Source organism: Bacillus cereus group sp. BfR-BA-01347, from assembly GCF_022663835.1.
Classification (GTDB): Bacteria; Bacillota; Bacilli; order Bacillales; family Bacillaceae_G; genus Bacillus_A; species Bacillus_A thuringiensis_K.
Window position 1 is genome coordinate 57,472 of sequence record NZ_JAKUGG010000006.1, and the last position, 57,671, is coordinate 115,142.

Sequence of the window (57,671 nt, forward strand, 5' to 3'; positions counted from 1 at the left end):
TAGTCGAGGCGTTATTCTATAATAGAAACATATGTTCTGATTTTGGATTAGGAAAGGGGCAAGGAGTTTGGCGAAGCATCAGTTCCAATATAATGAAGATGCGATTCAAGTGTTAGAAGGACTTGAAGCCGTTCGAAAACGCCCGGGTATGTATATCGGGAGCACGGACAGCCGTGGATTGCATCATTTAGTATATGAAATAGTAGATAACTCCGTTGACGAAGCGTTAGCGGGATTTGGCGACGAAATTTCAGTCGTAATACATAAAGATAATAGTATTAGCGTTATAGATAAAGGGCGAGGAATGCCTACGGGAATGCATAAACTTGGGAAACCTACACCTGAAGTTATTTTAACTGTACTTCATGCCGGTGGTAAGTTTGGTCAAGGTGGTTACAAAACGAGTGGTGGTTTACATGGTGTTGGGGCATCAGTTGTAAACGCCTTGTCTGAATGGTTAGTCGTAACGATTAAGCGTGACGGAAATATTTATGAACAACGCTTTGAAAATGGTGGTATTCCTGTAACGACGCTTGAGAAAATCGGAAAGACGAAAGAATCTGGTACAACAATGCATTTCAAACCAGATACAACGATCTTCAGCACTACAAATTATAACTATGAAACATTATGTGAGAGATTACGCGAATCTGCATTCTTATTAAAAGGGATGAAAATCTCAATAAAAGATGAACGAAATGATTTAGAAGATGTCTTTCATTATGAAACAGGAATTGAAGCTTTCGTTTCCTATTTAAACGAAGAAAAAGATTCCATTCATCCAGTTGTATATTTCACTGGTGAACAAAATGGGATTGAAGCAGAACTAGCATTTCAATTTAACGATGGCTACTCAGAAAATATTCTTTCGTTTGTAAATAATGTACGTACAAAAGATGGTGGAACACATGAAGCTGGATTTAAAACAGCGATGACGCGTGTGTTTAACGAGTATGCTCGTAAAGTAGCACTATTAAAAGAAAAAGATAAAAACTTAGAAGGTACAGATATTCGTGAAGGTGTAGCGGCTATCGTTTCGGTACGTGTACCAGAAGAAGTGCTTCAGTTTGAAGGGCAAACGAAGGGGAAACTAGGTACAAGTGAAGCGCGTTCTTCAATTGATGCCATTGTATCTGAGCATTTAGCATACTTTTTAGAAGAAAACCCTGATGTAGCTACACTTCTTGTGAGAAAAGCAATTAAAGCAGCACAAGCCCGTGAAGCAGCCCGTAAAGCAAGAGAAGAAGCGCGTAGTGGTAAGAAAAAGAAAAAATCAGAAGGTACGTTAAGCGGGAAATTAACACCTGCACAATCACGTAACCCGCAAAAAAATGAACTATACCTAGTAGAGGGTGACTCTGCCGGTGGTTCTGCGAAACAAGGACGAGACAGACGTTTCCAGGCCGTATTACCGTTACGTGGTAAAGTAATTAATACAGAAAAAGCAAAGCTTGCTGATATCTTTAAAAATGAAGAGATTAATACAATCATTTATGCGATTGGCGGCGGTGTAGGAAATGAATTTGATGTTGAAGATATTAACTACGATAAAGTTGTAATTATGACCGATGCCGATACCGATGGGGCTCATATTCAAGTATTGTTATTAACGTTCTTCTACAGATATATGAAGCCACTTATCGAAGCTGGTAAAGTATTTATCGCACTTCCTCCTTTATACAAAGTAAGTAAAGGAAAAGGTAAGAGTGAGGTAATTGAATACGCTTGGTCAGATGAGGAATTAGACGGTGTAACGAAAAAAGTTGGAAAAGGCTATATGTTACAACGTTATAAAGGACTTGGTGAAATGAATGCGGATCAATTATGGGAAACAACAATGAATCCTGAAACGCGTACATTAATTCGCGTAAAAATTGATGATGCAGCAAGAGCAGAGCGTCGCGTTACAACGTTAATGGGCGATAAAGTAGAACCGCGCCGTAAATGGATTGAACGTAATGTACAGTTTGGTATGCAAGAAGAAGGAAATATTTTAGAAAATGAAATGATTATGGAGACGGAGGTGGAATAACATGCAAGCAGAGAAGTTTCATGACCTCCCGCTTGAAGACGTGTTAGGTGATCGCTTTGCACGTTATAGTAAATATATTATTCAAGATCGTGCACTTCCAGATGCACGTGATGGCTTAAAGCCAGTACAAAGACGTATTTTATATTCTATGTATGTAGAAGGTAATGTACATGATAAAGCGTTTCGTAAATCAGCTAAAACAGTAGGTAATGTTATCGGTAATTATCATCCACATGGAGATTCCTCTGTATATGAAGCAATGGTACGCTTAAGCCAGACTTGGAAAGTACGTAATGTTTTAGTTGAAATGCATGGTAATAACGGTAGTGTTGATGGGGACCCAGCGGCAGCGATGCGTTATACGGAAGCTCGTTTATCACCAATTGCATCTGAATTATTACGTGATCTTGATAAAGAAACAGTTGAATTCGTGTCAAACTTTGATGATACGAGTGAAGAACCAGTTGTATTACCAGCAGCGTTCCCCAATTTATTAGTGAACGGATCTACAGGGATTTCCGCTGGTTATGCAACAGAAATTCCTCCGCATCATCTTGGAGAAGTTATTGATGCTACAATGATGCGTATTGATAAGCCAAATAGTACTGTTGATGATTTATTAACAGTTATGAAAGGACCAGATTTCCCAACAGGCGGTATTATTCAGGGGATTGATGGTATTAAAAAGGCATATGAAACAGGTAAAGGTAAAATTATTATTCGCGGAAAAGCAGAAGTTGAAACAGTGCGCGGTGGGAAACAACAAATTGTAATCACTGAAATTCCTTACGAAGTGAATAAGGCAAACCTTGTAAAGAAAATGGATGAATTACGTCTAGATAAAAAGTTAGATGGTATTGCTGAGGTGCGTGATGAGACAGATCGTACTGGTTTACGAATTGTTGTTGAATTAAAGAAAGAAGCAAACGCCGAAGGTATTTTAAATTATTTATATAAAAATACAGATTTGCAAATTCCATATAACTTTAATATGGTAGCGATCAATAATCGTCGTCCAACACTTATGACATTACCGAAAATTTTGGATGCTTATATTGGACATCAAAAAGAGGTTATTACGAGACGTTCGCAATATGAATTAAGAAAAGCAGAAAATCGTCAACATATTGTAGAAGGTTTAAAGAAAGCATTATCGATTTTAGACCAAGTAATCGAGACAATTCGAGCTTCAAAAGATAAACGTAACGCGAAAGATAATTTAAGTGCAAAATTTGGCTTTACAGAAGCACAGGCAGAAGCAATTGTTTCCTTGCAATTATATCGCTTAACGAATACAGACATTACAGCGTTACAAGAAGAAGCAGATGAGCTTAATAAGAAAATTATTGAGCTACAGGCAATTTTACAAAGTGAAAAAAGATTACTTCAAGTAATTAAAACAGATTTAAAGAGAGTTAAGAAAACATATAGTGATGATCGACGCGCGATTATTGAAGATCAAATCGAGGAAATTAAAATCGATGTAGAAGTGATGATCCCACAAGAAGATGTCATCGTTACTGTAACGAAAGAAGGATATGTGAAACGTACTGGATGGCGCTCACATAATGCCTCGAACGGCAAAGACTTCGGTATGAAAGAGGGTGACATCTTACTTGAACGATTCGATACGAATACGACAGAGACAGTCCTCTTATTTACGAATAAAGGAAACTATATATATCTGCCAGTATACGAAATGCCAGATATTCGTTGGAAAGATTTAGGTCAGCACGTTGCTAATATCGTTTCACTCGACCGGGATGAAACAATCATTTGGGCAACGGTTGTACCGAACTTTGAGGAAGAAAAACGATTTATCGTATTTGTAACACGAAATGGTATGATAAAGAAAACAGAATTAAATCAATATAAAGTTCAGCGTTATTCAAGGGCATTCGTTGCTGTAAACTTGAAAAAAGATGATGAAGTTGTCGATATATTTGCGACAGATGGAACGAGTGATATCGTTCTTGCTACACACGGTGCATATGCACTTATTTTCCATGAAGATGAAGTAAGTCCAGTCGGTGTAAGAGCTGCTGGAGTGAAAGCAATTAATTTAAAAGAAGATGACTATGTCGCTTCTGGTAAACCGTTAAATGGTGATAAAGATCAACTTATTCTCGTAACACAGCGCGGTGCTGTAAAACGTCTAAAAGCATCAGAAATTGAAAAATCAACGAGGGCGAAACGAGGTCTAGTTATTTTCAAAGAATTAAAACGTAATCCGTACCGCATTGTCGGTATTGAAATTGTTCGGGACGATGAATTAGTTTACATGAAGACAGAGAAAAACATTGTAGAAGAGATTGATCCGAAAGCGTATCGAAATAAAGACCGGTATAGTAATGGTAGCCTAGTGCTAGATGTTAATGATACTGGTGAAGTAGTAGAAACGTGGACGAAGAAAAGACCAGAATAAAGAGGGCATCTTGCTATGAATAATAGCAAGATGCTTTTTTCTAGGCAATTTATTATGTAAATAATAATAATCTTGTTATAATAACTGGATGAAATCGTTCTCATAAAGTGAAACTTTAATCAATGGGATTTTCTTTATCCACATTGATTATTAGTTGAATCAATCGGGCTTTAACGAGCAGTTGATTCCTCACCTAATTCCTTAGCTTTCGCTGAATTTTGAGTTAGGAATCTTACTGCCCGTTAGAGCGGGACAAATGGAGGGGCAACATGAAAAAAATAGGTGTAGGGATTGTAGGATTTGGTTTTTCAAGTACGACATTTCATATCCCACTATTACAAACGATAGAAGAATATGATATTCGTGCTGTATTATCCTCAAAAGAAGAGGTAGTAAAAGAAACATTACCAAACGCTAATGTTGTTAGTACAATTGATGAATTGGTGAAGCGAGCTGATGTTGACTTAGTTGTTATTACATCACCTAATACAACTCATTTTCCATATGTAAAAGAAGCAATTTTAAACGGTAAGCATGTTGTTGTAGAAAAACCATTTGTTGTTTCAATTGAAGAAGGGGAAGAGCTTATTTTATTAGCAGAGCAGCATAATGTAATGTTAAGCGTATATCATAATCGTCGTTTTGATAATGATTTCTTAACAATTAAGAAATTGTTAGGAGAAAACAGAGTAGGGAATGTATATGCATATGAATCGAATTTTGATCGTTTCCGTCCACATGTACGTGATCGATGGAGAGAAAAAAATCTACCAGGCTCCGGTATATTATATGATTTAGGATCGCATTTAATTGACCAAGCGTTATCAATATTCGGGAAACCAGATGCTATAAGTGCAGATGTAATAAAACAACGACCAGGTGCAGAGGTGGATGATTATTTCCACATAGAACTTCATTACGGAGTTAAACGTGTCATTTTACGTAGTAGTAGTTATGTGAAAAAAGCTGGACCGCATTTTATAGTGCATGGAGAGAAAGGTTCTATCGTGAAGTACGGTATGGATTCGCAGGAAGAGCAATTAAAAAATGGAATGAAGCCAGGTGATAACGGTTATGGAGTAGACGATGAAGAGAATTTTGCTACTTTAGAAACAGAAGAAAGCTTAGAGCGTATTCCAACAGAAGTCGGTTGTTATAACAATTATTATAAAGGTGTACGAGATAGTATATTAAATGGTGAGAAACTACCTGTAACAGCAAAAGAAGGTTTAGATGTTATTAAACTGATTCAATTAGCGATTGAAAGCAGTGAAAAGGGTAGAGTCATTTCTATAAAATAAAAAGACACGAAATTCGTGTCTTTTTATTTTTGTGGAACAGAAAGACCATAGAAGAACATCGTAACGATATCTTGTATATGTTTTTCGCGATCTCCTTCAAGAAGTTGTGCTCCAAATTCATCACCTAACTTTGTAAACATTTGAATGTAAAGTAACATCATTTCTTTAGTAAGGTGTGGATTAATTTCGTTTTTGCGCTGAGCTCGTTCTAATATTTCTAAATACCAGGGCAGGATTTTTTCATTTTGATAACTATAAATAAACTTACGGAGTTCTTCGTCCCTTTGCATCATTTGTAGTAACATATCAGGTTGAAATAATCCGCCAGTATTCATTTTTCTTACAATCATTTTTTGCATCATATCATGAAAAGGTAATTTTTCTTCCGCAAGCTCTTTATAATATTGAAATTCAGATATGATAAATTCTTGTATAAGCTCCCTAAATAACGCATCTTTACTTCCGAAATGATTATAAATTGTAACTTGAGAAACGTTTGCTTCTTTTGCGATATGTTCTATTTTCACTTCATTAAATCCACGTTCTGAAAATAATACGAATGCTGCTTCTTTAATGGCACGCTTTTTCTTTTCTTTTACTCTTTCAAAGCCGTTCAATGCAATCACCTCACTTAAAATATACAAGAAAAAATAATGGAAAACAATAATTTTGAAATATGGACTAATAAATATTTCAAAAAATTGTTGCGAATATGGAAGATGAGGAGTACAATAATTTTGAAATATCACATATTAAATATTTCAAAAAATGAGGTGGAATTATGATTTCAGTTCAAGATGTCACAAAACAGTTTTCGAATGGAAAAGGTTTGTTTCATATTACATTTGATGTAAAAGAGGGAGAAGTATTTGGTTATTTAGGACCGAATGGTGCCGGAAAATCAACGACGATTCGTAATTTAATGGGATTTATAAAACCGACAGCTGGTAAAGCGACAATTTTTGGATTAGATTGTTGGAATGAAGCAGCGAAAATTCAAAGGGAAGTTGGTTATCTACCGGGTGAAATTTCTTTTATTGAAGGAATGAACGGATTAGAATTTTTAAAATTAATGCAAGGAATGCGTGGATTAAAGGATACAAAAAGACGAGATGAACTGATAGAGCGTCTGCAATTTGATGTGAAAACACCGATTCGCAAAATGTCTAAAGGAATGAAGCAAAAAGTAGGGATAGTCGCTGCATTTATGCACGATCCAGAGGTGTTAATTTTAGATGAACCAACATCTGGACTTGATCCACTTATGCAGCAAGTGTTTATAGATTTAATATTAGAGGAAAAGCAAAGAGGAAAAACAATCCTAATGTCATCACATATTTTCACTGAAATAGAGAGAACTTGTGACAGAGTAGCTATTATTAAAGATGGTCGACTCGTAACGGTTGAAAATATTCACGATTTACAAAGTATGAGAAGACAGGTGATAGATGTAATAGTATCATCACAAGAAGAGATTGAGTCCCTTACAAAGTGTAATTTGCAATTTGAAGCGGTAAAAGGCAGAGAGGCATCTATCATTGTACAAGGAAATTATCAAACTGTTTTACAAACACTTTCAAACTATAATGTAACGGCACTTCAAACGAGAGCGATGGATTTAGAACATTTATTTATGCATTATTACGATAAGAAAGAAGGGATAGCGCATGAATAAGCGATTATTTTTAGCTAGTTTGAAAGAAACACAAAAAAGTATTTTGAGTTATGCGTCTGGTGCAGCTTTATATCTGTGGTTATTAATTTGGATATTCCCGTCAATGGTATCAGCGAAAGGGCTAAATGAATTAATAGCTGCCATGCCTGATAGTGTGAAAAAAATCGTTGGTATGGAAAGTCCGATTCAAAACGTAATGGATTTTTTAGCGGGCGAATACTATAGTCTATTGTTTATTATCATTTTAACAATTTTTTGCGTAACAGTTGCGACACATTTAATTGCTCGTCATGTAGATAAAGGAGCAATGGCATACTTGCTAGCAACGCCTGTATCTAGAGTACGAATCGCAATTACGCAAGCGGCTATTCTTATATTAGGACTACTGATTATTGTAGCGGTTACGTATGTAGCGGGTACAGTAGGTGCAGAATGGTTTTTAGAGGATAATAACTTAAATAAAGAATTATTTTTGAAGATAAATGTAGTCGGAGGGCTCATATTTTTAGTCGTTAGTGCCTATTCATTTTTCTTTTCTTGTATATGTAATGACGAAAGAAAAGCACTAAGTTATTCAGCGAGTTTAACTATCTTATTTTTCGTATTAGATATGGTAGGGAAGTTAAGTGATAAGTTAGAATGGATGAAAAACCTATCATTATTCACGCTGTTTCGTCCGAAAGAAATTGCTGAAGGATCATATAATATATGGCCGGTAAGTATAAGTTTAACTGCTGTAGCGCTTTGTATTTTTATCGTAGCGATTGTAGTATTTAGGAAGAGGGATTTACCGTTATAAAGTAGAAAGTCCACTGAGAAAGTGGGCTTTTTTTATTTGTAAATTTAAACTAGTATGTTCATTGCATCCTTATAAAGGATATTTATCTTTTTAATTACAAAAATATTCAAAAAAGTGAACCTTTTTCTAGGTTCATACGTCTAATACATGTAAAGTTAAATTGGAAGTGATGAAGTGAGGATGAAACAGGAGGAGCGATTGTGAAAGTAATCCCTTTATATAAAATGATTATAAAAGAAGAAACGGATGTTTCTTTAGCGAAAAAAGGTGATCATGAAGCCTTTATAGCGCTTATACATACAGAAAAAGTGAAAATGTATCGAATAGCAAAGGCGATGTTACGTGATGAGACAAATATAGAGGATGCGATACAGACAACAATTTTAAAAGCCTATGAAAATATAAAAAAATTAAAAAAAGAAGAATTTTTTCAAACTTGGTTAATTCGAATACTAATAAATGAGTGTAACAATATTATTAGAGCTTATAAAAAGGTAATTGTGACAGAAGAGAATGATTACAATATGAGTGCGTGTGATCAGTATGAAGATATAGATTTGTGTAATGCGATTCAATCGTTACATGAAGAATTAAGAGCTGTTACGGTGCTTTATTACTATGAAGACATGAATCAAGAGAGTATAGTAAAGCTGTTAGAAATACCGAAAGGAACAGTGAAATCAAGATTATCACGTGCGAGGGAACAACTACAAAAACGATTAAAGATGGAATAGGGGGTGCAAAGGATGGATAATGAAAAATTATTTGATGAGAAATTAAAAAAGAGAATAAAAGATGAAAATGTTATAGTACCTCCAGAGTTAAATGAAAAGATTAATGGCACGGTACATAATCTTAAGGTAAAAAAGAAGAGTTACAAAATTTATATGATGATAATTAGTGCAGCGGTTTGTATACTTTCAGTGGTATCTATGTCTGAGTTTTCTATACAAAGTTTTGCGCAAAACGGTGGAGTATTTGAATATGTAAAGAAAAAAGCATTTTCTGATTATGAAAATGAAGAAGAAATAAAATCGAATGTACATTATCCAGATAAAGAAAAGATTCATCAAAAGATGCTAGATTCTATTGATTATTTTAAAAATATTTCAGGACAATTTGAGGAATATTCTAGCTCATCAAGAATTGCTACAACATATAAGTATGCGATTGATACGGAGAAACAAAGAGGTATCTCTTCGAAAGAAGATAAACTAGCGAAAAAACGAACAATTATATATAACGAGGGCAAGAAAAAAGAGTTTGATGATGAGAAGTATACCTATAAAGAGACAAAATGGAACCCGAAAGAAAGAAACAATGAACTATTAAAATTAAATCCTACGGAAAGGGTAGTGAGAAAATCAGATGAGAAAAAGAGATATGATGATGAATATGTAGGGCTAGCTAAATATAGTATTCAATCAGAATTTGCAGATTTGTTAATTCGATATAAAGATTGGAATTATAAAGAAACGAAATATCTTGGATTAGATTGTTACAAAATTGAAGGAGTTATCAACATAGAGATGCCTGTTAGCACCTCTGAAGATTTAAGAGGGAAATTCGAAATGGTTGTGGAGAAAAATACAGGGATTATGTTGAAATTTCTTAGTTTTCAAGAAGGCTTGATTCAATATTCAGTTACGACTGAATGGATACAAATAGATAAGGGATTGAAAGAAAGTATGTTTCAAAAGGATAGCGCTAAATATGAAAAAATGAAAAACATATTTGATGAATAGAGACAGGAGGAGAGTAAATGGGGAATCATTCATCTTTAAGAGAAGAGAAAATTAAGCAAAAATATAAAAAGAAAACGATAATAAGTTTACTACTGGCGGTATTACTATTTGGTGGAATTGGCTATGGAGCTTATGTATATATGAAAACTTCTAGTCTCGTACAAAAATCTAATTTGAATTTAGCACGAGGTGAAAAATCCAATTTACGTGAGAAATCTGTAAAGCCAATTGCAAATCATGTTTCACTTTTAATTATGGGAATTGATGAAAATCAAGAACGACAAAAGGAATATAATGGTGCATTTCATACAGATGCATTACTGTTAGCGACTTTTAATAAAGATGATAAAACAGTGAAATTAACGAGCATACCACGTGATACATACACATATGTTCCAGTTGAAAAGAAAAAAGATAAAATAACCCATGCATATGGAAGTGGTTTCGTTAAAAATGGTAAAGATGGAGGACCGCAAGCTTCTGTGGAAGCGGTAGAAAAATTGTTACAGGTGCCTGTTGATTATTTTGTGAAATTTAATTTTGGTTCCTTTACTAAAATTGTTGATGGGTTAGATGGTATTGAAGTGGATGTCCCAGTTGAATTTACGGAGCAAAATAGTAAAGATGAACCTGATACGATTCATTTGAAAAAAGGATTACAAAAATTAAATGGGGAAGAAGCACTCGCACTAGCAAGAACGCGCCATATTGATAGTGATGCAATGAGAGGACAGCGCCAACAACTTGTTATTGAAGCGATTTTAAGTAAATTAAAAAGTGTAGAATCGATTACGAAGCTAGAAAAAATAGTTGAGGCGGTTGATGGTGATTTTAAAACAAATTTAGTAATGGACGATATTTTATCTTTTTATAAATACGGTTTAAACGGTTCAGTTGAAAAAATACAATTAGCTGGTGATGATTTATACTTACCTAATGGCCCAAACGGGCAACGTGTATATTATTATAATCCTAATAAAAAAGATCTACAGAGTTTGAGTAATACTCTTAGAACACATCTAGGATTAAGTGAAAAGCAAATTGAGGAGAATTAAAGCAGATGTAATGTCTGCTTTTTTATTTTTGTCTAATGGTATGACATTTAGTTTTTAATGTTATATACTATTTAAGAATTAGAGTTAATAGTGTAACGTAATAGTAGGGTTCAAGTTAAGTAGCAAGGGGGCTATCACATAGAATAAATGTTATTGCTTAAAATAGTTTGGGAGAAATGAAAATACAGGGGAGTAGCAAAAATGAGAATTGCAAAGAATTTAACATTCCAAGTTATTGTGGCCATTATTTGTGGTATTGCAGTAGGGGCAATTTGGCCGAGTGTTGGACAACAAATGAAGCCAATTGGTGAAACATTCATCAATATGATTAAAATGGTTATTGCACCGATTATCTTTTTAACAATTGTACTCGGTATTGCAAGTATGGGAAGTATGAAAAAGGTAGGCCGTGTTGGTGGGAAGGCACTATTATATTTTGAAATTGTTACAACAGCTGCTTTAATTATTGGTATCATCGTAGCGAATGTTGTGCGTCCCGGAGATGGATTAGATCCCTCAAAACTAAAAGGCGGAGATGTTTCACAATATGTACAAAGCGGGCAAGAAATGAAATGGATGGATTTCTTTTTACATATTGTGCCGTCTAACATGTTTGAAGCATTTGCAAAAGGTGATATTTTACAAGTGTTATTCTTCTCCATTTTATTTGGCGCAGGATTAACGATGTTAGGGAAAAATGGACAACCGGTTATTGATTTTTTTGAAAGATTATCGAAAGTATTTTTTAACATTTTATCAATTGTAATGAAATTAGCACCGGTTGGAGCATTCGGTGGGATGGCATTTACAATTGGGAAGTATGGTTTAAGCACGCTCATACCACTTGGCAAATTAATGATTTGTGTATATGCGACAATGGCATTATTTGTTTTTATTGTTTTAAATTTTATTTGTAAACTGTATAAATTTAGTTTGTGGAAATATTTAGCTCATATTAAAGAAGAATTACTTATTGTTCTCGGGACATCATCGTCAGAATCAGTACTGCCGCGAATGATGACAAAGATGGAAGACTTCGGGTGTTCGAAACCGGTAGTAGGTTTAGTCATTCCAACAGGCTATTCTTTTAACTTAGATGGAACAACAATTTATTTATCGATGGCTACTATATTTTTAGCACAAGTTTTCCACGTCGATCTTTCACTAGGTCAACAATTAACTATAATAGCTATTTTATTAGTTACATCTAAAGGAGCAGCAGCAGTAACCGGCGGGGGATTCATTGTGCTAGCATCTACTCTATCTGCAATGAATGTTATCCCATTAGAAGGTTTAGCGTTATTACTTGGTGTAGATCGTTTCATGTCAGAAGCACGTGCTATCGTTAATTTAATTGGTAACGGTATTGCAACTGTAGTTGTTGCAAAAAGTGAAAATGAATTTGATGATGAGAAGTATACGAGAGTAGTAGAGGAAATGAAACGAAAAAAAATGGCCGGGTAAAAAGTCAGCTTTGCTGACTTTTTTATTTTTGTAGAAAAGATGTTTTTAGATATATGCATTATTTATTAGTAATAATTAACAAGTATTCAAGTGGTAAATGAGATGAAAGTGATTAAAACAACGAATGTGTATGAATGCGAAATAAGGTTTGAACAACATATGGCATTTTTATGAATATTACTGTAAAAAAATAATTTTTTAAAAATTTTCAATAATAATACTTTACAAAAATTAAAAAATTAGTAGAATAAGAATTAGTAAGAATCGTCTGATAAATATATAGAGAAAAACAGAATTATCAGAAAATTCTTTAATAGCTATCGTTAAGAATTAGGGAGGGTACAAAATGAAAAAGAAACAAATGAAAAAACTAACAGCAGTTGTAGCACCGGTTTTAGCAATGAGCATGGCGTTAACAGCATGTTCTACATCAGGCGGAGATAAAAAGACAAGCACAAACTCAAGTGGAGATAGCAAGTCAGAGGGAAAATTAGCGGCAAAACAAGTGTTGAATCGAACAGTAAACCAAGAGATTCCAACGATGGATTCTTCTAAATCAACAGATACAGTATCTTCACAAATGCTAGGGAATACGATGGAAGGATTATATCGTCTTGATAAAGATAATAAGCCTATTCCAGCTGCAGCAGAATCTAGCACGAAAAGTGAAGATGGTAAAAAATATACGTTCAAACTACGTAAAGATGCAAAATGGTCAAATGGAGATCCAGTAACGGCGAAAGATTTCGTATATGCTTGGCAACGTCTATTAGATCCAAAAACAGCTGCTGAGTATGCATTTATCGCATTCCCAATTAAAAATGCAGAAGTGGTTAATAAAGGTGAAAAACCTGTAGCTGAATTAGGAGTGAAAGCGGTAGATGATCTTACGCTTGAAGTTGAATTAGAGCAAGCGGTACCGTACTTCTTAAACTTAGTAGCATTCCCATCGTACTACCCATTAAATGAAAAATTCGTAAAAGAAAAAGGGGAGAAGTTCGGTATAGAGTCTGATACAACAGTTTATAATGGACCGTTCGTTCTTAAAGATTGGAAGCATGAACAAGGATGGCAATTAAAGAAAAATGATCAATATTGGGATAAAAAGACTGTAAAACTTGAAGAAGTTAACTTCAGTGTTGTTAAAGAACCAGCAACTCTTATCAATTTATATGATAGCGGTCAAGTTGACTTTGCTTTATTAACTGGAGAGTTCGTAGATAAATACAGAAATAAGAAAGATGAATTCGGAACATATTCACAAGTGAGTACGTATTTCATTCGTATGAACCAAAAACGTGATGGACAAGATACACCATTAAAGAGTAAAAAGTTACGTGAAGCAATTGCACTATCAGTTGATAAAAAGAATTTAGCAAACGTAATTTTAAATGATGGATCAAAAGAAGCTGACTTCTTAGTACCAAAAGGTTTAGCAACTGGACCAGACGGTAAAGACTTCCAAGAAACGTTTAAGAATGGTTTAAAACCAAATGCTAAAAAAGCTGCTGCAGCTTGGGAAGAAGCGAAAAAAGAGCTAGGTAAAGACCAAGTTACAATTGAATTCTTAAACTATGATACTGGTAATGCGAAAAAAGTTGGAGAATATATTAAGGACCAAATTGAGAAGAACTTAAAAGGTGTAACAGTTAACATTAAACTTCAGCCATTTAAGCAAAAACTAAAATTAGAATCTGAGCAACAATATGATATTTCATACGGTGGTTGGAATCCAGATTATGCAGATCCAATGACGTTCTTAGATATGTTTGAGACTGGACATTCTCATAACCAAATGAGCTTCTCTGACCCTAAATATGACGGCATGGTGAAAAAAGCTGGAACGGAATTAATGAGCGATGCGAAAAAACGTTGGGAAGAGTTAGGAAAAGCTGAAAAAACATTACTTGAAGAAGATGTAGCGATTGTACCTTTATATCAACGAGGAGATTCTTATGTTTTACAACCAAATGTAAAGGGAGTAGTAAAACATAATATCAGTCCAGAATTTAGCTTTAAGTGGGCATATGTGACTGAAAAATAATAGAGTTGAAAAAGCATTTAAAAGTGGCTTAGCTACTTTTAAATGCTTTTTTGTGAGCTTAAAATACTAATTTTTAGTGTGGTTAAATAGAGGCGAATAAGGTGTATAGTATGTACATATAGTAGATGGGGGATAAATCCTACTAAATTAAAAAATAAGAATATTTAAAATAAAACTATTTACAAGTACGAAAAAAGAGTAGAATAACATTAGTTGTAATTTTCTGAAAAAATAAATATTTAGTAAGGGGTCTCTCAAGGATTGGTAATGTACATATAATTAGGGAGGGTATAAAAATGAAGAGAAAAAAGATGAAAAAGTTAACGGCAGTTGTAGTACCAGTTTTAGCGATGAGTGTTGCATTGACAGCATGTTCTGGGGCAGGTGGGGAAAAGAAAACGACTACTACATCAAATAGTGGGGAAGAAAAAAAATCTGATATTAAATATGCAGCGAAACAAGTATTAAATCGTACGGAAAACCAAGAAATTCCGACGATGGATACTTCTAAATCTACTGATACATTAGGTTCGCAAATTTTAGGGAACACGATGGAAGGCCTATATCGTCTTGATAAAGATAATAAGCCAATTCCTGCTGCGGCAGAGTCTAGTACGAAAAGTGAAGATGGTAAAAAGTATACGTTTAAACTGCGAAAAGATGCAAAATGGTCAAATGGTGATCCTGTAACAGCGAAAGATTTCGTTTTCGCATGGAAGCGCTTACTTGATAAGAATACTGCGGCAGAATATGCATTTATTGCTTACTATATTAAAAATGCAGAAGCGATTAATAAAGGAGAAAAACCTGTAACTGAATTAGGAGCGAAGGCGGTAGATGATTACACGCTAGAAGTAGAATTAGAAAAACCGGTACCGTATTTCTTAAATTTATTAGCATTCCCATCATACTATCCATTAAATGAAAAATTCGTAAAAGAAAAAGGTGATAAGTACGGTTTAGAAGCAGATACAACTGTGTATAACGGTCCATTCGTTATGTCTTCATGGAAACATGAACAAGGTTGGCAGCTAAAGAAAAATGATAAGTACTGGGATAAAAAGACTGTGAAATTAGAAGAAATTAACTATAGTGTAGTAAAAGAGGTTGCAACGAAAGTAAACTTATATGATACAGGATCAATTGATTTTACATTACTATCAGGAGAGTTTGTAGATAAATATAAATCGAACAAAGAAGAATATGGTGAGTATGCGGAATCAAGTACATTCTTCTTACGTTTAAATCAAAAACGTAACGGACAAGATACGCCTTTAAAGAGCAAAAAACTTCGTGAAGCAATTGCATTATCAGTTGATAAAAAAGGATTGGCAAATGTAATTTTAAATAATGGATCAAAAGCAACAGATCAATTGGTTCCAAAAGGACTTGCGACAGGGCCAGATGGTAAAGATTATCAAGATACATTTAAAAATGGTCTGAAATATAATCCGAAAAAAGGAGCAGCAGCATGGGAAGAAGCGAAAAAAGAACTTGGAAAAGATCAAGTTACAATTGAATTGCTAAGCTATGATGATGGAACTGCGAAAAAGATTGCTGACTATGTAAAAGATCAAATTGAGAAAAATTTAAAAGGTGTAACGATTAATACGAAAATTCAGCCGTTCAAACAAAAATTAAAATTAGAAACTGCGCAAGATTATGAAATTTCTTATGCTGGTTGGAGTCCAGACTATGCGGATCCAATGACATTTATTGATATGTTTGAATCGAAGAGCCCGTACAACCAAATGAGTTATTCAAATCCAAAATACGATGAAATGGTAGGAAAAGCAGGTAATGAATTAATGAGTGATGCGAAAAAACGCTGGGAAACGTTAGGGAAAGCTGAAAAATTATTCCTTGAAGAAGATGCAGGGTTAGTTCCTTTATATCAAACAGGAAGATCGTATGTAATGAAACCGAATGTAAAAGGAATTGTGAAACATAACATCAGTCCAGAATATAGCTTTAAGTGGGCGTATGTAACTGAGGATGGCGGAAAAAAATAAAGTGAAAGCATTTCAAAAGTGGCTGAGCTGCTTTTGAAATGCTTTTTAGTATGTATAAGGGAATAAATCTCGTTAGCCTATTGAGAATCGGGTAGGTAATTAGGAAGGTTCTATCGGAGGGATTTAGAGAGGTCAGTAAGTAGTAAGACAGATGATAGTAAGAGACCTCATGCTAATAAGAAAAATATAGAACGTAGTAATAGATTGGAATAAGGGGAAGGATGTTTACATATAGTAGACAGGGGATAATCCATATAGTAGTTAAAACGATAAGTTACTATAATAAAAAAATAAATATTTAGAAAATTTACAAAAATACTTTACAAAATCTAAAAAAACAGTAGAATATTAATTAATAAGAATTTTCTGATAACGAAAGTTAGTAGAGAATTTCTAAATGTTAATATCGTACATATAATTGGGGAGGGTACAAAAAAATGAAGAGAAAAAAGATGAAAAAATTGACAGCGGTCGTAGCACCAGTTTTAGTAATGAGTATGGCATTAACGGCTTGCTCTGGATCAGGAGATAAAGAGAAGGCAAGCACAACACCAAAAAGCGGTGAAAAAGAAGGTGGAAAGCTAGCGGCGAAGCAAGTGCTTAATTTAACAGAGTCTCAAGAGATTCCATCTATGGACTCTGCTAAAGCGACAGACCAAGTATCGTTTCTCGCTTTAAACAACGTAATGGAAGGTTTATATCGACTTGATAAAGATAATAAAGCAACACCAGGAGTTGCTGAATCATATAAAAAGAGTGATGATGGTAAAAAATATACATTTACATTAAATAAAAATGCAAAATGGTCAAATGGAGAGCCTGTAACAGCGAAAGATTTCGTGTTTGCTTGGAAACGTGCGGTAGATAAAAATACAGCAGCAGAATATGCATACATTATGTTTGATTTGAAAAATGCACAAGCGATTAATGAAGGAAAAGCTGAACTAGATACATTAGGAGTAAAAGCTGTAGATGACTATACGTTAGAAGTAGAATTAGAAAATCCAGTTCCTTACTTTGTAGAATTAACTTCATTTGGAACATTTTATCCATTAAACGAGAAATTTGTAAAAGAAAAAGGTGAAAAGTACGGTTTAGAATCAGATACGACGTTATACAACGGACCGTTTACATTGACAGACTGGAAACATGAAGAAGGTTGGAAGTTAAAGAAAAATGCACAATATTGGGATAATAAAACAGTTAAGTTAGATGAAATCAACTTTGACGTAGTAAAAGATAGCGGTACACGTGTTAACTTATATGAAAGTGGACAAATCGATCGTTCAGGACTTACATCTGAATTTGTTGACAAATATAAATCAAACCCCGACTTCTTTACACAAAAAACACCATCAACGTTCTTCTTACGTTTAAACCAAAAACGTGGTGGGCAAGATACAGTATTAAAGAACAAAGATTTACGTTTAGCGATTGCAAAGGCATATGATAAAAAAGGCTTAACGAACGTTATTTTAAATGACGGTTCTACACCTGCAGATTATTTAGTACCAAAAGAATTTGCTAAGAGCCCAGATGGAAAAGACTTCCGTAAAGAAAATGGAGATATTTTAAAAACAGATGTGAAAAAAGCAAAAGAGCATTGGGAAAAAGCGAAAAAAGAACTTGGAAAAGATGCAATTACAGTAGAACTATTAAACTATGATGGTGATGGTGCGAAAAAAGTAGGAGAATTCTTAAAAGGAGAACTTGAGAAAAACTTACCAGGTTTAACAGTGAATTTGAAAAACCAGCCATTTAAACAAAAGTTAAAATTAGAATCAGATCTAGATTATGATTTATCTTACGCTGGTTGGGGGCCTGACTACTTAGATCCAATGACATTCATTGATATGTTCGTTACAAATGGTCCTCATAACCAAACTGGATATTCAAATCCAAAATATGATGAAATTGTACAAAAAGGTAAAGGTGAGCTATTAACGAAAACGAAAGAGCGTTGGGATAGCTTACTAAAAGCTGAGAAAATGTTACTTGATGATGCTGTAATTGCACCATTATATCAACGTGGTGATGCTATCGTTCAAAGACAGAAAGTAAAAGGTATTGTTCACCATCCAGTTGGTGGAGACTACAGCTATAAATGGGCATATATTACAGAGGATAAGTAAGATGAGGGGCGTACAATACGCCCTTTTTTCTATGCACTTTTCTTCCGTGCTCGAATATATAAAATGAAAAAGGGAGAATCCCATGAAACGAAACACATACATCGATTTCCTAGCTTATTACGGAATAGGAAGTGCTCATCCTGGTGGCTTTACGTTAACAAAACAATTGTTAGCACAACTGCCTTTTAAATATGGAGCGAATGTCCTTGAGATAGGTTGCGGTACGGGGAAAACAGCGGCGTATATGACAAGTGAATTTGGTTATAAAGTAACAACGGTTGAAAAGAATGAAATTATGATTCAAAAGGCAAAAGATAGATGGTTGTTTGAAGGGTTAGATATACAATTAATTGAAGGAAATGTAGAGCATTTACCGTGTTTGAATAACTCATTTGAGTTCGTACTTGGAGAATCAATCATCGCTTTTACAGACAAAGAAAGGGTTATCTCGGAGTGTTATCGTGTATTACAGCAGGACGGTAAGCTTGTTGTCATTGAAATGATTATTGATAGGCACATTGATAAGGGTGAGGAAGAAAAAATCGCCCAATTATATGGCATGAAAGAACTATTAACTGAGAAGGAGTGGGTACAATTATTTCAGAAAGCAAATTTTAAAAGAATTACAATTGCTGGTGGTGGCACGATTGCAGAAACAATCTCTGGCTATGTAGAAGAGCCAGAATGGAATGTATCCTCACATATTCCGAATGAGTTATATGAGGCGTGGGTACAGCATGAAAATGTACGGCTTATGTACCAACACATTTTAGGGCATCGTATTTTTATATGTGAAAAATAAAGAAAAAGAGTTGGCTAAAGGTAGCCAACTCTTTACTATGTTAAATGAAAAATAATGCAGCTAATGTAATTCCGAAGATGAAACCAAATCCGAGTTCAACACCCCAGCCACAACCGCCGCCTCCCCAGCCGCCGCAACCACAACTACTACAACCACGACCACCACATCCGCAGCTGCTGAATCCACCACCGCATCCGAATCCACAACTATCACACCTGCTAAGGCCTCCACAAAGGTCACAACCACCGTTTGCATAAGCGTCGTAGTATCCGAATCCTGAATCAAAAGATGAGCGCTGTTGCACCGGTTCAATCCATACAGAGCTTTGTGTCACATCGATTATTTTCCCTAAATGTATACGGCCATCACGGTCTTCAATCCGAACAACTTTTCCGAAGTAACGTCGGCATGTATCATAACATTTTTGTCTATGCATGTTCTTTCCTCCTTCCGCATTACAGTAATACGATATGTAAGGGGGACAAGTGCGGCTTGTACGAATGCCCTATCTATCATAATTGTTATAGGAAAGGGGAAATATAAGAAGAGGATATATAAGGAGGAAAAGGCATGAAATCTACAGATCAGTTTCAGACATACGAAGTACCGTGGGAAGAATTTATTGAAGCGTTGCGAGAGGAAATGAAGAAGCAAGTAGGGGCAGATATTATTGATACAGTAGTTTGCAATTTAGAAGATGGTTTTGAAGTGTATACATATGTGCAGGGGGATTTAGATTTTGAATATAAGGAAGCGCTTGAGAGAAAATACGGAAGTGATGCGAAGACACCTAATGTGTTAACGATAATGTTATTAGCTAGTATTTATAATACAAGTGAAGAGAATATACGCTTGCATGCGGATCATAAAGAGAATCCGATTGTTGAAGTGTATGTAAAGCAATGAAACACGCTGTGGAAGGCGTGTTTTTTATTTGTATGATAAAATGTTAGAAAATTGAGAAATAAGGTGAAGGATTGGGAATTAAACATCTTAATTTAACAGTTACAGATGTAACAGCATCTAGAGCGTTTTTAGAGAGGTATTTTAGTTTAACTTGTAGCGGAACAAGGGGAAATGGCTTTGCAGTTATGCGTGATAATGATGGGTTTATATTAACGTTAATGAAAGGGAAAGACGTACATTATCCAAAAACATTTCATGTAGGATTTCCACAAGAAAGTGAAGAACAAGTAGATAAGATAAATCAAAGATTGAAGGAAGATGGATTTTTGGTTGAGGCTCCTAAACGTGCACATGCGTATACGTTTTATGTGGAAGCACCTGGTGGATTTACAATTGAAGTGATGTGTTAGTTAAAAATCAAACTTTTTGTTAAGTGTTTTTAAAATAAAAAGTAGGAAAAGTCTGTTTTAAGTGTGGAGCTTAAACAGGCTTTTTTACTTATATAATTGGATAGAGAATGCTAGAAGGAATATTACCAAGTGTATGGTCTGTTTACATAATAAAGTTATGGTGGGTTAGTTGTCCTAAAATACAAGTCATATATCTTGTTTCCTCTCATAAATTTAAACATAGGAATTTGTCTACAAAGGTGGCGAAGCCTCATCATGAAAATCCGAATTTGTGCCACGTTCATGTTGTTTCTATTTATATGTTTACCTTTATCAGCTTTTGCAAAAGGAGAGGAGGCAAAGGAAAGGGTCGTTTCACTTGTATATGACGATTCGGGCAGCATGAGAAATAACGATCGCTGGAAATATGCCAATTATGCTTTGCAAAGTTTAGTTGCGCTATTGGATGAAAAAGATAAATTTTCTTACGTTCCAATGAGTAAGCCGAATGATACATTAAACATTTCGTTAACGAAGGATAAAAGGCAAACAGAAATTGAGGGAATTGGAGAATGGAAAACGTATTTAAATACTCCATTTAGCGCAGTCGAAACGGCGATGCAATCTATAAAAAAGGAAGCAGATATAGATGGAAAACGTGAATTTTGGCTTATTGTATTAACTGACGGGGCATTTAATGATTTAGAGAAAGATAAGGTTGGCGGAAAAGAACAAATTTTGCGGGAATTAGCCCAGTTTAAGAAAGAAATGGATGCAAAAAAGATATCGTTACATCCAGTCTTAATTACGATGGAAGAAGATTTAGGACAACAAGAAAAAGAACAACTAAATACGTTCAAGGAAATATGGAAGAAAGAGATAAATGGTGTTACGATGCCGTCAAGCGGAGAAGATGGCATTGTAAAAAGTGTAAATCAAGTGGCAGCATTAGTTGCAAATCGTGATCCATTCTCCTCTGTTGAATCGATTGTAAAAACGAAAGTAGTTGGGAAAAGAGTAGAGATTACAACACCGTTTCCGTTAAAGCGTATGACGCTTGTACGACAATCGCCTTCTCTGCTCGATTATCAGGTCACACAAATTTCTAAACCATTACAATTACAATCTTCTTTTTCTATACATGCACCAGGCGAAGCGAAATTGTTCGGAAATATAGTTCATATAAGTACGAAAAATGAGGAAGTTATTAAACCAGGAACTTATACGATAGAAGTGGACCAGGACATTGAGAAAGAAGGACTACAAGTACTAGTTGAACCAGCGCTTAATTATACGGTTTCTACTTATGACAAAGATGATAGTAGTCAAAAAAATGTAGAGAAAATGTACGAAGGTGTTACTGCTGTTATTGAAGCAAAGCCTACGGAGTTACCAGTTCAGTCTTCTTACTTTCAGGCAGAATTAGAAATAGACGGAAAACACTACCCGATGAAGTGGGACGATAAAAAACATGTATTTTACTACGAAATGAAGATTGCTAAAGGGCTAGTGCGTGGGAAAGTTCATATGAACATAAAGGGATTTTACAGACAGACGAAAGAATTTAAAATCGAAGTAACGGAAAAACCAAAATTATCACTACAAACGATTACGAAAGATTATGAAGAAAAAGTAACAAATTTAGAGAATAGTAAACCGTTTATTATACAACCACAGTTAGATGGTAAGCCGATGACAGAAGAGGCTGTAAAGAAACTATTAAAATCTACTGGTGTCACATCTAAACAATCAATCAACTATGAAATAAAACAACATGGTAATCAAATTTATATTTATCCTCGCCCTCATTACTCCGACACATTCAATTTCACAGATACCGGCACCATAGAAGCTACCATCGTAGTGCAAGATTCAAAATTACAAGAAATAAAGAAAAAAATATCACTTCATATTCAAAATGCACCGTTTTATGAAAAATATGCGCTTATCTTTAAGTTTGTTATTCCTATCACTTTATTACTGTTAATAGTAGGAATAATCATTTTAGGTTGGATTGTCCGTCCAAGATTTCACCGGAAAGCACTATTGTATTACGAATGGGATCAAGAAGTAGCGAAAGATTGGTTATATCAATCTGAGCCAGAATTACTTAAAAATAAATGGTGGAAACATTATTTTGGTATTCCGTATAGAGCGGAAAGGAAGACAGTACAATCCGTTACGTTTATAGCAAAGAAAGGATCGAAATCGATATTTGTAGCAAAAGAATCCCAAGTAGTAGGAATGATTATTGATGGGATGTTTATAACAGAGGATGAGGTTGGAATGGAACATAAGACGTTATATCCAAATGAACTTTTACTAATTGATAGGGGATATGGTAAGGAGATTTACAAGTACGAATGTGAATAGTAGGTAGGGATAAGAAGGGGATGGAGTATGGATTCTTTTCTCCTTTTTTCAAACAAGCAAGAATAGGAAGGTGGTTCACATGACATTACAAGTTCCAACAATATTAATTGGTTTAGGTGGAATCGGTAGTACTGTGACGCATCAAATATATGAAAAACTGCCTGAAGAGCGCCGAAAAAAGGTAGCAATGCACGTATTTGATACAGATGTGAATACATTAAGTAAATTTGATCATATTCGAAAGTTTAAGACACAAACAAGTTCGAGTAAAACACCAAGGGAGTATATTGCAGGAGATCCAACGATCCCAGAGTGGTTTCCGATGGATCCGACTATACTTGATAAGCCATTAACAGAAGGAGCAGGACAGTTACGCGTTATTTCACGTTTAGCGTTACGTGCTGCGATGAAAGAAGATAAATTGACGTCTTTTTGGCAAGAAATCGAGAAAATTTTTCCGGTTACAAGCGATCAAACGGAATATGGAGTGCGTGTCATTATCGTAACATCACTAGCGGGCGGAACAGGTTCAGGGATGTTTCTACAAATTGCATTATATTTACGTGAAATGCTTCGGAAGAAATTGCAGCATCATAACATTTTAATACGCGGTGCGTTTTTAATGCCGGATGTTTTAGTAAAGACGAGAACAGTTAGCGCGAAAGAATTTGAAACGGTGCAAGCAAATGGCTATGCATCGTTAAAAGAATTACATGCTATTACGCTCGGGTCTACTGGAGAATTATCAAAACGCGGCGGTGTAACAATTGAATTAGAGTATCGCCCTGATCAAGTAGATGAAGACGGAAGAACGAATCATACAATTAAACAACATCATTTACCGTACAATTATTGTTTCTTATACGATTACGAAAACCTACATGGACACCATTTACACAATTTATCAGACTATATGGAACAGATGGCAAATACAATTTATTTACAGTTATTTAGCCCGATGTCCACAAGTCATTTTGCACAGGAAGACAATCAAATTCAGCAATTAGCAGAATCAAGCGGAAAAGGACGATATTGCGGGGCAGGAACGGCAAAACTCATTTATCCATATGAACATGTGTTAAAATATTGTGCTTTAAAATGGGCGGTGCAAGGTTTAGATGAATCGTGGCTTCATTTAGATCAACTGTTTCAAGAGAAGAAGCAAAGATACGATCAAGATGTAAAACGTGGGATGCAACGTGAAAAGCCGGAAAGAGGTAAAAGTTATTTAGAGGACTTGGAGCATCTTGCTACCCGTCCAGAGCAAGCTCATATTTTCTATAGACAAATGTACAATGAAACACGTGAAGGAGCAGAGGGTGGTAAGCTCGGAGTTGCGAAATCAAAACTGTTTTTAGAAGCTGTAGAAAGTTATGTACAACGAACGGTGCAAAAAGATGAGGAATTAAATCGTCTGCAACATGAGTGTAAAATTTCAGCTACGAAACTGAAAATGATGGAACAAATGAAAGGTGAAGTGGCAAGAGTGGATCATGCGGTTCGTTTATATGCGTATGCGATTCCGAGCCGTGTACATGAACATGTAACGACACTTTTATATGACATGATTGAATCAGACCGCTTTTCACCAAGTGGTTCTGAAGGGCAGTCCTATCAATTAAATACATGGTTTTTAAAGAAAACAGATCCAGTTCACCCAGTAGCAGCTCGTTTTATGTTATATGAAATTCGAAAGCAGTTAGTCGAAAAAATGAATCGACTACATGAAAATAATGAACAAAAGCGTAATTTAATTCAAAACTACGATAAGAAATTTAATGTGAGTAATATTGATGGAACGGTAACAGCTGTACGCCGAGTAGAAATTGCGCAGCAACAAGGCTGGTTTGGAAAAATGATTAATAACCAGCAGCGTTTATTTAAAAAGGAATTTGAAGATATTGTAACGCAGTACGTACACAAATTAAACGAATACCGTAAAGAAATGCTATTAGAACTCGTTTATCAATCGCTATATCAAGCAGTTAACAAAATGATTCAATATTGGGAAAGATTTTTTGATAATTTACATGAAACACGTGAAAATTTACTGTTTGAAATTCAAAAACGAAGCAAGGAATTTGAAGGGAAAACAAACCCAACGAATGTATACGTATTAGCTGAAGAGAAGTTGCAAGAAAAGATATGGCAAGATATGCAACAACATTTAAATTTAGGTGTATTACCGAAAGATATATGTGCGGAAATTTATATGAGCTTATACGGGGAATATTGCCGGGATGCGAAAACAGAAGAGATTCAATCGAAAAAGGTAGAAGACTTTTATCGTGAGCACATACTAAACTATTGTTACGATGAGTTACAAATACGCTATCGCGATAAATTAGAGCTGAACATCGTTGAAGCATTACGAAAAGAAGCGGATTATAAGAATCGTGATCGTGATGAATATGTTCGTGAAAAAATTGAAGACTTGTTCCATTTAGCAAGTCCATTCGTTCCGAAAGTTTCGCATCATAGGGAATTACAATATTGGGGTATACACCCATCTTTAAAGAAAGAATTGCAAGAGGAATTAATGCAAGAAATGTTTAAAGAAAAAGATACAGTACATGAAGCTTTTTCACCATTTGAAGTCATTTGCTATCGTGCACATTACGGTTTATCACTGCAAGACTTTCCTAAGCTTTCGTCTGGGCATATTGCAAATGGATTTATGAATGATAAAGGTGATTATTTTCAGTCTTACTATCGCCGAGTGAACAAGTTGAATAGTAAAAAATCTAGTTTAACGCCGCATTTAGATAAGTATTGGCACTTACCAGCCTTCATGCCAGACTTAAATGCAACGCAAACGAAGTTAGATTACGATAAATGTAATCGTGCTCTACTATACGCGTATATGTATCGCTGGATTAGTTTAGTTGCTGTTGATGGCCAGTTTGTGTATCAATATAATGGCGTTGGACGTAGCTTCTTAATTCAGTCGATGGGGAAAAATATTTCAAGCGAAAGTTATAAATTACACAGAGCGTTGCTTCATAACCCATTTATTTATGAAAACATCTTGTCCAGGTTTGAAGAAGAACAAGAGAAGGCGATGATACAAGGTGGACATTTATATACACATCCGTTTGTATTAGGTGCTCAAGATATTAGATGGCTTCGTAAAGAGCATGTCCATAATATTTTAGATATGATTTTAATGTATGACCGTGAAGCGAAATATGACCCAACGTTAGAAGAAACTTCTGATGAATTATTGAGGCTATTCCTTGATGAAATTGAGTTATATTTCCAAAACTATTACGGTACAGGTGCCGATATGGTTGCAAAGAAAGAGAAAGAAATGTTTATTAAACAATTGTGGGATCGTTCGTACGCGAAAGGTTATGTAGACCCAAATAGTGCACCGTATAAAAAGTGGCAAAATTTATTAAGTGTTCATGATGAGGAGGAAACATCAAAAACGAATGTTTAATGAATGAAAAGGGAATCCTTAAAAGTGGCAATACAACTTTAGAAAAGAGGGATTCCGATGCCGTTTTTAGGAAGTGTATATCAAATATTTGGATTGTATCCAGAAATTTATTATGGAATGATTTCAGCCGAACTTGCAGAACAGCAAAGGTTGGAACAAGCGGAAAACGAAGAACAAGAAACAGAAGCGTAACTGCATAGGAAGCTTCAAAATAAAAATGATAACACACTACTTGCTCTTTAAACGTATAAGAGTAAGTAGTGTGTTTTTGCTATTTAATAATCCCATTTTCTAAAATTTTAATAGTTGGTGCCACTTTCACATTAGCTTTTGAAAAGGCACTCGGCCAATCATCTTCAACTGTTTTCCATTCTTTATATTGAAATGCTCTCGCATAATCACCAAACCCGAATGGATCGAGTTGCTGTTTTTGGATTTTGTTGATTAAATCGTTTAAATCTTTGTTTAGTTGTTTTGCAATGAGAGAAGTTAATTTCTTTCTATCTTTGTCTATATCCATGTTGAATGTAAGTTCAGATACGGCAATTTTTAAATCCATTTTAACATTAAATTTGAAGTGGTTATCGCTATAGTCTGTACGGATATCACGATTCATGCTAAGAACGTTTATTGTTACGAAATCGTCACCTTCTGTATCTTTTAGATGACTATTACTTTCAACTGAATGAGAAGGAATTTTCATTGTAAGTGAAACGGGTATATTAGCTTTCTTTTGCAACATAAGCAAAAGGGCACTTTCATAACGATTTAAAGACATCTTATAAATTCCGCGAGAAGTTAATAGTGCAGAGCCTGTAACGATAACATCTTTTTTTCCTTTTTTTATTTCTGAAATGGCAGGTGTTATACCTTTATTAAACGTTTGCCTATGAAATTCATGAAATGGTGTGAAAACTGTCCGATTGTATAATTTATTTGTATTAATTAAATCTGTTAAATACTCGGGAAGGGCAGGTTTATCTTTAAAGTTATTATATATAACTGAAGAAACTGGACCGTCTACTGCGACCATGCGCATGTTTCCGGTATTTTTAGGATCGCGATACCAAACATCAAGGTAAGGCATAGCCCCTTCTTGTTTTAAAAAATTTGTGCTAAATAAAATGAGCTGTAACTTTTCTGTAGATACTAAACCGCCACTTGAACTATTAAACGTCGCTTTTGCTTCTCGAGGTGTACGCACTTTTGCTTCATGTGTTTCGTACTTTTTTTCTACGTCTTCATTAAAAGTAGGGTTTACGTGGTACACAATTAATTTTCCTTTTGCTTTTGCGTCAAAACCGTAAATTAATGAAATAGATTGTTTTTCTAAGTCTAGCCGGTCTCCACAGCCTGTTAATAAGGTTATGAGAAAGCAAGGTATAGTGAAATGAATAAAGCGCCTCATTTAAATTTTGCTCCTTTTCCAATGCTGATAAAGTGTCATGTATAAGAGAAATACGACTGGGAATAGAAAAACGATAAAATAACTGGCAGTTCCCCAAAATTCTCGCAACGCACTTATTTGGTAAGAGGAAGGGATATAAAAGAATAGAACGAAAATGCACCCGAATAATAAAATCCAAACAGGTAATGGACTCCCTTTTTTGTTAAGTAATTGATTGATTCCATCTGAAGCAGTGAAAATATAAGGAATACAAGAATCGAAAATAATGAAGAGATAAAATGATAAAAAGATAATTTCAAATCGTTCCAGAAATGAAAAGTGAAATGGTGTAACAAGAGAAAGAGTCGGCCATAAAAATTTCGTTATACCATCCGGGCTAAAATAAACGAAAGAAACGAACGTAACTTGTAGGTAAACAAATAAAGTAATCATATTTGCAATAACGATTCCTTTTTTTGCAGCTGATTTGTTAGTTAGATAGGGATAAAGGACGAATGCAAATTCGAATCCGAGAAACGCAATGATAGTTGATTTCACTGTGGTTACAACTGGTATCCATCCTTCCTTTAGAAAGGGAAGAAGATATATCCAATGACCATCTTTAAGAGGAATAAATAATAGTAATGGCATCCAAAGGGTAAAAATTACAGTGAAAACGGCAAAGCGACTAATAATAAGTACACCTTTACATGTAAGCATAAGCATTGGAATAGAAAGCAAAATCATAATTAAAAACATAGGAGATCTAGGTAAAATCCAAATGTGAATAACATACAGGAGGGAAAAAACTAAGGAAACTGCTGCAAGTACAGCATATAAAATCCAAAAAATCATTCCTACTCTTCCTAACCATTTTCCAAGATAACGAGTCAGCACATGAAGTAAAGTATATCCAGGATGCTTTTCCATAATTTTTACAATACATAAACTGACTAAAGTAGTGATAGCGCATCCGATAATAATAGACATCCAGCCATCTGTATTCGCACCTTGTGCAACTTCACGCGGAAGTGTAAGGACACCGAATCCTACTTGAACACCACTAATCGTTAAAATGTATTGAAATAAAGTGATCTCCCTCTTTGTACGTTTTGTCACTTATTCTCCTCCTTTTCCTCAACATCTCTTTGCCGGTTATCTTGTTTTAATTGTAGAGATAGTGGCCGTTTCTTCATAATTTTCCATGGGAAACGTACAAGGGTATCTTTTAAATCCGAAGCATATGACGGAGAAAAAGGACTACCATATGGCACACCAAGTGATTCCATAGAAAGAATATGGATGATAATAATTGCCATTCCAACCATAATTCCAATGACGCCAAATAAAGAGGCGGCTATCATCATTGGGAATCGAAGAAGCCGAATTCCTGCTGACATTTCTAAGTTGGGAATAATGAAAGAGGCAACCGCAGTAATTGATACGACGATAACCATAACGTTACTAACAATCCCAGCTTGAACCGCAGCTTGTCCAATTACAATTCCTCCTACGACGCCGATTGTTTGTCCAACAGGTCCAGGGAGCCGAATCGCTGCTTCTCGGAGCATTTCGAGAACTAATTCCATTAATAAAGCTTCTAATATGGGGGGGAAAGGAATTTTGGCTCGAGATTCTCCAATCGTTAACAACAATTTGAGCGGAATCACTTCATAATGGAAGGAAATCATAGCAATATAAAGAGCAGGAGCAAATATTGCAATAAATAGTCCAGTGAAACGAAGGAGTCGTATAAAAGATGGAATCATAGGTCTGAAGCTGTAATCATCTATCGTCTGAAAAAAGGATGAAAAGGTCATAGGTCCTATTAATACGCCTGGTGAGCGATCTACAACAACGGCAATTCGCCCATCAAGAATATGATGTGCTGTTGTGTCAGGGCGTTCAGTTATTGATAATTGTGGAAAGAGAGTAAAGGAATTATCTTCAACAAACCCCTCTAATTCACCAGTAGTAAGAATCGCATCAACTTTTACTGACTCGATACGGGATGCCATTTCTTTTACGACATTTTCGTTCGCAACATCTGCTAGATAAAGCAAAAAAATCTTTGAAGTAGCTCGTTCACCAACAGTGAATTCCTTCACTTTCAATTCGCGATTTGGAATATATCGACGAATAAGTGCAAGGCTGTCGCTCGCTACTTCATTAAATCCTTCGTGTGAGCTTTTTATGGAGCTCTCTGTTGTAGGTTCTTCAATACTCCTTTTTGGTGCCGCTTGCGTATCAAGCTCTAAAGCGGATAGTTGCCCGTTTATAAATAAAATACTTTTGCCGTGTAAAAGAGATTGTTCAATGTCTGTCCACTGTTGAACTTTTTTTATATTTCCGATAGAAACAGAAGCTTCCCAAAAATCGTCTTCATTCCACTCTTTAAATAAGAGAGGACGAAGAATGTTTATGTTAATAACAGTTTTGTCTACAAGTCCTTCCATATATATAAGTGCAGCTTCCTGTCCGTTTTTTAATGGAAAAGTGCGTGTTATTAATTCTGGAATACCGCTAAACAGTTTGGACAAGTGCTTTAAATTAAGGGAAAGGGAAGAAGAGATAGATTTATTTAATGCGTAATCAGCTTGTTCTTGGGTAGAAAAAGATTTTTCACCACGAATCCATTTATTAAAAGACCCCATTTGTTCGCTTACTCCTTGTTATGTTTTATATGGGTTATTATGGATAGTTACAAGCTGACATATGCGTAGTTTAAATTTTATATTGTATATTTTTAACTTTAACGCTATAATTATAGTGTTAAAGATGGAATCGTGATATGACCTGTTATGAATCTATCGTTTTATTTATGAATAAATGGATTGGTATTTTAGCAAGATGTGCTAATAAACTACTCCACCATGATGATAGCGTGCCAAAAATGTGGTGCGTATATTTTCGTGGTGGAGTTTTTTTATTCTCAAAAAGGGGGAAAGACCATGAATGACAACATGGTTCATATTACAATTGACGGAAAAAAGTATACAGCGGAGCCTGGTTCGACGATATTGGGTGTTATGAATGAGAACGGGATTGAACATCCGCAAATTTGTTACGTGCCAGAAGTAGATCCTATTCAAACATGTGACACTTGTATTGTAGAAGTTGACGGAAAGTTAATGCGTTCTTGTTCGACGATAGCAACGGAAGGTATGAGCATTGAACGTGCTTCTGTTCGCGCAAAAGAAGCACAAACAGAGGCGATGGATCGGTTACTAGAAAATCATTTATTATACTGTACAGTATGTGACAACAACAATGGGAACTGTAAACTGCATAATACAGCAGAATTAATGGAAATTGAACATCAAAAATATCCGTATGAACCGAAAGTAGATGTAAGTGAGGTTGATATGACGCATCCGTTTTATCGCTATGATCCTAATCAATGTATTGCATGCGGTCAATGCGTTGAGGTGTGTCAAAACTTACAAGTAAATGAAACGTTATCGATAGACTGGGAAGCGGAACGCCCACGAGTTATTTGGGATGAAGGAGTAAATATTAATGATTCTTCATGCGTTAGCTGTGGTCAATGTGTAACGATTTGTCCTTGTAACGCTTTAATGGAGAAAACGATGCTCGGTGAAGCTGGATTTATGACGGGATTGAAACCAGATATTCTTGAACCGATGGTAGATTTAATTAAAGAAGTTGAGCCTGGATATAGCGGTATTTTTGCGGTATCAGAAGTGGAAGCGACCATGCGTGATACTCGTACGAAGAAAACGAAAACAGTATGTACATTTTGTGGTGTAGGTTGTTCATTTGAAGTGTGGACGAAGGGGCGTAAAATCCTTAAAGTACAGCCATCTTCAGATGCACCAGTTAACGCAATTTCCACTTGTGTAAAAGGGAAATTTGGTTGGGATTTCGTAAATTCTAAAGAACGAATAACAAAACCTTTAATTCGTAAAAATGGAACGTTTGTTGAATCTACATGGGAAGAAGCACTGAATGTAGTTGCAAATAAATTAGGCGCTATTAAAGAAGAATACGGTAAAGGTTCTATCGGATTTATTTCTTCCTCTAAAATTACAAATGAAGACAATTATGTAATTCAAAAATTAGCTCGACAAGTATTTGGAACGAATAATATTGATAACTGCTCACGTTATTGCCAATCACCAGCAACGGATGGTTTGTTCCGTACAATTGGTATGGGCGGTGATGCCGGAACGATTAAAGATATTGCGCAATCTGGTCTTGTTATTATTGTAGGATGTAATCCGACAGAAGGTCATCCTGTTCTAGCTACACGTATTAAACGTGCACATAAATTACACGGACAAAAGTTAATTGTAGCTGATCTTCGTAAAACCGAAATGGCAGAGCGATCAGATGTCTTTATTAGTCCAAAACAAGGAACAGATCAAGTTTGGTTAATGGCTGTTACGAAATATATGATTGATCAAGGTTGGCATAATCAGGAATTCATTAATGAGAATGTAAACTTCTTTGAAGATTTCAAAGAAAGCCTAGAAGAATATACACTTGAATATGCAGAAGAAGTAACAGGTATTTCAAAAGAAACACTTATTCAAATGGCTGAAATGATTCGTGATGCAGATGGTACATGTATCCTTTGGGGTATGGGGGTAACGCAAAATACAGGTGGTTCTGATACTTCCGCTGCAATTTCAAACTTACTTCTTGCAACAGGAAACTATCGTCGTCCAGGAGCAGGTGCATACCCACTTCGAGGTCACAATAACGTACAAGGTGCTTGTGATATGGGTACTTTACCAGGATGGCTTCCAGGATATCAGCACGTTACTAACGAAATGGAACGTGCGAAATTTGAAACTGCTTACGGAGTGAAAATTGACAGTGAACCAGGTCTTAATAATATTGAAATGCTTCACGCAATTGACGAAGGAAAAATGAAAGCAATGTACCTTGTCGGAGAAGATATGGCTCTTGTAGATTCTAATGCAAATCATGTACATGAAGTGTTATCGAGCCTTGATTTCTTCGTTGTGCAAGATGTTTTCCTTTCTAAAACTGCTCAATATGCAGATGTTGTATTACCAGCAGCGCCATCTCTTGAGAAAGAAGGTACTTTCACAAATACAGAGCGCCGTGTCCAAAGATTATATCAAGTTCTTCCTACGCTAGGAGATGCGAAACCAGACTGGTGGATCGTCCAGGAAGTTGCGAATAAACTAGGTGCAAACTGGAATTATAGCCACCCAAGTGAAATCTTTGCTGAGATGGCAAGTTTATCACCATTGTTCTCGCAAGCGAACTATGAAGTGCTTGAAGGGTGGAACAGTTTCCATTGGGGAAGTTTTGATGGAACGAATACACCACTTCTGTTCCAAGACGGATTTAACTTCCCAGATAAAAAAGCTCGTTTTGCGATTGCTGACTGGGTACGTCCAGCTGAATTTCCAGCTGAGTTTGACCTTCACATTAACAACGGTCGTATGCTTGAGCATTTCCATGAAGGGAATATGACAAATAAATCAACAGGTATTCAAACGAAAGTACCTGGTGTTTTCGTTGAAATCTCTCCAGACCTTGCAAAAGAACGTGGAGTGAAAACTGGTTCATTAGTCCGTCTTGTTTCTCCGTTTGGAGCGTTAAAATTACGTGCACTCGTTACAGAGCGTGTAAAAGCGAATGAGTTATATTTACCGATGAATTCTACAGATAATGAAACAGCGATTAATTTCTTAACAGGTCCTGCGGTCGATACGCGTACGAACACACCTGCTTATAAACAGACGAAAGTGCGTATGGAAGTGCTAGAAGTTGATGGCGAAAATCCGATGCCAAAAGCGAACCCGCGTAATAAAAAACGTCATCCTCAAGCTGGTATTGAGGTACATCGTAAGTGGGCACGTCCAGGGTATGTGCATTTAACGGATAAGTAGGAGGAGAAAAATATGGCTGCACCTATAAAAATGATTCAAAAACAAGAATTAACTGAGGAAGAAATAAAACAGAAAAAATTAGATGATTTAAAAGAGCTTCTAGCTAATAATGAAGACGCTCTAAATCAAATGTTTAATATAGTAGGGGAATTGAATGATATTGGCATGTTAGAAGCAGCTAATTCTATGCTAAAGGCGAAAGAACCAATCGCAAAGATTGTTCTTGGCCAAGTGACTCGTGAGCCTGTTACAAATTTAATTAATAATATGATGGGGGCTGCGGGTGCTTTAACAGAACTTGATCCGGAGCTTACGAAAAAGCTTATAGGTAGCTTATTAGTAGGGCTAGAAAAAGGTAATGAACATTTAGAGAGTAATAAAAAAGTAGGGGTATTCGATCTTATGAAAGTATTGAAAGACCCAGATATTAACCGTGCTATCGGGTTTGGGCTTCATTTCTTAAAAGGTATGGGAAAAGGATTAAAAGAAGAATAAGTTTCATGAAGTGAACCTTTTCGCCCAAATGTTTGTACGAAATAGTTTGGGCGGAAGGCTCATTTTGGTAAAATATATAATAAAGTAAAATGAGGTTTGTGGGAGGTATAATGGTATGTCAAAAAAAGTACATGAATTTAATGATATGATACGAAAACTTCGAAAGGAACTTTTCGGAAAAGGGCCAGAACGAATTCATACTGTTTTTGCAGAAAACATGGCGATTGCGACTCTTTATGGAAACTTAACACCTACTGAAAAATTCATTTCAAGTACGATGGACGGTGCGGAAATGGTTCATATGGCTAGAACGAAAATGATTCAAGAAGTATATGCTGCGAATTCCCGTGAACATTTGGAGGAACTTGTTGGAGCGAAATTAGTGAACCTATTTTCAGATATGAAAGTAGAAGAAGATATTGCAGTTTCGGTATTTGTTTTTGATAAAAATATAACGTGAGAGAAGGATACTGATCGTGAAACCGATACAGGTAGAAAGAGAAATCTTTCGTTATGAACAAGGGGCGTTTAAACATATAGAGGACAGCATTGTAACAGAGTTTCCAGTCACGATTAAAATGAACGGACAGGAGTTTGTTACAATGGTTAGTACTCCAGAATATATAGAAGATATGGTAATAGGCTTCTTAGCATCTGAAGGAATCATTCGAAAGTATGAAGATATTGATGACATATGGGTACAAGAGAAAGAAGGATTTGTACATGTCACGACGGCAAAAGTAAATCCGTATTACGAACAAATGCAAAATAAACGATATATTACGTCTTGTTGTGGTATGAGTAGGCAAGGGTTTGTTTTTGCTAATGATGCACTAAGTGCAAAAAAAATGCAGGGTGTCCATGTACAGGTTGCGGCAGAGGATTGTTTTCGGTTAATGAAAGAAATGCAGCAATCTGCGGATACGTTTCATCATACTGGCGGGGTTCATAATGCAGCTTTATGTGATGTGAATGGTATTATTTTAAGCCGAATGGATATTGGTAGGCATAATGCACTGGACAAAATTTACGGTTATTGTTTAAGAAACGATATTTCTATAAAAGATAAAATCATTGTTTTTAGTGGTCGTATTTCTTCGGAAATATTATTGAAAGTTGCAAAAATCGGCTGTGAAATTATACTATCAAAATCAGCTCCAACTGAGTTAGCTTTGCAACTAGCGGAAGATTTAGGTATTACGACAATAGGATTTATTCGGAATCAATCCTTAAATGTATATACGCATCCAGAGCGTGTTTTAAATATAAAATAAGTAAAAGCGAGGCAATAAATATGAAATCTGTCACATTAGACAAGTTACAACGTCCGTTAAAGGATTTACGTATTTCAGTTATCGATCGCTGTAATTTTCGCTGTCGATATTGTATGCCAGAAGAAATATTTGGTCCTGATTACTCGTTTTTGTCTAATGATAAAATTTTATCTTTTGATGAAATTGAAAGGTTAACTCGTATTTTCGTTTCTTTAGGTGTGAGAAAATTACGAATTACAGGCGGAGAACCGTTACTTCGAAGAGGGCTTCCAAAGCTTATTGAGCGGCTTCATAAAATAGATGGTGTGGAAGATATCGGTTTAACAACCAATGGATCGTTACTTAAAAAGTTTGCTCCTGATTTATATAAGGCGGGACTATCACGTGTAACAGTTAGCTTAGATTCCTTAGAAGAAGAGCGGTTTTTCTATTTAAATGGTAATAGGAGCAAAGTACAAAGGGTTCTGGAAGGAATACAGGCTGCTGCTGAAGTTGGTATGAAAATTAAAATAAATATGGTCGTTCAAAAAGGGAAAAATGAACAAGACATTTTGCAGATGGCGCAATACTTTAAGGAAAACAGGCATATTCTTCGTTTTATTGAGTATATGGACGTTGGAAATTATAATGGTTGGGATTTAAAAGAGGTCGTCTCTAAACAAGAAATAGTAAATACAATTCACAAAGTGATGCCGTTAGAACGGATAGAAGCAAATTATTCTGGTGAAGTGGCTACTAGGTATCGTTATATAGGAAGCGATGAGGAAATAGGTATTATTTCATCGGTAACAGATTCTTTTTGCTCCTCATGTACGAGAGCTCGTATTTCTGCAGAAGGAAAATTATATACCTGCTTATTTGCTTCTAAAGGAAATGATTTAAGAGAATTGCTTCGTTCTGAACATACAGATGAGGACATTACAGATGTAGTACGCGATATATGGAATAATAGGGAAGATCGTTATTCAGATGAACGCTTAAATCATACAAATAAGAAAACAATACCTAAAATTGAAATGTCACATATCGGTGGTTAATATATAAAGCTAGCGTCATAGTGAAAAATGGAAAATTTACAAGAGTTGTGGATTTTCTATTTTATAGTAAAAGTGATGATTGATATCTCTGTAAAAGATGTGCAGAGAAATTAAGCAGCATTCAAAAACCTTTATTTTGAGGAGGTTTTTTGAAGCTGCTTTTTTATTTGGAGAAAATGGAGGAATGGGTAATGGCATTTCATAAGCCGGAACAAATTGCTGAGCTTGTCATTGAGGCCGGTGTTCAAAAAGTAAGACAGACATTGCCAGCGATGCTTATTCTCGGTTTTTTAGGAGGAGCGTTTATTGCGATAGGTTTTTTACTTAACATTCGAGTTTTAGGGAATTTACCTGAGCGCTGGGGAAGTCTAGTTAATGTTTTAGGAGGGGCAGTATTTCCTGTTGGACTCATGCTCGTAGTATTAGCAGGAGGAGAATTAATTACGGGAAATATGATGTCACTGTCTATGGCGCTTTATGCAAAGAAAATTACATTGATAAGTGTACTGAATAACTGGGTTTGGATTACTCTCATGAATTTTATTGGGGCAATTTTCGTTGCGTATTGCTTTGGACATCTTGGCGGATTAACAGAGGGAGAGTATTTAAATAAAACGGTAGCGATAGCGGAAGGGAAGTTACATGAATCATTTGGGAGAACTTTAATTTTAGCAATTGGTTGTAATTGGCTCGTTTGTCTTGCTCTTTGGCTTGCTTACGGGACGAGTGATTTTGTCGGAAAAATCATCGGAATTTGGATTCCAATTATGGCATTTGTAGTCATTGGATTTCAGCAAGTAGTAGCAAATATATTTGTCATTTCCGCTGTTATTTTTGCTGGTCATCTAACGTGGATGGATCTGGCTAAAAATTTTGTTCCTGTTTTTATCGGAAATGTAATTGGAGGAGCTGGGTTTGTTGGTTTTGCTTACTTTGCTTGTTATCAGAAACAACATTCTAATATGAAATAGAGTTCTTGAGAGGAAGGGTATGTAATGGCTGATCGGTATTCACGACAACAGTTGTTCAAACCAATTGGGAGTAAAGGACAAGAAAAAATTCGAAATAAACATGTGTTAATTGTAGGAGCAGGCGCATTAGGAAGTGCAAGTGCCGAAAGTTTCGTACGTGCAGGTGTTGGCAAGTTGACGATTATTGATCGTGACTACGTTGAATGGAGTAATTTACAAAGGCAACAATTGTACTCTGAACAAGATGCGATAGAGAAAATGCCGAAAGCAATTGCTGCAAAAAATCGGCTAGAACAAATTAATTCGGAAGTACAAATACATGCTTTCGTAATGGATGCAACTTTAGAAAATATGGAAGGTCTATTAAAAAATGTAGATGTAATCATTGATGCAACAGATAATTTTGATATTCGTTTTGTAATAAATGATTTATCACAAAAACATAATATTCCGTGGGTATATGGTTCTTGCGTTGGATCGTATGGTATGAGTTATACAATTATTCCGCAAGAGACACCGTGTTTACATTGTATGCTGAAAAATATTCCTGTTACAGGTGTGACATGTGATACCGCTGGAATTATTAGCCCGACTGTACAAATCGTCGCAGCATATCAAGTGGCGGAAGCACTCAAAATTTTAATAGAAGATTTTTCAGCAATTAGAAAAACATTTTTCATGTTTGATATATGGAATAATCAAAACCATTTTATAAAACTAGGAAAAATAAAAACAGACGCTTGTCTCTCATGCGGTTTGAATCGAACTTATCCTTATTTATCATACGAAAATCAAACGAAAGCAGCTGTTTTATGCGGAAGAAATACAGTTCAAATTAGAACAGTAGACAATAGGAAATACAATTTTGATGATATAGAAAAAGTATTAAAAAAACTGGGAAAAGTAGATCGGAATCCGTATTTACTATCTTGCCAATTCGATGATTACCGCATCGTTTTTTTTCGGGATGGTCGTGTTTTTATTCATGGTACAAATGATATTTCAAAAGCGAAACAACTATATTATCGCGTATTCGGTTAATAGAGAGGGTGTCAACAATGGAAAGAAGAGTGCCAATTACGGTTGAAGAAGCTGTTCGTAAAGTGATGGGATTTGCTCATAAAGGCTTAAAGGAGCTATTACCAATTGAATTAGCTTACGGACGTATATTAGCAGAGGATTTAGTAGCTGACCATGATGTACCGTCATTTAATCGTTCGCCGTATGACGGATTTGCTATTCGAGCAGAAGATACTAATTTAGCAAGTTATGAAACGCCAATTGTATTTGAAGTAGTGGGTGAAATTGGTGCAGGATCGCTATTCCATGAGAAAGTAGGTCCGTTTCAAGCAGTTCGAATTATGACGGGAGCACAAATTCCGACTGGGTGTGATGCGGTTGTTATGTTAGAGCTGACTCGTCAATATGAGAAGAATGGCAACAATTATATAGAAGTGAAGCGATCATTCAAAACGGGCGACAATATTTCTGTTCAAGGTGAAGATGCTCGTAAAGGAACAGTTCTTGCAAAGAAAGGATCGTACATTAATCCAGGTATTTCAGCTCTTCTTGCTACATTCGGTTATAGTGAAGTACCAGTTGCGAGAAAGCCTGTAATTGGACTGTTAGCGACTGGGAGTGAATTACTGGATGTCAATGAGTCATTACAGCCAGGGAAAATCCGAAACAGTAATACGTATATGATATTGTCTCAAATCCGAAGAGCAGGCGGAAGAGTAAAATATTTTGGGAAGTTTAGTGATGATTTTAATACGTGTTTTACAGCTGTGAAAGAAGCGCTTGGCCAAGTAGATATGTTAATTACAACGGGCGGTGTATCAGTAGGAGATTATGATTATTTACCAGCTATTTACGAAAAGTTAGGTGCATTTGTTCTTTTTAATAAAGTTGCAATGCGACCAGGAAGTGTTACGACTGTAGCACAATTAAATGGCAAGTTATTATTTGGTTTATCAGGAAATCCATCAGCTTGTTACGTAGGGTTTGAATTATTCGCAAGACCGTGTATTCGGACGTATATGTTTAGTGAAAAAGTACATTTAAAAAGAGAAAAAGCGTTATTAGGAGAAGATTTTCTAAAACCGAATCCATTTACAAGATTTGTACGAGCAAAATTGACATATAACGAAGGTCAGTTAATCGCTTATCCATCAGGGTTTGATAAATCTAGCTCAGTTTCTTCATTGGCAGAATCAAACGCGTTTATCGTATTGCCGGGCGGGACAAGAGGATATAAAAAAGATATGTTTGTCGATGTTCTTTTATTAGAAGATAACGAAGGTAGTAAATGGCCTTGGACATTTTGTAAAGGGAGAGGTGGTTCTAATGGGACAAGCGCTATTTGAAATTGTAGATATACCGATTGTAGTTGAAGAAGTAACGAATAAGGTTGCAAGAAGAGAAGCAGGAGCAATTACAACATTTATTGGTACGGTGAGAGAATTAACAAAAGGAAAACGAACGCTACATTTAGAGTATGAAGCATATAAGCCGATGGCAGTAAAACAACTTATGAGAATTGGTGGAGAAATTAGTGGGAAATGGCCGGACGCAAAAGTAGCAATTACGCACCGTGTAGGGCGGCTAGAAATAATGGATATTGCAGTAGTCATTGCAGTTTCATCACCGCATCGTAAAGTAGCTTATGAAGCGAATGAGTACGCGATTGAACGTATAAAACGAATCGTTCCAATTTGGAAAAAAGAATTTTGGGAAGATGGAACGATGTGGGTTGGAGATCAACTTGAAAACACACCATATTCAGAAGGAAAACCAAAGAAGGAAGAATGAGAAAATGATTACAATTTTACTGTTTGCAAATTTGCGTGAGGAAGTTGGATTGGATCGATTAGTGATTTCAGAAAAGCAAGAAATGACAGTGCAGCAATTAAAAGAATGGCTCAAAGCCAGCTATTGTTTACAAACGCTGGATAAAGTGATGGTGGCTGTTAATGAAGAGTTTGTAATGAATGAAGATATGATAAAAACTGGAGATATAGTCGCATTAATCCCGCCCGTTAGCGGGGGATAATAAGTTTTTTCACCAGATGAAGCGCCAAGAAGATGTGGTATATAAATTAGAATAAGAGAAGGGATGAGTTCTATGCTTACTCAAGAACAAATAATGAATGCATTAAAACATGTAGAGGATCCAGAGTTACACAAAAGTGTTGTAGAATTAAATATGGTTAGAAATATACAAATGAACGGAACAGAGGTTAAACTTGAAGTAGTACTAACAATCCAAGGTTGTCCGTTAAAAGCAAAAATTCAACAAGATATTGAAGAATCACTTTACGCAATTGGTGTCTCTAAAGTGGAGGTAATATTTGGCTCTATGACACAAGAAGAACGTGCATCTTTAACAGAGAAGTTAAAGAAAAATACTAGAACAGAAACTGGTATGCCGAGTATGCTTCGCCCGGATTCAGGAGTACGTTTTATTACTGTAACGAGCGGAAAAGGCGGAGTTGGAAAATCAACGGTGACAATTAATCTTGCAACTGCACTAGCTCGTATGGGCAAAAAAGTGGGGATATTAGATGCAGATATATATGGTTTTAGTATTCCAGCTATGATGGAAACGAATAAGAAACCAACGATGATTGATCAAACGGCAATTCCAGTCATTAGTCACGGTGTTAAAATCATGTCGATGGGATTCTTTACAGAAGGAAATAACCCAGTGATGTGGCGCGGACCGATGCTAAATAAATGGATTCAAAATTTCCTTGCGAATACGCACTGGGGAGAATTAGATTATTTATTACTTGATTTACCACCAGGTACAGGAGATGTTGCCATTGATGTTGCGGCAATGGTTCCGCAAGCGAAAGAAATAATTGTTACAACTCCGCACAATGTAGCTTCATTCGTTGCTTCAAGAGTCGGTGTAATGGCAAAACATACGAAGCATGAGATTTTAGGTATTGTGGAAAATATGGCTTATTATGAAGAACAAGATGGATCGAAAAATTATCTCTTCGGAAAAGGCGGAGGCGAAATGCTTGCAGAACAATTGCAAACAGAAGTAATTGCCAAAATACCTTTTGCGAAACGTGAAGAAAATAATGGTTCATCTGTATATGATGAAGATTCTCTTGTTGGAGAAGTGTTTACATCGTTAGCTGAGGATATTATTTATAGAGGATAGAGGGGGAAGTTTAGTATGGCATGTAACATTGATCATTCTATTGAAGATGTGATGAATAAGCTTGAAAGTCAAAAGAATTTTTTACCTGAAGGGATTTTTAAAGAGTTAAAGAATTTTTTGCAAGGTACTCATTCACAGAAATTATTAAATGATGTTTTTCACCTCCTAAAAAAGTATGATTTAGTCAGTGAGGAAGAACGAGAGACGAGAAACGCACAATTATTATACATTTTGAATTAAGTACTCTTTGGCTTTAGAATTTTTTCAGAAGGGGTGAATGTGATGGATATGAAAAAGATGATTGAAACGATAGAAGTAACTAGAGTGACTGACGAGGAATTATCGATTTCGAATTTACATCCAAAGCTTGTGAAGTTGTATAGTCAAAAAGATAGTGCAGAGTATACGAAGCTATTAAAATATATTTTATCATTATCCGTGCAACTGAAGCTGAATCTCGTATTGAAATATTTTGGTGTACGTCCCATTGTTGCTGCAGACGAGCGTATGCAATTTCAAGAGATATTTAAATGTTTAGCTAACAAAGATGATAATGGCGAATGGTTTCTAAATTTCGTTTCTTTATACGTAGGGTTAATCGTAGTTCTTTATTTTGATGAAAAAGAGATTGAGAGAAGTTTTTTCGATGATATGGTAGTGGGTGAAGGGAATGAAATATAAGCTTCTGTTCATAACATCTTTTTGTTTAATTGCTATAACTGCGATTTTAATTGGTTATATAAATATGCAAGTAATGAATTAAACTAGTTTGATAAAAAGCGTTCTTCAGTTGTTTCCGTCGTTTTTTCGTGTTACTATTAATCGAATTTTTCATAAGGAGAGAAAGCGATGAAATGGATTTATTTTATTATTATTAATGTTATAGCTTTTAGCCTTATGGGGCTTGATAAACGAAAAGCAAAGAAGAAACAGTGGAGAACGCCAGAAAGTACGTTGTTTTTATCAGCGGCAGCTGGGGGAGCAGTTGGAGCTTGGATTGGTATGTATATGTTTCATCATAAAACTCATAAAAAGAAATTTGTTTTCGGCATACCGTTACTTGTTGCAATAACGGTATGTTTATTATTCGTTGTATGAGAAATGTCGAAAGAAATGCAGATTGATTATTGGTAAAGTGAGCATATGAGAACGTATAATGGAGAAAAAATGAGAAGAGGAGAAAAAGGAAGATGGGGAGTCAATCAGCAGAGCAAAAAAAAGGGATACTATATGCGGCTGGTGCTTATACGATGTGGGGTATTCTGCCGATTTATTGGAAATGGGTTGAAGAAGTTCCTGCAGATGAAATATTAGCACACCGCATCGTTTGGGCGTTTGTTTTTATGTTACTCGTATTAGGTGTTACGAAGAGATTTCGCCAGTTTATTGGGGAATTTGTGAATCTTTTTAAACGACCTAAATTATTAATGTCATTAACAATAGCTTCAGTCTTGATTAGCGGAAATTGGTTTGTTTACATATGGGCTGTTAATCATAATCATGTTATTGAAGCGAGTCTTGGCTATTATATTAATCCGCTTATTAGTATTTTACTTGGTACAGTCGTTTTAAAGGAAAAGTTAAACTTTTGGCAATATGTTGCAGTTGGTTTAGCTGGAGTAGGAGTTGTCATTTTAACAGTACGTTTCGGATCTATTCCGTGGGTTTCTCTTTCACTTGCCTTTTCATTTGGATTATACGGATTAACGAAAAAATTGTTAAACTATGATGCGACAATCGGGCTTACGATGGAAACGATGTTAGTGACGCCGTTTGCAATCATTTACCTTGTTATGACAGGCGCACATGGTTTCGGCTCATTTGGATCTATTTCCATGTTATCAACGTTACTTTTAATAGGAGCAGGCATTGTAACAGCATTACCACTATTTTATTTTGCGAAAGGAGCGCAACTTATTCCACTTTATATGGTCGGATTTTTACAATATATTGCGCCAACAATTAGCTTAATTTTAGGTGTATTTGTATTTGGTGAACATTTCACAGCTACACATATGATTGCATTTTTCTGTATATGGGTTGCTTTATTTGTATTCTCGGTAGCGAAGACAAAGTTCTTAGTGCAGAAACAACCGAAATTTATAAAAAATAAATCAGCAAAAGTATCATAATGCGTAGTATTTTCTACGCATTTTTCTTTATACTGATACTATATAGGATTTCCATTATAGCTAGTAGGGAGCTGAGAACGTGGAAACAATTTTACATAACGATCCGCTTATGGCTGCTGTACTTTCATGGTTTTTAGCACAATTAACGAAAGTAGTCTTTAAATTAGTCAAAACAGGTGAATTTGATTTTGCAAAGTTTTTTGCTTCAGGTGGGATGCCAAGTTCTCATGCTTCAACAGTTACAGCGCTTGCTACAGGAGTTGGAGTTGTGGAAGGTGTGGAAAGCTCGATGTTTGCGGTTGCTGCTATTTTTGCCATTATAGTTATGTATGATGCTTCAGGAGTAAGGCTTGCAGTAAGTAAACAAGCAAAAATATTGAATGAGTTTTTTCACGGTAGAGAAACAGAATATAAGAAGTTAAATGAACTTGTTGGGCATACACCGTATGAAGTAGTAGTCGGTGCTTTATTAGGGATTATTGTCGGAGTAGGATATTGTTTATGAGCAGAACATTTTATATGTTCTGCTTTTCTTTGTTTTCATACATATTCAGCTATCTTTTTGAATATCGTTATACGGATTTCGAAAGGGTGGGTGAGTAACTTGTTATTATATGAAAAAGTGCATGAAGAAATAGCGAGAAGAACAACTGCACTTCAAACAATGCAACGGCAAGATGGTACGTGGCGGTTTTGTTTTGAAGGAGCTCCACTAACAGATTGTCATATGATTTTCTTATTAAAATTATTAGGTAGAGATAAAGAGATAGAACAGTTTGTAAAAAGATTAGCATCACTCCAAACAAATGAAGGAACATGGAAATTGTATGAAGATGAAGCGGGGGGGAATTTATCTGCTACAATTCAATCTTATGCTGCCTTACTTGCATCGGAAAAATATACAAAAGAAGATGCGAATATGAAGCGAGCGGAAATGTTTATAAATGAGCGCGGTGGGGTAGCGCGTGCTCATTTTATGACGAAGTTTTTATTAGCGATTCATGGAGAATATGAATATCCTTCTCTCTTTCATTTGCCAACACCAATTATGTTTCTGCAGAATGATTCCCCTCTCAGTATTTTTGAACTGAGTAGCTCAGCACGTATTCATTTAATTCCGATGATGCTTTGTTTAAATAAAAGATTTCGAGTAGGGAAAAAGTTATTGCCAAATTTAAATCACATTGCAGGCGGGGGCGGAGAATGGTTTCGGGAGGACCGGTCTCCGGTTTTTCAAACATTATTAAGTGACGTGAAGAAAATTATAACGTATCCACTTTCTTTGCATCATAAAGGATATGAGGAAGTAGAACGTTTTATGAAAGAGCGTATTGATGAAAATGGAACATTATATAGCTACGCAACTGCCTCGTTTTATATGATTTATGCTTTACTTGCATTAGGACATTCTATTCAATCACCAATTATTGAGAAGGCTATAACGGGAATCACATCTTATATATGGAAGATGGAAAGAGGGAGCCATTTGCAAAACTCTCCATCAACTATATGGGATACAGCTTTACTCAGTTATGCTTTGCAAGAAGCTCAAGTTCCGAAAGCAAGTAAAGTGATTCACAATGCATCAGCATATTTACTAAGAAAACAGCAAACGAAGAAAGTAGATTGGAGTGTACATGCACCGGATCTCTTCCCGGGGGGTTGGGGCTTTTCGGATGTGAATACGACGATTCCAGATATTGATGATACAACTGCTGCGTTAAGAGCATTGGCGCGAAGTAGAGGGAACGAAAATGTAGACAATGCTTGGAAGCGAGCTGTTAATTGGGTTAAAGGATTGCAAAATAATGATGGTGGTTGGGGGGCTTTTGAAAAAGGGGTAACGAGCCGTATATTAGCAAATTTACCAATCGAAAATGCAAGTGATATGATTACAGATCCTTCTACACCAGATATTACAGGAAGAGTGTTAGAATTTTTTGGGACGTATACGCAAAATGAATTGCCCGAGAAACAAAAACAAAGTGCGATAAATTGGTTAATGAATGTACAAGAGGAAAATGGATCGTGGTATGGGAAATGGGGAATTTGTTATATATATGGTACGTGGGCTGTTATGACAGGTTTACGGTCATTCGGAATTCCATCTAGCAATCCATCATTAAAACGAGCAGCTTTATGGCTTGAACATATACAGCATGAAGATGGTGGCTGGGGAGAATCTTGCCAAAGTAGTGTGGAAAAAAGATTTGTTACTTTGCCGTTTAGTACACCATCCCAAACAGCATGGGCGTTAGATGCCCTCATTTCTTACTATGATAAAGAAACGCCAGTTATTCGAAAAGGTATTTCATATTTGCTCTCCAACTCTTATATAAATGAAAAATATCCTACTGGAACAGGTTTACCAGGTGGGTTTTATATTCGTTATCATAGTTATGCTCATATATATCCGTTGCTTACTTTGGCTCATTATGCAAAAAAATATAAAAAATAAACCGAGAGATGTCTCTCGGTTTATTTTGTTGGGTAGTAGGTCCCTTTTGAAAAGAATAAGGTTGTGATGTACCTTATTTTTCGGTTGATTGGCGCTTTTGACGTGCATCAGCGGCATTTGCACGTGCGTTTGCTTCTAAGTCATTGTGGTCAGCGAGTTCGCGAGAGAACTCAACATCAATGCCATCAGTAGCTTTGTTTTGTTTGAAATTTTTTTTGTTCATTCGACACAATCTCCTTGCACTTTATCCCGCTTTAATGGGCAGTAAGACCTCACCTCAAAATTCAGCGAAAGTAAAGAAGTTAGGTGGGGGTCGGGCTGCCCATAAAAGTCCGATTGGTGAGGGCTAATAATCAGTGGGGGATGAAGAAAACCCCCACTGATTAAAGTTTCACTTTATGCGACGTTGCAAAGTTAGTTTGACACAAATAGACTTTTTTATACAAAGAGGAATTGGAAAGTAAAAAGCCGAAATATACAGTATAAGTAATAGAAATGGGGGATAGGGATGGAGTTTTTAAACGGGAAAACAGCTGTTGTAACAGGAGCTGCACAGGGAATTGGAAAAGAGATTGCAAGGGTTTATGCAAAACTAGGGGCGAAAGTATTAATTAGCGATGTAAATGAAGAGAATCTACAAAAAACGACACGTGAGTTATCAGATGAAGGATATGAAGTGTGCTCATATCGATGTGATGTAAGTAATCAAAATGAAGCGAAGTCGTTAATTGAATATGCGGTTCAAAAATTTGGTACATTACATATTTTGGTGAATAATGCTGGAATTACAAGAGACGCAATGTTACATAAAATGGAGAAGTCTGCTTGGGAACAAGTATTACAAGTAAACTTAACTGGAGTTTTTTATTGTATGCAACCAGCGCTTCTTTACATGAGACAACAAGGGTATGGGCGCATTATTAATATATCTTCAATTAGTAGAGAAGGAAACATAGGGCAAGCAAATTATGCGGCTACAAAGGCAGGAGTTGTAGGTTTAACGAAAACGGCAGCGAAAGAAGTTGGAAGTTTCGGTATTACTTGTAACGCGATTTGTCCGGGGTTTATGGATACAGATATGACAAAAACGATACCAGATAAAGTGAAAGAAAAGATGGTTGGCGCTATTCCAGTTGGTAGAATTGGAACGCCAGAAGATATTGCGAACGCAGCAGCCTTTTTAGCATCAGAATACGCATCCTATATTACAGGTGAAGTATTAAATGTGAGCGGAGGACTGCAAGTTTAAAGGAATACATAATGAAAAGAACCTGACCAGGTAGGTCAGGTTCTTTCTCATTAATTTAAGTTAAGCCAAACGCTCTTCACTTCTGTATAGTTATTTAATGCGTAAGATCCCATTTCACGGCCGAGGCCAGATTGTTTAAATCCTCCAAATGGAGATGCTGCATCAAAGACGTTATAACAGTTTACCCATACTGTACCTGCACGTACTTTACTTGCAACATAGTGTGCAGTTTTAACATTTTCTGTCCACACACCAGCAGCTAAACCAAATTGCGATTTATTTGCACGTTCAATTACTTCATCAATATCGTTAAACGGTATTGCAGAAATAACTGGACCGAAAATTTCTTCTTTTGCGATCGTCATTTCATCATTTACGTCAGCGAATACTGTAGGAGAAACGAAGTAGCCTTGATCGAATGGATTACTTCCTCCGCAAAGTACTTCAGCGCCTTCTTCAATCCCTTTTTCAATGTAGCCCATTACACGTTTTTGTTGTTCTTCGGAAACGAGAGGACCAATTGTTGTTTCAGGGTTAAGACCGACACCTTGATTTAGTTTTTTAGAATAGAGGACGAGATCAGCCATGACATTATCATACATTTTCTTCGGAACAAATAAGCGTGATCCAGCAGAGCATACTTGCCCTTGGTTAAACATAACACCAGAAAGGGCACCAGGAATCGCGCGAGATAAATCAGCATCTGGCAAGATGATATTTGGTGATTTACCGCCTAACTCAAGTGTAACGCGTTTTAATGACTCAGATGCTTGTCGCATAATTTGTTTACCGACTGGAGTAGAACCAGTAAATGCAATTTTATCAACGAGTGGATGATTAACAAGTGCTTGTCCAGCTGATTCACCGAATCCAGGAACAATATTAATAACACCTTTCGGGAATCCAGCTTCTTCAATTAATTCAGCTAAGTATAGAGCTGATAGTGGAGTTTGTTCTGCAGGTTTTAAAATGATTGTACATCCTGTAGCAAGCGCTGCTCCCATTTTCCACATCGCCATAAGAAGAGGGAAGTTCCAAGGGATAATTTGACCGACGACACCAACAGCTTCATGGCGTGTATAGTTAAAGTAATTACCGGAAACAGGGATTGTTTGACCAACGATTTTCGTAGCCCAGCCAGCATAATAGCGCATATGTTCAATTGCAAGTGGTATATCTGCTGCCATTGTTTCACGGATTGGCTTTCCGTTATCTAACGTTTCGAGCTGTGCAAGCTCTTCTTTATGTTCTTCCATTAAATCAGCTAACTTGTACATGAGACGGCTTCGCTCAGCAGTGCTCATACGAGACCAAGGACCTTCGTCAAAAGCCATGCGAGCTGCGACTACAGCTTTATGAATATCTTCGCGACCAGCTTCAGAAACGACAGCAAGTGTTTCACCAGTTGCTGGGTTTGGTGTTTTAAACGTTTTTCCGGAAGCGCTTTCAATGAAAGATCCATTCACATATAACTTTTTTGTACCTTGAAGAAACTTTTCTACCTTTTCATGAAGATTTACAGCTAGTTGACTCATTGTATAACCCCCTTGAAAATATAATGTAAACGCAGTACGAGACGGCGCTTATTCCGAAATCAAGGATGTGGAAACTAGATGGAAAGCCTCTAATTAAAATCATAATTAATAAATACTGAAAATTCAAATTTCATTTGTGTTACAATTGTAAAAAATATGTAATGTAACAGAATCTTCTATATGATTATAAAAAATCCTGCTTGTTTTGCTTTCTAGTAGGAAAAACTAGAAGAACAATGGTACAATAATACATCGTGAGAGGAGGGGGAAAAATGAAAGATTATCATGATGATCCACGCTTTCGAATAGCCCATAGAGAAGCGTTAATTGGTCTTGGACTTGCTATTATTAATTTTATAATATGGTACGGATTCGCTTATGGGCTTGGTAGTAAAAATCCGAGTGAATATACATATGTATTAGGTTTTCCCGCATGGTTTTTTTATAGCTGTATCGTTGGATTTATCGTTATGGTTATTTTACTTAGTTTAGTTGTTCGTTTTGTATTTCAAGATATTTCACTCGATGAGGAAGAAAAAAGTGAGGAATAATAGATGAATTGGTATGTAATCATTCCAATGATAATTTCGTTTATCGTTGTATTTTTAATTGGTGTATATGCTTCAAGACGCGTTCAAGCAACTGCTCATAATAAATTTTTACAAGAATATTTTCTTGGTGGGCGTGAGCTAGGCGGTTTATTATTAGCGATGACAATGATTGCTACGTACGGTAGTGCAAGTAGCTTTATTGGTGGTCCTGGTATTGCTTACAATATGGGGCTTGGATGGGTATTGTTATCTGCGATTCAAGTTGTAACAGGGTATATCGTTTTAACGGTTATCGGTAAAAAGTTTGCAATTATCGCTAGGAAGATGGAAGCCATTACTCTTATCGATTATTTAAAAGGGAGATACAATAATAAAGCAGTTGTTATACTTTCAGCGTTATGTATTATTATCTTTTTATTTTCAGCGACAGTAGCCCAGTGGGTCGGTGGTGGACGATTAATCGAGTCACTAACGGGTCTATCGTACACAACAGCACTATTTTTATTTACTTTTTCTGTACTTGTTTACGTATTAATTGGTGGATTTCGTGCAGTCGCTTTATCAGATACATTATTAGGAATTATTATGTTAGTTGGAACGACAATCATTTTAATTGCTACTGTCATTGCTGGTGGTGGAATTGAAAAGATTATGCAGGAACTTGTTCAAATCAATCCAAATTTAATTACACCATTCGGAGCAGATGGCAGTTTAACGAAGTCATATGTGACATCATTTTGGATTTTAATTGGAATTGGTGTTGTAGGTTTACCGCAAATTAGCGTGCGTGCCATGTCTTATAAAAATTCAAAAGCTATGCACCAAGCTTTAATAATTGGAACAGTTGTCGTTGGTACAATTATGATCGGTATGCATTTAACAGGTGTATTTGCAAGAGTAGTACTTCCAGGTATAACGGTACCAGATAAAGTAATGCCGCTACTTGCGATGGAAGTGTTGCCACCTTGGTTAGCTGGAGTTTTCTTAGCTGCACCAATGGCAGCGATTATGTCTACAGTAAACTCGTTATTATTACTTGTAAGCTCGTCAATTATTAAAGATATATACGTAAATTACATAAATAAAGATGCAGCAGACAGTACGATAAAAAAAGGAAGTTTGTGGATTACTGGTATTGTAGGACTACTCGTTTATGCAGCGGCCATTAAACCACCAGATTTTTTAATATGGCTAAATTTATTTTCTTTCGGTGGATTAGAAGCAGCATTCATTTGGCCAATCGTATTAGGGTTATATTGGAGGAAAGGAAATGCAACAGGAGCGCTTGCTTCCATTTTCGTTGGAGTAGGTTCATATATGTGTATTCACCTTTTCTATCCAAATCCGTTTGGTATACATACAGTTGTCTTTCCGATTTGTTTTGCGTTTATCGCTTACATTATTGGAAGTATGAGTGCTGTAAAAAAAACTGTATAGGTTAGCTGGAGAACGTAGTCCTTATAGGACTGCGTTTTTTCGTATGAAATTGTTCTTTTTTATTCTGTATGCCAATTGTTATTCATAAATTAATAACAATTGAGGGGATGGAGTTGAGGTCGATGAAAAAAGTATTATTTTTAGGAGACCCAGGAATTGATGACTCTTTAGCAATTATGTACGGATTGTTGCATCCTGATATTGATATTGTTGGTGTGGTTACAGGATATGGAAATGTAACGCAAGAAAAGGCGACAAGTAATGCGGCATATTTATTACAGTTAGCAGGTAGGGAAGATATACCAGTTATTAATGGTGCGAAAATTCCTTTATCTGGAGATATTACAACGTATTATCCAGAAATACATGGGGCGGAAGGTTTAGGACCAATTCGACCACCGAAAAATCTTTCTCCAAATATAAAGCCTTTTTGTGAGTTTTTTGACATTCTTGAAAAATATAAAGGAGAATTAATTATAGTTGATGCTGGGAGGTCAACGACACTTGCGACAGCATTTATTTTAGAAAAGCCAATGATGAAGTATGTGAAAGAATATTATATAATGGGCGGTGCTTTCTTAATGCCTGGCAATGTTACACCAGTCGCAGAGGCGAATTTTCATAGTGATCCGATTGCGTCGCAATTAGTTATGCAAAATGCCAAGAATGTGACACTGGTGCCGCTCAATGTTACATCTGAAGCTATTATTACGCCAGAGATGGTAAAGTATATTACGAAACATTCTAAAACAAGTTTTAATAAATTAATTGAACCGATTTTTACGTATTATTATAAAGCTTATAGAAAATTAAATCCGAAAATAAAAGGAAGTCCAGTACATGACGTCGTTACAATGATGGTTGCCGCAAATCCTTCAATATTGGATTATGTGTATCGCCGTGTAGATGTAGATACAGTGGGAATAGCAAAAGGAGAAAGTATTGCAGATTTCCGTCCTCAACCTGATGCAAAAGCCTTAAAAAACTGGGTGCGAATTGGTTGGTCATTACATTATAAAAAATTCCTTGAGGATTTTGTGAAAATCATGACGTAGACATAATAGGAGTATACAAGTTAAAATAATGGAGATGGTTATTTGAATAACCATCTCCATTATTTTGTTTTTTAAAGATAGAGAGAAGAGTTACACAATAGGAGAGGAATTTTACTTGAAAAAAACTATAGTATGCGCAGTGATTGTGGGTATTTTCGTTTTGCTAATATCGGGTAACTTTTTAGTGAAAAAAGTGTGGAGTTCAAATAATGATGATGCACAGTATATTGCATCTTTTATTGAAGAACATAAAGATGAAAAAAATAGTGCACTTCTAGTAAAGAGAAATGATAAAGTTGTTTATTCTGTAAATCCAAATGTTGTATTACCAGTTGCTAGTACGATGAAATTGATTATAGCGCTTGAATATACGAAACAAGTTACGGAAGGGAAAATTGATTCTTCTAGTTTCGTTTCCATTAATGATGTGAATCGGTATTATGTACCGAATACAGATGGTGGTGCGCAAGATAGATGGCAAAGGTACTTGGAAAAGAAAGGAAAGATAACTGAAGGAGCGGTTTCTTTAGAAGAAGTAGCAAAAGGAATGGTTAAGTTTAGTTCAAATGCAAATGCTGAGTACTTAATGGAAGTGTTAGGATTAGATAATATTAATCGGAATTTACAAAGTTTATCACTTCCTGCACATCAACCACTATTTCCAATCGTTTCATCTTTGTATATCCCGGGATATTTGCATAAAGAATTACATGTTCCAAAATATAAAATAGAGAAAAAGTTAAAAGAAATGTCTCAAGAGCAATATCGTGAATATGCGATGATTATTCATGAACGCTTAAAGAAGAAGGGACCATTATTACAGAAGGAAATTCCGCTTTATTTAGAGGAACGTTACGACAAAATTTGGTCAGATAGATTACCAGCAGCTTCTGCAAATGATTATATGGTATTACTTCAAAAGGCAAACCATAAAGGTGGCTTAACAGAAGCTGAAGAAAAAGTGTGGGCAAATATCGTTGAAACAGACATGAGTGCCAAGAAATACCGTAAAACATTTAGACATGCTGGGCAAAAAAATGGTTATACGCCATGGACAGTTACAAAAGCAGTTTATGCAATGGATAAACGCGGGAACTGTACAGAAATAGTGTTCTTAGCAAATAATTTAAATGAAGATGACAGCGCAGAAATACGGAAACATTTAGCAAACTTACATTTTCAAGTGTTGCAAAGTGATAAGTATGATGCGACTTTTATTAAATAAACTCGGTGCAGAGAGCACCGAGTTTATTTTTGTGTACAAGCACTTTTTTCCTATCTCTGGGTATGATGGGTAGTAATACTTAGGTGAAAGGGGAAAAGGTGATGAAACAAAGTAAAGAAGAGTTTATAAAGAGCGAAGGCGCTGATTTCCCTGGGAAAACATACGTGAATTGCGTATTACAACATGTATTTGAGTTTCAACGAAATTACTTATTGAAAGACATGTTTCAAGTGCATAAAGCGCATATTACAATGCTGACGGAAGAAAATTTAATGAAAAAGGAAGAAGCTAAAGTTATATTAAACGCACTAAAAAAGATAGAGGGAATTCCAAAAGATCAATTGCTCTATACAGAGCAGCATGAAGATCTCTTTTTTTTAGTGGAACATTTAATTTTTCAAGAAGCGAAATGCGATTTTGTAAGTAATATGCATATTGGTAGAAGTAGAAATGATATGGGTGTAACGATGTATCGCATGAGTTTAAGGAGATACGTACTACAATTAATGGAACATCATTTGTTATTGCAAGAAAGTATGCTGCAACTTGCCGATGATCATAAGGAAACGATTATGACAGCTTATACACATACACAACCAGCGCAGCCAACAACATTTGGTCATTATACGTTAGCGATTTATGATACGATGCAGAGAGACTTAGAAAGAATAAAACGAACGTACACACTTTTAAATCAATCGCCAATGGGAGCCGCTGCTCTTTCTACAACAAGTTTCCCAATTAAACGAGAGCGAGTTGCTGATTTACTTGGATTTACTAATGTAATTGAGAACTCATATGATGCTGTCGCTGGAGCTGATTATTTATTAGAGGTTAGCTCGTTACTTACGGTAATGATGACGAATACGAGTAGATGGATTCATGATTTCTTACTATTAGCGACGAAAGAATATGATGGTATTACTGTTGCAAGGCCATATGTACAAATTAGTAGTATTATGCCACAAAAACGAAATCCAGTTTCAATTGAACATGCCCGTGCAATTACGAGTAGTGCTTTTGGAGAAGCATTTACAGTATTTCAAATGATTCATAATACACCATTTGGTGATATTGTCGATACGGAAGATGACTTGCAGCCGTATTTATATAAAGGAATTGAAAAGGCTATTCGTGTATTTTGCATTTTGAATGCAGTCATTCGAACGATGAAAGTAGAAGAAGAAACGTTGAAAAGTCGTTCCTATAAACATGCAATTACGATAACGGATTTCGCAGATGTTTTAACAAAAAACTATGAAATTCCATTTCGGCATGCTCATCATGTAGCAAGTGTTATTGCGAATATGTCATTGGAACAGAAAAAGGAGCTACATGAATTATGTTTCAAAGATGTGAATATATACTTACAAGAAAAATTTAAAATACAATTATTAGAAAAAGAGTGGGAAGAAATTATATCGCCAGAAGCATTTATTCAAAAAAGAAAGGTGTACGGTGGACCGAGTAAAAAAGAAATGGAGCGCATGATTAAAAGTCGAAAAGAGTCATTTTGGAAAGAAGAAGAGGTATTTGAAAAGGAAAAACAGAGAGTTTTACAAGTCGAAAATGATTTAAATATATTAGTTTCGTATATTATTGAATCGTAAAAGAAGGATTTAATGAATTAATCGCCAATACTTTAATGAAACTATAAATAGAGAGAAGAGATTGTCGATGATTCAATTACGTGTATATGAAGAGATTGTTAATTTTAAAGAAGCGGTTACACCATTTTTAGAAAAAAATGAACAGGAAAATAATCTCATATTAGGTGTATTACAAATGGTACAACAACCGATATTTATGGGGGTAGTAAAACAAGAGGAAGAAATTACAATTGTATTTCTTCAAACAGAAGAAAAGAAACAAATTATTGTTGCTACGTCTGAAATGGTGGGAGAGGCCATCGTGGAACTTGCAAAAAAATTAGCGGAAGTATATCCGAATGTTCCTGGATTAATTGGTAATAAGAAAATTGTACAGAGATTAGCGGAAGAGATTGCCGTGTTAGAAAATAAGAAAACTACTATTGCAATGGAGCAAGGTATATATGAATTAAAACAAGTGAAGAAAAAGTGGAACGGAGATGGAGTCTTTAAAGAAGTAAGTAGTGATGAGCTACCAGTAATAGAACAGTGGATATACCAATTTTGCGAAGAAGTGAATCTTCCTACTACAAAAGAAGAAGCGGAACAAACCGCACATATATTAATTACTAATCGTCGTCTATTTGGTTTAGAAATAGACGGAAAACTTGTTTCTGTAGCTGCAAAAACACGCCCAACTAAAAATAATATAACAGTTAATTTCGTGTATACGCCGAAAGAAGAAAGGAAAAAAGGATACGCATCTAATTGTGTAGCGGCACTTAGTCAACGTATGTTAGATGAAGGATACAAGACAACTACGTTATATACTGATCTAGCGAATCCGACATCGAATAAAATTTACCAAGAAATTGGTTATGAACAAATTGCGGAGTCTATGCTTATATTTTTAGAGAAGTAGAACAAAAAGGCATGCTAATCTAGCACGCCTTTTTGTTATTCATCAATTCTAATAACCTCGCCTTGAGGGAAGTCTTCAGTTTCTAGTAAGTTACGAATAGCTTTTGCTACATATTGAGGTGATAATAGTTTTCCTTCTTCTTTTAATGTGATGAAGCGGTCTAAATTTGTGAAGTCTTCTTTATTTGTTTCACGAATTTGTGCTTGCATATTTGTATCAACAACACCAGGTGCAAAAGCGACGATTTTTACTGGGTATTCTTTTTCCCCTTCTTCAGTCGCTACGCACTGTGTAAACATATTTACACCTGCTTTCGTTGTACAATAAGCGCCCCATCCGAAATAAGGATTTTTTCCTGCGCCAGATGAAATATTTATAACGCGTTTATCTACTTTCCATTCTTTCGTATGTTTCATGAAAGTAGATGTAAGAATCATAGGTGCAAGTAAATTAATGTGAACGTTCGTAATGAATTGTTCGCTTTCTGCTTTTTCAATTGGTTTCATAGGTGCGAGTGTACCAGCGTTATTAATTAAATGAATAGATGATACAGTGTCTTCTTGAATAGATGAAATGATTTTGTTAAAGTTCGTTTCTAAATTATGTACATCTTGAAGATCTAAGGAGTGGAAAACACAATTGCTATTATATTGCTGTGCAAGTTTCGTAAGTTCTTTATTTTCTCTTCTAGAAATAGAGATAATACTCGTGTTTTCTTCTAACAATTGCGCGGCGATAGCCTCACCTAAACCTTGTGAAGTTCCTGTTATAATAACATAGCGCATAGTGTAGTAAGCTCCTCTCATACGTGCGGAATTTTGTTGGACAAAGTACATTGCATAGTTTGTCTACATTTTATAGTATAGAGCACTTTTTACTATAAATGAAATGAGATGATTACGTGCCTTTTTTGAATCGCTTTACGACAACAGTAACTGGTGCCGTCACGTTCACTGGGAACACGTTAGGACTTAGTCCCACATCGCCTGCACCAGGTAATATTTTTGGTACACTTGCTGTTTTTACAACGGTAAATACAGCGCTGCAAGTACCAGGGTTCCCAGCAGGTACAACGGATGACTGGCGATTGAATTCTTCAAGTGCAATTTTAAATCTTCCGGCAGGGAGTAGTATTTTGTATGCAGAGTTAGTTTGGGCAGGAACTTTCCGGACTGATACGGAAGATGTTTTACCATTTTTAAATGATAATATTACATTTACAACACCAGCAGGAACATTTTCTGTTACGCCAGATCCTGCTACCGCGCAGCAAGGCTCAGTAGGCAATCAGTTTTATTATGCTCGCTCTGCTAATGTAACGAATCTTGTTAGTGCGGGTGGGGCAGGAACTTATACGACAGGGGCCGTGCCAGCTACAAGAACTTCGGCTGATCCGACAATCAGTCGTTCAGCTGGATGGACGCTTGAGGTAGTGTATCAAAATGCAAGTTTACCACTTCGGAATTTGTCGGTATATGCAGGTCAAGAAATTATCGATGCTTCATCACCACCAGTTGATACTATCATTTCAGGATTTGCTACTCCGGGAACAGGAGCAGTTACAGGAAGAGTGCTCGTAACTGCTCAAGAAGGTGATTCCAACATTGTTGGAGATCAACTTCGCTTCGGCCCGAATGCAAATGCTACAATTGCATTATTCGGCCCGAGAAACCCTGCTAATAATTTCTTTCAG

51 protein-coding genes (1 of these 51 running past the window's edge) are annotated in these 57,671 nt (G+C 35.8%); 43 read left to right on the forward strand and 8 right to left on the reverse strand.

The window, feature by feature from the left end:
- Nucleotides 1–67: 67 nt before the first annotated feature.
- From parE to MR143_RS11890, 3 genes are all read left to right on the forward strand, one after another.
- The gene (gene parE / locus MR143_RS11880; protein ID WP_001062193.1) at nt 68–2,032 is read left to right on the forward strand and encodes a DNA topoisomerase IV subunit B; all 1,965 of its coding nucleotides are present in this window, start codon (nt 68–70) and stop codon (nt 2,030–2,032) included.
- Between the two features lies 1 nt (nt 2,033).
- The gene (gene parC / locus MR143_RS11885) at nt 2,034–4,457 is read left to right on the forward strand and encodes a DNA topoisomerase IV subunit A (RefSeq protein WP_001147463.1); all 2,424 of its coding nucleotides are present in this window, start codon (nt 2,034–2,036) and stop codon (nt 4,455–4,457) included.
- A 269-nt stretch (nt 4,458–4,726) separates the two neighbouring features.
- Nucleotides 4,727–5,758: an oxidoreductase gene (locus tag MR143_RS11890; protein ID WP_000719766.1), complete on the forward strand. Its 1,032-nt coding sequence runs from the start codon at nt 4,727–4,729 to the stop codon at nt 5,756–5,758.
- 23 nt (nt 5,759–5,781) lie between these two features.
- On the opposite strand, the gene MR143_RS11895 is transcribed toward MR143_RS11890, so the two are convergent.
- Nucleotides 5,782–6,384 carry a TetR/AcrR family transcriptional regulator gene (locus MR143_RS11895; protein WP_116777626.1) on the reverse strand — a complete coding sequence of 201 codons (603 nt, stop codon included), beginning with the start codon at nt 6,382–6,384 and terminating at the stop codon, nt 5,782–5,784.
- Nucleotides 6,385–6,539: 155 nt separating this feature from the next.
- Here MR143_RS11895 and MR143_RS11900 point away from each other — a divergent pair, with 155 nt between their 5' ends.
- The 10 genes from MR143_RS11900 to MR143_RS11945 all read left to right on the forward strand — a co-directional run bounded on the left by MR143_RS11900 (nt 6,540) and on the right by MR143_RS11945 (nt 19,486).
- A complete protein-coding gene (locus MR143_RS11900) occupies nt 6,540–7,433 on the forward strand; it encodes an ABC transporter ATP-binding protein (RefSeq protein WP_000626564.1) in 894 nt (297 codons plus the stop codon).
- Nucleotides 7,426–8,232: an ABC transporter permease subunit gene (locus MR143_RS11905; RefSeq protein WP_001042488.1), complete on the forward strand. Its 807-nt coding sequence runs from the start codon at nt 7,426–7,428 to the stop codon at nt 8,230–8,232. Before MR143_RS11900 ends, MR143_RS11905 begins: the two co-directional genes overlap by 8 nt.
- A 200-nt stretch (nt 8,233–8,432) precedes the next feature.
- Nucleotides 8,433–8,966, forward strand: coding sequence for a sigma-70 family RNA polymerase sigma factor (locus MR143_RS11910; RefSeq protein WP_000864722.1), 534 nt, complete (start codon nt 8,433–8,435; stop codon nt 8,964–8,966).
- Nucleotides 8,967–8,978: 12 nt separating this feature from the next.
- On the forward strand, nt 8,979–9,977 hold the full coding sequence (locus tag MR143_RS11915; RefSeq protein WP_000368249.1) for a hypothetical protein: 999 nt from the start codon (nt 8,979–8,981) through the stop codon (nt 9,975–9,977).
- Between the two features lie 17 nt (nt 9,978–9,994).
- Nucleotides 9,995–11,032 carry an LCP family protein gene (locus tag MR143_RS11920; protein WP_000526719.1) on the forward strand — a complete coding sequence of 346 codons (1,038 nt, stop codon included), beginning with the start codon at nt 9,995–9,997 and terminating at the stop codon, nt 11,030–11,032.
- A 201-nt stretch (nt 11,033–11,233) separates the two neighbouring features.
- Nucleotides 11,234–12,496 (forward strand): dicarboxylate/amino acid:cation symporter, encoded by a 1,263-nt coding sequence (locus MR143_RS11925; protein ID WP_001216973.1) that lies wholly within the window; start codon nt 11,234–11,236, stop codon nt 12,494–12,496.
- A gap of 346 nt (nt 12,497–12,842) precedes the next feature.
- Complete coding sequence (locus MR143_RS11930; RefSeq protein ID WP_000730150.1) at nt 12,843–14,540, forward strand: peptide ABC transporter substrate-binding protein; 1,698 nt, start codon at nt 12,843–12,845, stop codon at nt 14,538–14,540.
- A gap of 296 nt (nt 14,541–14,836) precedes the next feature.
- Nucleotides 14,837–16,552, forward strand: a complete 1,716-nt coding sequence (locus tag MR143_RS11935; RefSeq protein WP_151522733.1) for a peptide ABC transporter substrate-binding protein — start codon at nt 14,837–14,839, stop codon at nt 16,550–16,552.
- Between the two features lie 437 nt (nt 16,553–16,989).
- Entirely contained in the window at nt 16,990–18,684 is a 1,695-nt protein-coding gene (locus MR143_RS11940) for a peptide ABC transporter substrate-binding protein (protein WP_000823444.1), read from the forward strand.
- A gap of 82 nt (nt 18,685–18,766) precedes the next feature.
- On the forward strand, nt 18,767–19,486 hold the full coding sequence (locus MR143_RS11945; protein WP_000828257.1) for a class I SAM-dependent methyltransferase: 720 nt from the start codon (nt 18,767–18,769) through the stop codon (nt 19,484–19,486).
- A gap of 40 nt (nt 19,487–19,526) precedes the next feature.
- On the opposite strand, the gene MR143_RS11950 is transcribed toward MR143_RS11945, so the two are convergent.
- The gene (locus tag MR143_RS11950) at nt 19,527–19,922 is read right to left on the reverse strand and encodes a hypothetical protein (protein WP_000555000.1); all 396 of its coding nucleotides are present in this window, start codon (nt 19,920–19,922) and stop codon (nt 19,527–19,529) included.
- A 134-nt stretch (nt 19,923–20,056) separates the two neighbouring features.
- Here MR143_RS11950 and MR143_RS11955 point away from each other — a divergent pair, with 134 nt between their 5' ends.
- From MR143_RS11955 to MR143_RS11975, 5 genes are all read left to right on the forward strand, one after another.
- Entirely contained in the window at nt 20,057–20,392 is a 336-nt protein-coding gene (locus MR143_RS11955; RefSeq protein WP_000842901.1) for a hypothetical protein, read from the forward strand.
- Between the two features lie 71 nt (nt 20,393–20,463).
- Nucleotides 20,464–20,802 (forward strand): VOC family protein, encoded by a 339-nt coding sequence (locus tag MR143_RS11960; RefSeq protein ID WP_000511527.1) that lies wholly within the window; start codon nt 20,464–20,466, stop codon nt 20,800–20,802.
- A 255-nt stretch (nt 20,803–21,057) separates the two neighbouring features.
- Nucleotides 21,058–23,154 carry a vWA domain-containing protein gene (locus MR143_RS11965; protein WP_000702072.1) on the forward strand — a complete coding sequence of 699 codons (2,097 nt, stop codon included), beginning with the start codon at nt 21,058–21,060 and terminating at the stop codon, nt 23,152–23,154.
- 79 nt (nt 23,155–23,233) lie between these two features.
- Complete coding sequence (locus MR143_RS11970) at nt 23,234–26,596, forward strand: tubulin-like doman-containing protein (RefSeq protein WP_046945594.1); 3,363 nt, start codon at nt 23,234–23,236, stop codon at nt 26,594–26,596.
- A 57-nt stretch (nt 26,597–26,653) separates the two neighbouring features.
- Complete coding sequence (locus MR143_RS11975) at nt 26,654–26,788, forward strand: phosphonate ABC transporter permease (protein ID WP_001116180.1); 135 nt, start codon at nt 26,654–26,656, stop codon at nt 26,786–26,788.
- A gap of 79 nt (nt 26,789–26,867) precedes the next feature.
- Here the strand turns inward: MR143_RS11975 and gerSC are convergent, their stop codons facing one another.
- The 3 genes from gerSC to MR143_RS11990 are packed head-to-tail and all read right to left on the reverse strand — an operon-like array spanning nt 26,868 to nt 30,637.
- Nucleotides 26,868–28,004, reverse strand: a complete 1,137-nt coding sequence (gene gerSC, locus MR143_RS11980; protein ID WP_242280782.1) for a spore germination protein GerSC — start codon at nt 28,002–28,004, stop codon at nt 26,868–26,870.
- The gene (locus MR143_RS11985) at nt 28,005–29,102 is read right to left on the reverse strand and encodes an endospore germination permease (protein WP_000167006.1); all 1,098 of its coding nucleotides are present in this window, start codon (nt 29,100–29,102) and stop codon (nt 28,005–28,007) included.
- Complete coding sequence (locus tag MR143_RS11990) at nt 29,099–30,637, reverse strand: spore germination protein (RefSeq protein WP_046945591.1); 1,539 nt, start codon at nt 30,635–30,637, stop codon at nt 29,099–29,101. The genes MR143_RS11985 and MR143_RS11990 overlap by 4 nt, the downstream gene beginning before the upstream one ends.
- Nucleotides 30,638–30,934: 297 nt before the next feature.
- Here MR143_RS11990 and fdhF point away from each other — a divergent pair, with 297 nt between their 5' ends.
- From fdhF to MR143_RS12075, 17 genes are all read left to right on the forward strand, one after another.
- Nucleotides 30,935–33,874 (forward strand): formate dehydrogenase subunit alpha, encoded by a 2,940-nt coding sequence (gene fdhF, locus MR143_RS11995; protein ID WP_000999406.1) that lies wholly within the window; start codon nt 30,935–30,937, stop codon nt 33,872–33,874.
- 12 nt (nt 33,875–33,886) lie between these two features.
- Nucleotides 33,887–34,369 (forward strand): helical membrane plugin domain-containing protein, encoded by a 483-nt coding sequence (locus MR143_RS12000; protein WP_000729889.1) that lies wholly within the window; start codon nt 33,887–33,889, stop codon nt 34,367–34,369.
- A 115-nt stretch (nt 34,370–34,484) separates the two neighbouring features.
- Nucleotides 34,485–34,829, forward strand: coding sequence for a Na-translocating system protein MpsC family protein (locus tag MR143_RS12005; protein ID WP_000039582.1), 345 nt, complete (start codon nt 34,485–34,487; stop codon nt 34,827–34,829).
- A 16-nt stretch (nt 34,830–34,845) separates the two neighbouring features.
- Nucleotides 34,846–35,643: a formate dehydrogenase accessory sulfurtransferase FdhD gene (gene fdhD, locus MR143_RS12010; protein ID WP_000802676.1), complete on the forward strand. Its 798-nt coding sequence runs from the start codon at nt 34,846–34,848 to the stop codon at nt 35,641–35,643.
- A gap of 20 nt (nt 35,644–35,663) precedes the next feature.
- Nucleotides 35,664–36,680 (forward strand): GTP 3',8-cyclase MoaA, encoded by a 1,017-nt coding sequence (gene moaA / locus MR143_RS12015; RefSeq protein WP_242280783.1) that lies wholly within the window; start codon nt 35,664–35,666, stop codon nt 36,678–36,680.
- 191 nt (nt 36,681–36,871) lie between these two features.
- A complete protein-coding gene (locus MR143_RS12020; protein WP_002164134.1) occupies nt 36,872–37,651 on the forward strand; it encodes a formate channel in 780 nt (259 codons plus the stop codon).
- A 24-nt stretch (nt 37,652–37,675) separates the two neighbouring features.
- Nucleotides 37,676–38,692, forward strand: coding sequence for a molybdopterin-synthase adenylyltransferase MoeB (locus MR143_RS12025; protein WP_000785256.1), 1,017 nt, complete (start codon nt 37,676–37,678; stop codon nt 38,690–38,692).
- Between the two features lie 17 nt (nt 38,693–38,709).
- Nucleotides 38,710–40,017, forward strand: a complete 1,308-nt coding sequence (locus MR143_RS12030) for a molybdopterin molybdotransferase MoeA (protein WP_000442204.1) — start codon at nt 38,710–38,712, stop codon at nt 40,015–40,017.
- The gene (moaE, locus tag MR143_RS12035; RefSeq protein ID WP_000529378.1) at nt 39,998–40,462 is read left to right on the forward strand and encodes a molybdopterin synthase catalytic subunit MoaE; all 465 of its coding nucleotides are present in this window, start codon (nt 39,998–40,000) and stop codon (nt 40,460–40,462) included. The genes MR143_RS12030 and moaE overlap by 20 nt, the downstream gene beginning before the upstream one ends.
- Before the next feature lie 4 nt (nt 40,463–40,466).
- Entirely contained in the window at nt 40,467–40,703 is a 237-nt protein-coding gene (moaD, locus tag MR143_RS12040) for a molybdopterin converting factor subunit 1 (RefSeq protein ID WP_000628483.1), read from the forward strand.
- A gap of 72 nt (nt 40,704–40,775) precedes the next feature.
- The gene (locus tag MR143_RS12045; RefSeq protein ID WP_000957516.1) at nt 40,776–41,825 is read left to right on the forward strand and encodes a P-loop NTPase; all 1,050 of its coding nucleotides are present in this window, start codon (nt 40,776–40,778) and stop codon (nt 41,823–41,825) included.
- 15 nt (nt 41,826–41,840) lie between these two features.
- On the forward strand, nt 41,841–42,065 hold the full coding sequence (locus MR143_RS12050; RefSeq protein ID WP_000752373.1) for a hypothetical protein: 225 nt from the start codon (nt 41,841–41,843) through the stop codon (nt 42,063–42,065).
- A gap of 42 nt (nt 42,066–42,107) precedes the next feature.
- Entirely contained in the window at nt 42,108–42,506 is a 399-nt protein-coding gene (locus MR143_RS12055; RefSeq protein ID WP_000367298.1) for a nucleoside triphosphate pyrophosphohydrolase family protein, read from the forward strand.
- 168 nt (nt 42,507–42,674) lie between these two features.
- Complete coding sequence (locus MR143_RS12060; protein WP_000871325.1) at nt 42,675–42,923, forward strand: DUF1294 domain-containing protein; 249 nt, start codon at nt 42,675–42,677, stop codon at nt 42,921–42,923.
- Nucleotides 42,924–43,015: 92 nt separating this feature from the next.
- Entirely contained in the window at nt 43,016–43,957 is a 942-nt protein-coding gene (gene rarD, locus MR143_RS12065; RefSeq protein WP_000535540.1) for an EamA family transporter RarD, read from the forward strand.
- Between the two features lie 79 nt (nt 43,958–44,036).
- A complete protein-coding gene (locus tag MR143_RS12070) occupies nt 44,037–44,462 on the forward strand; it encodes a divergent PAP2 family protein (protein WP_000447824.1) in 426 nt (141 codons plus the stop codon).
- Nucleotides 44,463–44,561: 99 nt separating this feature from the next.
- Nucleotides 44,562–46,415: a terpene cyclase/mutase family protein gene (locus MR143_RS12075; RefSeq protein ID WP_000928156.1), complete on the forward strand. Its 1,854-nt coding sequence runs from the start codon at nt 44,562–44,564 to the stop codon at nt 46,413–46,415.
- Between the two features lie 73 nt (nt 46,416–46,488).
- Here MR143_RS12075 and MR143_RS12080 read toward each other — a convergent pair whose 3' ends face one another.
- Nucleotides 46,489–46,638 (reverse strand): YfhD family protein, encoded by a 150-nt coding sequence (locus MR143_RS12080; protein ID WP_001035808.1) that lies wholly within the window; start codon nt 46,636–46,638, stop codon nt 46,489–46,491.
- Nucleotides 46,639–46,923: 285 nt separating this feature from the next.
- Between MR143_RS12080 and fabG the strand changes: the two genes are divergently transcribed.
- Nucleotides 46,924–47,664, forward strand: a complete 741-nt coding sequence (gene fabG, locus MR143_RS12090; protein WP_000395038.1) for a 3-oxoacyl-ACP reductase FabG — start codon at nt 46,924–46,926, stop codon at nt 47,662–47,664.
- Between the two features lie 50 nt (nt 47,665–47,714).
- Here fabG and dhaS read toward each other — a convergent pair whose 3' ends face one another.
- Nucleotides 47,715–49,199 (reverse strand): aldehyde dehydrogenase DhaS, encoded by a 1,485-nt coding sequence (gene dhaS, locus MR143_RS12095; RefSeq protein ID WP_000080283.1) that lies wholly within the window; start codon nt 49,197–49,199, stop codon nt 47,715–47,717.
- Nucleotides 49,200–49,471: 272 nt separating this feature from the next.
- Between dhaS and MR143_RS12100 the strand changes: the two genes are divergently transcribed.
- The 6 genes from MR143_RS12100 (at nt 49,472) to MR143_RS12125 (ending at nt 55,978) form a co-directional block, all read left to right on the forward strand.
- Nucleotides 49,472–49,750, forward strand: coding sequence for a YhdT family protein (locus tag MR143_RS12100; protein ID WP_000656244.1), 279 nt, complete (start codon nt 49,472–49,474; stop codon nt 49,748–49,750).
- A 3-nt stretch (nt 49,751–49,753) separates the two neighbouring features.
- Entirely contained in the window at nt 49,754–51,187 is a 1,434-nt protein-coding gene (gene panF / locus MR143_RS12105) for a sodium/pantothenate symporter (RefSeq protein ID WP_001104823.1), read from the forward strand.
- A gap of 68 nt (nt 51,188–51,255) precedes the next feature.
- Nucleotides 51,256–52,242: a nucleoside hydrolase gene (locus tag MR143_RS12110; protein WP_003302260.1), complete on the forward strand. Its 987-nt coding sequence runs from the start codon at nt 51,256–51,258 to the stop codon at nt 52,240–52,242.
- A gap of 115 nt (nt 52,243–52,357) precedes the next feature.
- Nucleotides 52,358–53,467, forward strand: a complete 1,110-nt coding sequence (locus MR143_RS12115; RefSeq protein ID WP_000751356.1) for a serine hydrolase — start codon at nt 52,358–52,360, stop codon at nt 53,465–53,467.
- 83 nt (nt 53,468–53,550) lie between these two features.
- A complete protein-coding gene (gene argH / locus MR143_RS12120) occupies nt 53,551–55,077 on the forward strand; it encodes an argininosuccinate lyase (protein ID WP_157407009.1) in 1,527 nt (508 codons plus the stop codon).
- 67 nt (nt 55,078–55,144) lie between these two features.
- Nucleotides 55,145–55,978, forward strand: coding sequence for a GNAT family N-acetyltransferase (locus tag MR143_RS12125; protein WP_000615485.1), 834 nt, complete (start codon nt 55,145–55,147; stop codon nt 55,976–55,978).
- Between the two features lie 35 nt (nt 55,979–56,013).
- On the opposite strand, the gene MR143_RS12130 is transcribed toward MR143_RS12125, so the two are convergent.
- Nucleotides 56,014–56,763 (reverse strand): (S)-benzoin forming benzil reductase, encoded by a 750-nt coding sequence (locus tag MR143_RS12130; protein WP_001271039.1) that lies wholly within the window; start codon nt 56,761–56,763, stop codon nt 56,014–56,016.
- A gap of 116 nt (nt 56,764–56,879) precedes the next feature.
- On the opposite strand from MR143_RS12130, the gene MR143_RS12135 reads away from it, so the two are divergent.
- Nucleotides 56,880–57,671: the 5' portion of a DUF7507 domain-containing protein gene (locus MR143_RS12135; RefSeq protein WP_242280784.1), read on the forward strand. It continues 6,681 nt past the right edge of the window; only the first 792 of its 7,473 coding nucleotides appear in the window; its start codon is at nt 56,880–56,882; its stop codon lies beyond the right edge, outside the window.

What these genes read in the sequence shown, in the direction of transcription:
- parC (WP_001147463.1), top strand. Translation starts at nt 2,034, where the DNA reads ATGCAAGCAGAGAAGTTTCATGACCTCCCGCTTGAAGACGTGTTAGGT.
- MR143_RS11890 (WP_000719766.1), top strand. Translation starts at nt 4,727, where the DNA reads ATGAAAAAAATAGGTGTAGGGATTGTAGGATTTGGTTTTTCAAGTACG.
- MR143_RS11900 (WP_000626564.1), top strand. Translation starts at nt 6,540, where the DNA reads ATGATTTCAGTTCAAGATGTCACAAAACAGTTTTCGAATGGAAAAGGT.
- MR143_RS11905 (WP_001042488.1), top strand. Translation starts at nt 7,426, where the DNA reads ATGAATAAGCGATTATTTTTAGCTAGTTTGAAAGAAACACAAAAAAGT.
- MR143_RS11915 (WP_000368249.1), top strand. Translation starts at nt 8,979, where the DNA reads ATGGATAATGAAAAATTATTTGATGAGAAATTAAAAAAGAGAATAAAA.
- MR143_RS11920 (WP_000526719.1), top strand. Translation starts at nt 9,995, where the DNA reads ATGGGGAATCATTCATCTTTAAGAGAAGAGAAAATTAAGCAAAAATAT.
- MR143_RS11925 (WP_001216973.1), top strand. Translation starts at nt 11,234, where the DNA reads ATGAGAATTGCAAAGAATTTAACATTCCAAGTTATTGTGGCCATTATT.
- MR143_RS11930 (WP_000730150.1), top strand. Translation starts at nt 12,843, where the DNA reads ATGAAAAAGAAACAAATGAAAAAACTAACAGCAGTTGTAGCACCGGTT.
- MR143_RS11935 (WP_151522733.1), top strand. Translation starts at nt 14,837, where the DNA reads ATGAAGAGAAAAAAGATGAAAAAGTTAACGGCAGTTGTAGTACCAGTT.
- MR143_RS11940 (WP_000823444.1), top strand. Translation starts at nt 16,990, where the DNA reads ATGAAGAGAAAAAAGATGAAAAAATTGACAGCGGTCGTAGCACCAGTT.
- MR143_RS11945 (WP_000828257.1), top strand. Translation starts at nt 18,767, where the DNA reads ATGAAACGAAACACATACATCGATTTCCTAGCTTATTACGGAATAGGA.
- MR143_RS11950 (WP_000555000.1), bottom strand. Translation starts at nt 19,922, where the DNA reads ATGCATAGACAAAAATGTTATGATACATGCCGACGTTACTTCGGAAAA.
- MR143_RS11955 (WP_000842901.1), top strand. Translation starts at nt 20,057, where the DNA reads ATGAAATCTACAGATCAGTTTCAGACATACGAAGTACCGTGGGAAGAA.
- MR143_RS11965 (WP_000702072.1), top strand. Translation starts at nt 21,058, where the DNA reads ATGAAAATCCGAATTTGTGCCACGTTCATGTTGTTTCTATTTATATGT.
- MR143_RS11970 (WP_046945594.1), top strand. Translation starts at nt 23,234, where the DNA reads ATGACATTACAAGTTCCAACAATATTAATTGGTTTAGGTGGAATCGGT.
- MR143_RS11975 (WP_001116180.1), top strand. Translation starts at nt 26,654, where the DNA reads ATGCCGTTTTTAGGAAGTGTATATCAAATATTTGGATTGTATCCAGAA.
- gerSC (WP_242280782.1), bottom strand. Translation starts at nt 28,004, where the DNA reads ATGAGGCGCTTTATTCATTTCACTATACCTTGCTTTCTCATAACCTTA.
- MR143_RS11990 (WP_046945591.1), bottom strand. Translation starts at nt 30,637, where the DNA reads ATGGGGTCTTTTAATAAATGGATTCGTGGTGAAAAATCTTTTTCTACC.
- fdhF (WP_000999406.1), top strand. Translation starts at nt 30,935, where the DNA reads ATGAATGACAACATGGTTCATATTACAATTGACGGAAAAAAGTATACA.
- MR143_RS12000 (WP_000729889.1), top strand. Translation starts at nt 33,887, where the DNA reads ATGGCTGCACCTATAAAAATGATTCAAAAACAAGAATTAACTGAGGAA.
- MR143_RS12005 (WP_000039582.1), top strand. Translation starts at nt 34,485, where the DNA reads ATGTCAAAAAAAGTACATGAATTTAATGATATGATACGAAAACTTCGA.
- moaA (WP_242280783.1), top strand. Translation starts at nt 35,664, where the DNA reads ATGAAATCTGTCACATTAGACAAGTTACAACGTCCGTTAAAGGATTTA.
- MR143_RS12020 (WP_002164134.1), top strand. Translation starts at nt 36,872, where the DNA reads ATGGCATTTCATAAGCCGGAACAAATTGCTGAGCTTGTCATTGAGGCC.
- MR143_RS12025 (WP_000785256.1), top strand. Translation starts at nt 37,676, where the DNA reads ATGGCTGATCGGTATTCACGACAACAGTTGTTCAAACCAATTGGGAGT.
- MR143_RS12030 (WP_000442204.1), top strand. Translation starts at nt 38,710, where the DNA reads ATGGAAAGAAGAGTGCCAATTACGGTTGAAGAAGCTGTTCGTAAAGTG.
- moaE (WP_000529378.1), top strand. Translation starts at nt 39,998, where the DNA reads ATGGGACAAGCGCTATTTGAAATTGTAGATATACCGATTGTAGTTGAA.
- moaD (WP_000628483.1), top strand. Translation starts at nt 40,467, where the DNA reads ATGATTACAATTTTACTGTTTGCAAATTTGCGTGAGGAAGTTGGATTG.
- MR143_RS12045 (WP_000957516.1), top strand. Translation starts at nt 40,776, where the DNA reads ATGCTTACTCAAGAACAAATAATGAATGCATTAAAACATGTAGAGGAT.
- MR143_RS12050 (WP_000752373.1), top strand. Translation starts at nt 41,841, where the DNA reads ATGGCATGTAACATTGATCATTCTATTGAAGATGTGATGAATAAGCTT.
- MR143_RS12055 (WP_000367298.1), top strand. Translation starts at nt 42,108, where the DNA reads ATGGATATGAAAAAGATGATTGAAACGATAGAAGTAACTAGAGTGACT.
- MR143_RS12060 (WP_000871325.1), top strand. Translation starts at nt 42,675, where the DNA reads ATGAAATGGATTTATTTTATTATTATTAATGTTATAGCTTTTAGCCTT.
- rarD (WP_000535540.1), top strand. Translation starts at nt 43,016, where the DNA reads ATGGGGAGTCAATCAGCAGAGCAAAAAAAAGGGATACTATATGCGGCT.
- MR143_RS12080 (WP_001035808.1), bottom strand. Translation starts at nt 46,638, where the DNA reads ATGAACAAAAAAAATTTCAAACAAAACAAAGCTACTGATGGCATTGAT.
- fabG (WP_000395038.1), top strand. Translation starts at nt 46,924, where the DNA reads ATGGAGTTTTTAAACGGGAAAACAGCTGTTGTAACAGGAGCTGCACAG.
- dhaS (WP_000080283.1), bottom strand. Translation starts at nt 49,199, where the DNA reads ATGAGTCAACTAGCTGTAAATCTTCATGAAAAGGTAGAAAAGTTTCTT.
- MR143_RS12100 (WP_000656244.1), top strand. Translation starts at nt 49,472, where the DNA reads ATGAAAGATTATCATGATGATCCACGCTTTCGAATAGCCCATAGAGAA.
- panF (WP_001104823.1), top strand. Translation starts at nt 49,754, where the DNA reads ATGAATTGGTATGTAATCATTCCAATGATAATTTCGTTTATCGTTGTA.
- MR143_RS12110 (WP_003302260.1), top strand. Translation starts at nt 51,256, where the DNA reads ATGCCAATTGTTATTCATAAATTAATAACAATTGAGGGGATGGAGTTG.
- MR143_RS12125 (WP_000615485.1), top strand. Translation starts at nt 55,145, where the DNA reads ATGATTCAATTACGTGTATATGAAGAGATTGTTAATTTTAAAGAAGCG.
- MR143_RS12130 (WP_001271039.1), bottom strand. Translation starts at nt 56,763, where the DNA reads ATGCGCTATGTTATTATAACAGGAACTTCACAAGGTTTAGGTGAGGCT.